The 57,671-nt window shown below is 71.9% G+C and carries 47 protein-coding genes and 1 pseudogene; 31 read left to right on the top strand and 17 right to left on the bottom strand.

Features of this window, described 5'->3' with window-relative positions; all coding sequences use genetic code 11:
• Nucleotides 1–14 precede the first annotated feature (14 nt).
• Nucleotides 15–233: an AfsA-related hotdog domain-containing protein gene (locus tag ACP4J3_RS42800; RefSeq protein WP_426542327.1), complete on the bottom strand. Its 219-nt coding sequence runs from the start codon at nucleotides 231–233 to the stop codon at nucleotides 15–17.
• Nucleotides 234–842: 609 nt separating this feature from the next.
• Nucleotides 843–2,651, bottom strand: a complete 1,809-nt coding sequence (locus ACP4J3_RS42795) for a S8 family peptidase (RefSeq protein WP_426542271.1) — start codon at nucleotides 2,649–2,651, stop codon at nucleotides 843–845.
• Between the two features lie 364 nt (nucleotides 2,652–3,015).
• On the opposite strand from ACP4J3_RS42795, the gene ACP4J3_RS42790 reads away from it, so the two are divergent.
• Complete coding sequence (locus tag ACP4J3_RS42790) at nucleotides 3,016–3,969, top strand: lytic polysaccharide monooxygenase auxiliary activity family 9 protein (protein WP_426542325.1); 954 nt, start codon at nucleotides 3,016–3,018, stop codon at nucleotides 3,967–3,969.
• An 18-nt stretch (nucleotides 3,970–3,987) separates the two neighbouring features.
• Here ACP4J3_RS42790 and ACP4J3_RS42785 read toward each other — a convergent pair whose 3' ends face one another.
• Nucleotides 3,988–4,641: a Tat pathway signal sequence domain protein gene (locus tag ACP4J3_RS42785; RefSeq protein WP_426542269.1), complete on the bottom strand. Its 654-nt coding sequence runs from the start codon at nucleotides 4,639–4,641 to the stop codon at nucleotides 3,988–3,990.
• Between the two features lie 547 nt (nucleotides 4,642–5,188).
• On the opposite strand from ACP4J3_RS42785, the gene ACP4J3_RS42780 reads away from it, so the two are divergent.
• From ACP4J3_RS42780 to ACP4J3_RS42745, 8 genes are all read left to right on the top strand, one after another.
• Nucleotides 5,189–5,863 (top strand): DUF6230 family protein, encoded by a 675-nt coding sequence (locus ACP4J3_RS42780; protein WP_426542267.1) that lies wholly within the window; start codon nucleotides 5,189–5,191, stop codon nucleotides 5,861–5,863.
• The gene (locus tag ACP4J3_RS42775; protein WP_426542265.1) at nucleotides 5,860–6,270 is read left to right on the top strand and encodes a DUF6114 domain-containing protein; all 411 of its coding nucleotides are present in this window, start codon (nucleotides 5,860–5,862) and stop codon (nucleotides 6,268–6,270) included. Before ACP4J3_RS42780 ends, ACP4J3_RS42775 begins: the two co-directional genes overlap by 4 nt.
• A 306-nt stretch (nucleotides 6,271–6,576) precedes the next feature.
• Nucleotides 6,577–7,572 carry a substrate-binding domain-containing protein gene (locus tag ACP4J3_RS42770; protein ID WP_426542263.1) on the top strand — a complete coding sequence of 332 codons (996 nt, stop codon included), beginning with the start codon at nucleotides 6,577–6,579 and terminating at the stop codon, nucleotides 7,570–7,572.
• Nucleotides 7,573–7,736: 164 nt separating this feature from the next.
• Entirely contained in the window at nucleotides 7,737–10,115 is a 2,379-nt protein-coding gene (locus ACP4J3_RS42765; protein ID WP_426542261.1) for a sensor histidine kinase, read from the top strand.
• Between the two features lie 11 nt (nucleotides 10,116–10,126).
• Nucleotides 10,127–10,546: a roadblock/LC7 domain-containing protein gene (locus ACP4J3_RS42760; RefSeq protein WP_147997842.1), complete on the top strand. Its 420-nt coding sequence runs from the start codon at nucleotides 10,127–10,129 to the stop codon at nucleotides 10,544–10,546.
• Nucleotides 10,527–10,907, top strand: coding sequence for a DUF742 domain-containing protein (locus ACP4J3_RS42755; RefSeq protein ID WP_426542259.1), 381 nt, complete (start codon nucleotides 10,527–10,529; stop codon nucleotides 10,905–10,907). The genes ACP4J3_RS42760 and ACP4J3_RS42755 overlap by 20 nt, the downstream gene beginning before the upstream one ends.
• Nucleotides 10,894–11,481 carry a GTP-binding protein gene (locus tag ACP4J3_RS42750; RefSeq protein ID WP_426542257.1) on the top strand — a complete coding sequence of 196 codons (588 nt, stop codon included), beginning with the start codon at nucleotides 10,894–10,896 and terminating at the stop codon, nucleotides 11,479–11,481. The genes ACP4J3_RS42755 and ACP4J3_RS42750 overlap by 14 nt, the downstream gene beginning before the upstream one ends.
• A 146-nt stretch (nucleotides 11,482–11,627) precedes the next feature.
• Complete coding sequence (locus tag ACP4J3_RS42745) at nucleotides 11,628–13,007, top strand: glycoside hydrolase family 43 protein (protein ID WP_426542255.1); 1,380 nt, start codon at nucleotides 11,628–11,630, stop codon at nucleotides 13,005–13,007.
• An 8-nt stretch (nucleotides 13,008–13,015) separates the two neighbouring features.
• On the opposite strand, the gene ACP4J3_RS42740 is transcribed toward ACP4J3_RS42745, so the two are convergent.
• Nucleotides 13,016–13,972: an ABC transporter substrate-binding protein gene (locus tag ACP4J3_RS42740; RefSeq protein ID WP_426542253.1), complete on the bottom strand. Its 957-nt coding sequence runs from the start codon at nucleotides 13,970–13,972 to the stop codon at nucleotides 13,016–13,018.
• 285 nt (nucleotides 13,973–14,257) lie between these two features.
• On the opposite strand from ACP4J3_RS42740, the gene ACP4J3_RS42735 reads away from it, so the two are divergent.
• Genes ACP4J3_RS42735 through ACP4J3_RS42715 form a run of 5 tightly spaced genes read left to right on the top strand, consistent with a single transcriptional unit; the run spans nucleotide 14,258 to nucleotide 19,244 of the window.
• Nucleotides 14,258–17,293, top strand: a complete 3,036-nt coding sequence (locus ACP4J3_RS42735; protein WP_426542251.1) for an ATP-binding protein — start codon at nucleotides 14,258–14,260, stop codon at nucleotides 17,291–17,293.
• Nucleotides 17,290–17,766, top strand: a complete 477-nt coding sequence (locus tag ACP4J3_RS42730) for a roadblock/LC7 domain-containing protein (RefSeq protein ID WP_426542249.1) — start codon at nucleotides 17,290–17,292, stop codon at nucleotides 17,764–17,766. Before ACP4J3_RS42735 ends, ACP4J3_RS42730 begins: the two co-directional genes overlap by 4 nt.
• Before the next feature lie 21 nt (nucleotides 17,767–17,787).
• The gene (locus tag ACP4J3_RS42725; RefSeq protein WP_426542247.1) at nucleotides 17,788–18,213 is read left to right on the top strand and encodes a DUF742 domain-containing protein; all 426 of its coding nucleotides are present in this window, start codon (nucleotides 17,788–17,790) and stop codon (nucleotides 18,211–18,213) included.
• 34 nt (nucleotides 18,214–18,247) lie between these two features.
• Nucleotides 18,248–18,775, top strand: coding sequence for a GTP-binding protein (locus ACP4J3_RS42720; RefSeq protein WP_426542323.1), 528 nt, complete (start codon nucleotides 18,248–18,250; stop codon nucleotides 18,773–18,775).
• Nucleotides 18,776–18,827: 52 nt separating this feature from the next.
• Nucleotides 18,828–19,244 (top strand): RidA family protein, encoded by a 417-nt coding sequence (locus tag ACP4J3_RS42715; protein ID WP_426542245.1) that lies wholly within the window; start codon nucleotides 18,828–18,830, stop codon nucleotides 19,242–19,244.
• On the opposite strand, the gene ACP4J3_RS42710 is transcribed toward ACP4J3_RS42715, so the two are convergent.
• From ACP4J3_RS42710 to ACP4J3_RS42690, 5 genes are all read right to left on the bottom strand, one after another.
• Nucleotides 19,241–19,909 carry an ABC transporter permease gene (locus tag ACP4J3_RS42710; RefSeq protein WP_426542243.1) on the bottom strand — a complete coding sequence of 223 codons (669 nt, stop codon included), beginning with the start codon at nucleotides 19,907–19,909 and terminating at the stop codon, nucleotides 19,241–19,243. The two genes, ACP4J3_RS42715 and ACP4J3_RS42710, sit on opposite strands and share 4 nt — an antisense overlap.
• Nucleotides 19,906–20,619, bottom strand: coding sequence for an ABC transporter permease (locus ACP4J3_RS42705; RefSeq protein WP_426542241.1), 714 nt, complete (start codon nucleotides 20,617–20,619; stop codon nucleotides 19,906–19,908). The genes ACP4J3_RS42710 and ACP4J3_RS42705 overlap by 4 nt, the downstream gene beginning before the upstream one ends.
• Complete coding sequence (locus tag ACP4J3_RS42700; RefSeq protein ID WP_426542239.1) at nucleotides 20,616–21,770, bottom strand: ABC transporter ATP-binding protein; 1,155 nt, start codon at nucleotides 21,768–21,770, stop codon at nucleotides 20,616–20,618. The genes ACP4J3_RS42705 and ACP4J3_RS42700 overlap by 4 nt, the downstream gene beginning before the upstream one ends.
• A gap of 75 nt (nucleotides 21,771–21,845) precedes the next feature.
• Nucleotides 21,846–23,294: a sensor histidine kinase gene (locus tag ACP4J3_RS42695; protein ID WP_426542237.1), complete on the bottom strand. Its 1,449-nt coding sequence runs from the start codon at nucleotides 23,292–23,294 to the stop codon at nucleotides 21,846–21,848.
• Nucleotides 23,291–23,980, bottom strand: coding sequence for a response regulator transcription factor (locus tag ACP4J3_RS42690; RefSeq protein ID WP_426542235.1), 690 nt, complete (start codon nucleotides 23,978–23,980; stop codon nucleotides 23,291–23,293). The genes ACP4J3_RS42695 and ACP4J3_RS42690 overlap by 4 nt, the downstream gene beginning before the upstream one ends.
• Nucleotides 23,981–24,186: 206 nt before the next feature.
• On the opposite strand from ACP4J3_RS42690, the gene ACP4J3_RS42685 reads away from it, so the two are divergent.
• Genes ACP4J3_RS42685 through ACP4J3_RS42675 form a run of 3 tightly spaced genes read left to right on the top strand, consistent with a single transcriptional unit; the run spans nucleotide 24,187 to nucleotide 26,633 of the window.
• Nucleotides 24,187–25,473, top strand: a complete 1,287-nt coding sequence (locus ACP4J3_RS42685) for a ferredoxin reductase family protein (protein ID WP_426542321.1) — start codon at nucleotides 24,187–24,189, stop codon at nucleotides 25,471–25,473.
• Between the two features lie 19 nt (nucleotides 25,474–25,492).
• Complete coding sequence (locus ACP4J3_RS42680) at nucleotides 25,493–25,891, top strand: FMN-binding protein (RefSeq protein WP_426542233.1); 399 nt, start codon at nucleotides 25,493–25,495, stop codon at nucleotides 25,889–25,891.
• Between the two features lies 1 nt (nucleotide 25,892).
• Entirely contained in the window at nucleotides 25,893–26,633 is a 741-nt protein-coding gene (locus ACP4J3_RS42675) for an FAD:protein FMN transferase (protein WP_426542232.1), read from the top strand.
• Nucleotides 26,634–26,636: 3 nt separating this feature from the next.
• Here the strand turns inward: ACP4J3_RS42675 and ACP4J3_RS42670 are convergent, their stop codons facing one another.
• Together ACP4J3_RS42670 and ACP4J3_RS42665 are read right to left on the bottom strand one after the other, a co-directional pair.
• The gene (locus ACP4J3_RS42670; RefSeq protein ID WP_426542230.1) at nucleotides 26,637–27,101 is read right to left on the bottom strand and encodes a hypothetical protein; all 465 of its coding nucleotides are present in this window, start codon (nucleotides 27,099–27,101) and stop codon (nucleotides 26,637–26,639) included.
• Complete coding sequence (locus ACP4J3_RS42665; protein ID WP_426542228.1) at nucleotides 27,101–28,363, bottom strand: molybdopterin-dependent oxidoreductase; 1,263 nt, start codon at nucleotides 28,361–28,363, stop codon at nucleotides 27,101–27,103. Before ACP4J3_RS42665 ends, ACP4J3_RS42670 begins: the two co-directional genes overlap by 1 nt.
• A 113-nt stretch (nucleotides 28,364–28,476) precedes the next feature.
• Here ACP4J3_RS42665 and ACP4J3_RS42660 point away from each other — a divergent pair, with 113 nt between their 5' ends.
• On the top strand, nucleotides 28,477–29,841 hold the full coding sequence (locus ACP4J3_RS42660) for a hypothetical protein (protein WP_426542226.1): 1,365 nt from the start codon (nucleotides 28,477–28,479) through the stop codon (nucleotides 29,839–29,841).
• A gap of 69 nt (nucleotides 29,842–29,910) precedes the next feature.
• Nucleotides 29,911–30,621, top strand: coding sequence for a DUF2470 domain-containing protein (locus ACP4J3_RS42655; protein ID WP_426542224.1), 711 nt, complete (start codon nucleotides 29,911–29,913; stop codon nucleotides 30,619–30,621).
• A 100-nt stretch (nucleotides 30,622–30,721) separates the two neighbouring features.
• On the opposite strand, the gene ACP4J3_RS42650 is transcribed toward ACP4J3_RS42655, so the two are convergent.
• Complete coding sequence (locus ACP4J3_RS42650; protein ID WP_426542222.1) at nucleotides 30,722–33,880, bottom strand: SpoIIE family protein phosphatase; 3,159 nt, start codon at nucleotides 33,878–33,880, stop codon at nucleotides 30,722–30,724.
• A 109-nt stretch (nucleotides 33,881–33,989) separates the two neighbouring features.
• Here ACP4J3_RS42650 and ACP4J3_RS42645 point away from each other — a divergent pair, with 109 nt between their 5' ends.
• Nucleotides 33,990–34,511: an alpha/beta hydrolase family protein gene (locus ACP4J3_RS42645; RefSeq protein WP_426542220.1), complete on the top strand. Its 522-nt coding sequence runs from the start codon at nucleotides 33,990–33,992 to the stop codon at nucleotides 34,509–34,511.
• A gap of 165 nt (nucleotides 34,512–34,676) precedes the next feature.
• Nucleotides 34,677–35,426, top strand: coding sequence for a DUF4142 domain-containing protein (locus ACP4J3_RS42640; protein ID WP_426542218.1), 750 nt, complete (start codon nucleotides 34,677–34,679; stop codon nucleotides 35,424–35,426).
• Nucleotides 35,427–35,492: 66 nt separating this feature from the next.
• Here ACP4J3_RS42640 and ACP4J3_RS42635 read toward each other — a convergent pair whose 3' ends face one another.
• Nucleotides 35,493–36,074 carry an Rv1733c family protein gene (locus tag ACP4J3_RS42635; RefSeq protein WP_426542216.1) on the bottom strand — a complete coding sequence of 194 codons (582 nt, stop codon included), beginning with the start codon at nucleotides 36,072–36,074 and terminating at the stop codon, nucleotides 35,493–35,495.
• A gap of 168 nt (nucleotides 36,075–36,242) precedes the next feature.
• Here ACP4J3_RS42635 and ACP4J3_RS42630 point away from each other — a divergent pair, with 168 nt between their 5' ends.
• A complete protein-coding gene (locus ACP4J3_RS42630; protein WP_426542214.1) occupies nucleotides 36,243–39,332 on the top strand; it encodes a beta-N-acetylglucosaminidase domain-containing protein in 3,090 nt (1,029 codons plus the stop codon).
• Here ACP4J3_RS42630 and ACP4J3_RS42625 read toward each other — a convergent pair whose 3' ends face one another.
• Nucleotides 39,333–40,097 (bottom strand): sugar isomerase domain-containing protein, encoded by a 765-nt coding sequence (locus tag ACP4J3_RS42625; RefSeq protein WP_426542212.1) that lies wholly within the window; start codon nucleotides 40,095–40,097, stop codon nucleotides 39,333–39,335.
• A gap of 173 nt (nucleotides 40,098–40,270) precedes the next feature.
• On the opposite strand from ACP4J3_RS42625, the gene ACP4J3_RS42620 reads away from it, so the two are divergent.
• From ACP4J3_RS42620 to ACP4J3_RS42595, 6 genes and pseudogenes are all read left to right on the top strand, one after another.
• Complete coding sequence (locus ACP4J3_RS42620; protein WP_426542210.1) at nucleotides 40,271–41,152, top strand: MurR/RpiR family transcriptional regulator; 882 nt, start codon at nucleotides 40,271–40,273, stop codon at nucleotides 41,150–41,152.
• A gap of 113 nt (nucleotides 41,153–41,265) precedes the next feature.
• Nucleotides 41,266–45,500: pseudogene (locus ACP4J3_RS42615) on the top strand (NEW3 domain-containing protein).
• A complete protein-coding gene (locus tag ACP4J3_RS42610; RefSeq protein ID WP_426542208.1) occupies nucleotides 45,497–46,168 on the top strand; it encodes a peptidyl-prolyl cis-trans isomerase in 672 nt (223 codons plus the stop codon). The pseudogene ACP4J3_RS42615 and the gene ACP4J3_RS42610 overlap by 4 nt, the downstream one beginning before the upstream one ends.
• A gap of 121 nt (nucleotides 46,169–46,289) precedes the next feature.
• Nucleotides 46,290–47,660 (top strand): extracellular solute-binding protein, encoded by a 1,371-nt coding sequence (locus ACP4J3_RS42605; RefSeq protein WP_426542206.1) that lies wholly within the window; start codon nucleotides 46,290–46,292, stop codon nucleotides 47,658–47,660.
• Nucleotides 47,661–47,662: 2 nt separating this feature from the next.
• Nucleotides 47,663–48,706: a carbohydrate ABC transporter permease gene (locus ACP4J3_RS42600; RefSeq protein ID WP_426542204.1), complete on the top strand. Its 1,044-nt coding sequence runs from the start codon at nucleotides 47,663–47,665 to the stop codon at nucleotides 48,704–48,706.
• Nucleotides 48,703–49,587, top strand: a complete 885-nt coding sequence (locus tag ACP4J3_RS42595; protein ID WP_426542202.1) for a carbohydrate ABC transporter permease — start codon at nucleotides 48,703–48,705, stop codon at nucleotides 49,585–49,587. Before ACP4J3_RS42600 ends, ACP4J3_RS42595 begins: the two co-directional genes overlap by 4 nt.
• Here ACP4J3_RS42595 and ACP4J3_RS42590 read toward each other — a convergent pair.
• Together ACP4J3_RS42590 and ACP4J3_RS42585 are read right to left on the bottom strand one after the other, a co-directional pair.
• Entirely contained in the window at nucleotides 49,551–51,794 is a 2,244-nt protein-coding gene (locus ACP4J3_RS42590; RefSeq protein ID WP_426542200.1) for a glycoside hydrolase family 3 N-terminal domain-containing protein, read from the bottom strand. The genes ACP4J3_RS42595 and ACP4J3_RS42590 overlap by 37 nt on opposite strands.
• Nucleotides 51,791–52,822 carry an N-acetylglucosamine kinase gene (locus ACP4J3_RS42585; RefSeq protein ID WP_426542198.1) on the bottom strand — a complete coding sequence of 344 codons (1,032 nt, stop codon included), beginning with the start codon at nucleotides 52,820–52,822 and terminating at the stop codon, nucleotides 51,791–51,793. The genes ACP4J3_RS42590 and ACP4J3_RS42585 overlap by 4 nt, the downstream gene beginning before the upstream one ends.
• Nucleotides 52,823–52,918: 96 nt before the next feature.
• Between ACP4J3_RS42585 and ACP4J3_RS42580 the strand changes: the two genes are divergently transcribed.
• Nucleotides 52,919–54,139 carry a glycoside hydrolase 5 family protein gene (locus tag ACP4J3_RS42580; protein ID WP_426542319.1) on the top strand — a complete coding sequence of 407 codons (1,221 nt, stop codon included), beginning with the start codon at nucleotides 52,919–52,921 and terminating at the stop codon, nucleotides 54,137–54,139.
• Between the two features lie 51 nt (nucleotides 54,140–54,190).
• On the opposite strand, the gene ACP4J3_RS42575 is transcribed toward ACP4J3_RS42580, so the two are convergent.
• Entirely contained in the window at nucleotides 54,191–55,678 is a 1,488-nt protein-coding gene (locus ACP4J3_RS42575; protein WP_426542196.1) for a glycoside hydrolase family 3 N-terminal domain-containing protein, read from the bottom strand.
• Nucleotides 55,679–55,835: 157 nt separating this feature from the next.
• Between ACP4J3_RS42575 and ACP4J3_RS42570 the strand changes: the two genes are divergently transcribed.
• Both ACP4J3_RS42570 and ACP4J3_RS42565 read left to right on the top strand, forming a co-directional pair.
• Nucleotides 55,836–56,216 carry a hypothetical protein gene (locus tag ACP4J3_RS42570; protein WP_426542194.1) on the top strand — a complete coding sequence of 127 codons (381 nt, stop codon included), beginning with the start codon at nucleotides 55,836–55,838 and terminating at the stop codon, nucleotides 56,214–56,216.
• A 368-nt stretch (nucleotides 56,217–56,584) separates the two neighbouring features.
• Entirely contained in the window at nucleotides 56,585–57,559 is a 975-nt protein-coding gene (locus ACP4J3_RS42565; protein WP_426542192.1) for a lysylphosphatidylglycerol synthase transmembrane domain-containing protein, read from the top strand.
• Nucleotides 57,560–57,671 lie beyond the last annotated feature (112 nt).

The following is a 57,671-nucleotide window of genomic DNA, read 5'->3' as shown; positions in this document are numbered from 1 at the left end:
CTGTACACGATAACTCACCCGCGCACAGGGCCCACCTCGCACTCGCACACCGTCGACTCCCCCTGCCGTCCCAAGACTTGTACGTCATACGGGCCGCCGGCGTTCGCATCCGCTTCCATTTTCTGGACGGGTGGCGCCTGGCGGGCGGCCTCCAGCAGGAGCATCCCGGGCACATGGTCCGGTGAATGGCCGAAGAAAACAGCATGTTCGGTATCGACTTGGAGTACGGCCACCCGAAGTCGGCGGTAGGCGGCCGCGCTTGTCCAGGTCACGGCGGGCCGGGCGGCCGCCTCGATCCAGCGGTTCGGGACGGGTGGTGAACCCCGACCGGTCTGCCGACACGTGTAACCGATGTGCCTGCGACCACTCGGCGAAAACGGTGAACCGATGGGTGTCGGCGCTGGTGACACCGGTGAGAAACGTTTCCGCCGACGAGGCCCGGTGAACGCGCGGAAAAGACATGTGTCCTCCTTGGGCCCCCGTATGTGCGCTGACAGACCTGCGAGCTGCCCGTGCCGCGAGCGTTAGCGTACGAGGCGATCGGTTTGTTTTCAATGCGGGCTGGGGTCGCCCGGCCCTGCCCGAATCGCCCCGGCGTACGCCGGGCGCGCAGGTTTCGACTTGGCTTGCCGTGCAGGCTGCAGGCCCTCGTCGACATCACCATCGACGAGGGCGACGCGGAGCGGGCGGAGTTGGACCTGTCCCGTCGCTGAGCGTGCAGGCGCAGACCGGAGTGATGGTTTCCATGGCGTCCGCCGGGCGCCACCCGGCAGCACATGACGGCGGGCCGGCCGATGCCCCATCCGCATCGGCCGGCCCGCCCGCTTGTGGTACGCGTCCGCTCAGAAGGTCAGCTTCCAGCTGTTGAGCCGACCCGTGTCCTGCGCCGCGACGTCCTGGACGCGCAGCTTCCAGGTGCCGTTGGCGGCCTCGCTGGAGGCGTTCACCGTGTAGGTGGCGTTGACGTTGTCCGCGGAGTCCGAGGAGCTGGCGGACTTCAGGCGGTACGCCGAACCGTCCGGGGCGACGAGGTCGATGACCAGGTCACCGCGCCAGGTGTGGGTGATGTCCACGCCGACCTGGAGGGCCGAGGGGGCGTTGCCGCTGCGGCCGCTGACGGTGATCGGGGACTCGATCGCGGAGCCGTTGTCCGGGATGGAGACCGCGGTGGTGCTGGTGAAGGTGGTGCCCCCCGTGGAGCCGCCGGAGCCGCCGCTCACCGCCTGCACCGTCTTGGCCGCGTCCGCCAGGCCCGCGCCGCAGCCGCCCGAGCAGGTGCCGGGGAGAGCACGCGAGTTGGTCTTGATCGCGGACTCGATCTGGGCCGGGGTGAGCGAGGAGTTCGCCGACTTCATCAGCGCGGCGAGGCCCGCGATGTGCGGGGCGGCCATGCTGGTGCCCTGGTAGTACTTGTAGTTCTCGCTGGACGGCCCCTGGGCGCCGGAGTTCAGCGTGGACAGGATGCCGTTGCCTGTGACGGAGTTCGTCTCCCCGCCCGGAGCGGCGATGTCGACGACCGAACCGAAGTTGGAGTAGTACGAGCGGTTACCCTCGCGGTCGCTGGCCGCCACGCTGATGACGTTGTTGCAGCTCGCCGGCGAGTAGTTGGCCGCGTTGGCGTTGCTGTTGCCCGCCGCGACGACGACCGTGGTGCCGCGGTTCACGGCGGCGTTGATGGCGCTCTGGGTCGCGGTGGTGCAGGAACCGCCGCCGCCCAGGCTCATGTTGATGACCTTGGCGACGTTGGCGTTCGCCGGGACACCGGAGACCGTGCCGCCGGACGCCCAGGTGATGGCGTCGATGATGTCGGAGTCGTAGCCGCCGCACTTGCCGAGCACGCGCACCGGGGAGATCTTCGCGCCGTGCGCGATGCCCGCGACGCCCTTGCCGTTGTTGGTGACGGCCGCGATGGTGCCCGCGACGTGGGTGCCGTGCCAGGAGGAGGACTGGGCGGTCCAGCCGGGCTGGCACTCGTTGGCCGTGGTCCAGTCGCCCGGGTCGGCCGGGTTGCTGTCACGGCCGTTGCCGTCATTGGCGACCGCGGTGTCCGAGATGAAGTCGTAGCCGGCGACGACGTTCGCGCCGAGGTCGGAGTGGCTGACATAGCCGGTGTCGATGACGGCGACGGTCACCCCGCTGCCGGTGGCGACGTCCCAGGCACCCGGCACGTTCATGCCGGCGGTGGACTCGAACAGGTCCCACTGCTTGCCGTACTCGGTGTCGTTGGGCGTGGCCAGCGGCTTGTTCAGCCGGTCCGGCACGACGTAGGCGACCTGCGGGTCGGCCTGGTACTCGGCGACGACGTCGGCGACGTCCGCCTTGGTGAGCTTCGCGCCCAGGTCGACGAGGGCGGCGCCGGAGCCGAGGCGGCGCTGGAAGTCGACGTTCTCGCCGGCCTTCTCGCCCTTGGCGGCGGCGTCGGCCTTGGCGGCCTTGTCCGACCTGGCCTCGACGGCGCCGGACTTGTAGCCGACGATGAGGCGCTCGGCCGGGGTGCCGGGGGCGGCCTCGGTCTGCGCCGTCGGGACGGCGGCCTCCTGTGAGGGGGCGTCCTGGGCCACGGCGACCGAGGTGGTGGCGGCCGTGAAGAGCGCGGCGGAGACCGCGGCGACGGATATCAGGTTCCGTCTGAGAGATGTGGAGGTACGCAAGGGGAGTGCCTTTCGTGTACCGGCCGTACTCCGGACAGCGCGGAGCGGCGGACGATTTCGCTTCGTCCTCGAAGCGGCGGGGGGTATATCGAAAGTGCGGGGTGCGGTGGCCGGCCTGGCACGAGCGACGACCCGTTCGGGGTTACCTGTGGGTCGGCTGTGGTCGAACGATAGGCAAAGAAAAGGTCATCGGGATACAGGGGAAACCCTCGATCCGGCTGGAACACCCCCCTCTGTGTCGGGCGGTTGACCGGTAATGACGGTCTCTGCCCGCTTTATCGGTCGGTGAACGCGCCGTTCCCGTCCCCCGTACTGGACGAGGACCGTTCCCGCGCCGGCCGAGGAGACGTTCCGGATGCCCCGGATGCCCTGGATGAGATCGCACCGCTTCGCCCTGGCGGCCGCCGCCGTCACACCGCTGCTGTTCACGGTGGGGACGGCGGGCCCGGCGCAGGCGCACGGGGCGCCGACGGATCCGACGAGCAGGGTGTACGCCTGTTCCCCCGACGGCGGCAGCGCCGCGGGGTCGGCGGCGTGCCGGGCCGCCGTGGCGTCGAACGGTGCGCCCTTCACGGCCTGGGACAATCTGCGGATCGCGCAGGTGAACGGCCGGGACCGGCAGGTCGTCCCCGACGGGATGCTGTGCAGCGGCGGGCTGCCCGCCTACCGGGGCCTCGATCTCGCCCGCGCCGACTGGCCGTCGACCCGGCTGGCCCCGGGCGCCGCCCTGACCATGCGGTACGTCTCGACGATCCCGCACACCGGCACCTTCCGGCTCTATCTCACCAAGCCCGGCTACGACCCGACGAAGCCGCTGGCCTGGTCCGACCTTCCCGAGAAGCCGTTCGCCGAAGTGACCGACCCGGCGCTGACGGACGGGGCGTACCGGATCCGGGCGAAGCTGCCGTCTGATCGCTCCGGGCGGCATGTGCTGTTCACCATCTGGCAGAACAGCAGCACGCCGGACACGTACTACTCGTGCTCGGACGTGGTGTTCCCGGCAGGCGCGAGCGCCGGGAACGGGGGCGGCGGGAGCACGGCGTCGCCCGGCGCGGGCGCCGACAGCGAACGTACGGCCGCGGCTCCTTCGCCGACGACCGAACCGCGCGCGAGCGAGCGGCGCACGGCCGACCCCTCGCCCCCTGCCGCAACGCCCGCGGGCGCCGGGACCCCGCGCACCCAGGGCGACAGCGCTCCGGTGGCTTCCACCGGGGCCGCGGACACGGGGCCGTCGACGCCGCTGCTGGCGGGCGGCGCCGCCGCGGTGCTGGTGCTCACCGGGGGCGCCGCCCTGGCGCTGCGGTTGCGTCGGAGGTGAACTCCGGTGCGGTGGGCTTCAGTTGACGTAGACCGCCTCGCCACCGCTGGTCACCGGGGCGTACTTGGCGGTGAAGTAGCCGTTGGCGAAGCACAGGCCCGAGCCGGAGACCTTGGTGAACTGAGCGCTGCTGAAGTTGATGGTGTTGTCGTCGTTGCTCGCCGTGCCGGACAGGCTGGGCGCCTGGTAGACGCAGTTGATGCTGCCCAGCAGGGTCCGCAGGACGACCGTGGTCTGGATGGTGGAGCCCTCGGCCGGGGTGACGGTGACGGTGCCGTCGGAGGCCACCGCCGCGCTGTACGGCAGGTTGTTGACCGTGATGCTGGTGACGCCGAGCACGCCGAGCACGTTGGTGGTGCAGCTCGCGGCGTCGAAGGTGTGCGCGGAGACCGACTCCGTCGCGGCCCCGGGCGCTGAGGGGTTGTCCGTCACGGTGGCCGTGAACTGCGACGACGTGCAGGAGATACCGCTCGTCCCGGTCGCGCTGGAGTAGAACGTGGCGGCGGTGCCGCTCGCCAGCGGCGCGGTGAGGACCTCGCCGGCCGCGAGGGCCGTACCACCGACGGAGCCGGTGGTGAGGACGGCGCCGTCGGCCGCCGAGGCGGGGCCGGCCATGGGGAGGGTGAGGGCGGCGACGGTGCCGGCGAGGGTGAGGAGGGTGCGCGTGCGCATGCGGGTGTACCTCGTCTTTCGTTGCAGGGGTGATGTGCCGTTGCCGGCCCGTGACGCCTTCTCCGTACGTGACGGACCGGCAACGGCGGGGGCGTCCTGCACGGGCCGAGGGGGAAGCGACCGTGCGGGCGCCTTGGAGTGAACTCAAGGAAATGTGAAGGACATCAGGTCCGGGAACGCGGGCAGTGGCCGCGTGACGGCGGATCCGGCGCCACGGATCCAGGGGGGAGCCAGGGAGAGTTGTAGACCTGAGGGTCCGTCAACGTCAAGGATTTTGCGGGGAGTTGATATTCGCCATGGGACATTGCGAGGCTCCGGGTGACGCCCGAGTCACAGGTGGCACATAATCAACACCTTTTTTACACAACTGCCTTGACCCTCGAGTGTAACCACCGGTAACTTCCCGGCTTGGCTACTGCGGAGTACGAGAAAGCCCTTGCACCCGCCGGGAGTTGCAAGGAGGCGTGCGCCGTGGGCGCTGTCCGCGCCAGGACAACGTGCCGCTGATGCCCTACCCGCACACTTTTCTGCACATGGGAGCAGTTCTATGGCCTTGTCCGAGAACCCGGAAAGCGGTTCCGTTTCCGAAGCGTCCGAAACCCCCGAAGACCCCGCGAGACGCGGTCGGGTCCGGGCGCGCCGCGCCGCCGTGATGGCGGTGCCGGCCACCCTGGTCGCCGCCACTCTCGCGGTCCTCACCGCCGAGGGCGCGCTGGGCGTTCAGTTCGCCATCTCCGGCATGCCCTTCACGGTCACCGCGAGCGAGCTCAAAGGCGAGGGCTTCGAGCAGTACGGCGGCCTCGACCACATGGCGCCGGGCAGCCCCAACGAGGGCGACACCGGCGGCCAGGTGCTGGTCGTCACCTCCGTGATCAAGAAGGCGACCCTCACGAAGCTGTGTCAGAGCGTCGATCTCGGCGGCACGAACCTGCTCATCACCGCGGGTGGTGGGGAAAAGAAGGTCAGCGCGAGGGATCTCACCACCGACTCGACCGACCTGTCGGGTGACGCGGCGTTCCGCAACATCGAGATCGGCAACGACGCGAGCACCCTGGACAAAGCCGGGGCCAACGCACCCAAGGGACCCATCGGGGTCTTCAGCCAGCAGTCGGACGAGGTACGCATCGCCAATCTGCGGCAGACCAACTACGCCACGACGGCTGCGGTGTTCAAGCTTCCCGGTCTGAAGCTCCGCTTCAGCAGTGAAGGTTGCCCGAAGTGAGCGAGCACAAGGGCTTCCGGTCGGCCTTCCGCCGCTGGCGGGCCGACCGGCCGTTCTGGGGCGGGCTGCTGCTCGCCCTGGGCGGGGCATGGATCCTGCTCACCATGAAGGCGTCGCTGAAGGTCGTCCTGCATGTCGGCATGCAGGGGGTGGCCGGATATCTGCTGCCCGGACTGATGGTGTTGCTGGGGTTGCTGGTGCTGTTCAACCCGGCACAGCGGCTGTTCTACTCGATCACCGGCGTCCTGATCGCGCTCGGCACCTGGGTCACATCGAATATGGGCGGGTTCTTCCTGGGCCTGCTGCTGGGTGTGGTCGGCAGCTGTCTGACGTTCGGCTGGCTGCCGGATCAGGAACCCCGGCGCAGCCGACGGCAGCGCAGGAAGGAAGCCGCGCTCGCGCCGTAGGAACCTTCACCGGTCTGGACCTCACGGAGCCGGGCGAGTGCGGGGCCGTCGCGCGCGAGCCCGGTTGACCGGGTTTGCGGGCGCAAGCGGTACGGCGCACCTCGTTCCGGTTCGCCGTCCGGCCAGCGGTTCATCACGATGTGGCAGCAACGACTCACGCGGTGTTGTTGCACACTTGACTACCCATGGTCACACGCGATTGGCTCCGCCACAGCGAGAGTTCATCGAGTCGGCGAACTCCCTGTTCGGGTCGGCCGTGCTCTCGTTCGTCCCCGGCTCGGCCGCACAGCGAGGTGCCGCACCCTCATGAAGACTCCACCCCCCTCCCCCGTCCCCACCCGCGTCGCCGCTCTCTCTGCCGCCGCCTGTCTGCTGCTGGCCGGCTGCTCCGCCGTCGGCGGCGGCGACGAGCCGTCCGGCGCGGACGCCGCGGGCGGCGCGCGGATGAAGGTCGCCCTGATCACCCACGGCGGCGAGGGGGACGCCTTCTGGGAGCTGGTGCGCAAGGGTGCGCGGGTGGCGGCCGCCAAGGACGGCGTCGAGCTGAGCTACGCCGATGACAACGACCCGGCGGGCCAGGCCTCTCTGGTGCGGGACGCGATCCGGCAGAAGGTCGACGGCATCGCGGTGACCCTGGCCAAGCCGGCCGCGATGGCGGGTCCCGTCGCCGAGGCCCGGGCGGCCGGCATACCCGTGGTCGGCCTCAACTCCGGTATAGACGAATGGAAGTCCGCGGGCCTGCTGGAGTACTTCGGCCAGGACGAGAGCGTCGCGGGCCGCGCCGTCGGCGACAAGCTGGACGACCTCAAGGCCAAGCACGCGCTGTGCGTCATCCACGAGCGCGGCAACGTCGCCCTGGAGGCACGCTGTGCCGGCGTGAAGAAGGCGTTCGACGGCGAGACCGAGAACCTCTACGTGGACGGCACCGACATGGACGCGGTGACCGCGACCGTCGAGGCCCGGCTGGCGCAGGACCGGGGCATCGACGAAGTGGTCACGATGGGCGCGCAGTTCGCGCTGGCCGCGGTGAAGTCGGCCGACCAGGCCCGCTCCAAGGCGCGCATCGCGACGTTCGATCTCAACCCGGACCTGGTCAAGGCGGTCCAGGGCGGCGACGTGCAGTTCGCCGTGGACCAGCAGCCGTACCTCCAGGGCTATCTCGCGGTGGACTCGCTCTGGCTGTACCACAAAAACGGCAACACCCTCGGCGGCGGCGAGGCGCCCGTGCTCACCGGGCCCGCGTTCGTCACGAAGGCGAACGTCGCCTCGGTCGCGAAGTTCGCGGCCAATGGAACCCGCTGACCGGACAGTTCCCACGACGGTGTCGCCAAAGATTGGGTCACGTATGACGCGTACGCTCACTTGTACGGATAACATCCTGCGCATCCCCCGTGACGTGCCGGACCGCTCCCTCTCCGCTTCCGTGCTGTCCCCGCCCGCCCTCCGCTGATCGCCCTAGGACGACAATGTCTCCACGGACAGGTCCCCGGCGCCGCCTCGGCTCCATCCGTCTCTCCCTGATCCTGCTGGCGCTGGTGCCCAGCGTCACGCTCGCCGCCGTCTGGAGCGTGACGACGATCCAGATGTTCTCGGAGGGCCTGGGGCTGCGCGCACAGACCGGGCTGAGCAAGTCGACCGGCGCCATGGGCACCGAGGCCACGCTCGCCCTCCAGCGGGAGCGCAGCTTCTCGGCCGTATGGCTCGCCACCCGCCAGGAGCCGGCCCGCACCGCGCTGGACGCACAGCGCGCCCAGACCGACAAGGCGGTCGCCAAGCTGCTCGAGAAGTCCGACGAGATCCAGCAGGCCCCCGCCCGGGTCAGGGACCGGATGTACTCGGTCGTCGCGTCCGTGAGCAGCCTGGAGTACTACCGGGCCCAGGTGGACAACCCCACCGACATCCCCGCCGCACAGGCACTGGGGCAGTACACGTCGATCATCGACGACCAGATCCACGCCTTCCAGGAGCTCTCCCAGGTCGACGACGGCGACCTCACCTCGCAGGCGGGCCCGCTCGTCGCGCTGGAGCACGCGGCGGAACTGGTGTCCCAGGAGGACGCGCTGCTGACGCTGGCCTCGCCGGCGCGGAAGATGGACGAGAAGGCGTGGACCGAGTTCGCGGAGCTGGTGAACAGCCGGCGCTGGCTCGTCGAGGACCAGATCATCCCCTCGCTGACCGGGAACGCGAAGACGGAGACCGAGAAGATCCTGCGCAGCCCCGCGTGGCGGACGCTGGAGGACGTCGAGGACCGGGTGCTCGCGGCGCGGGCGTCGGCGCGTGACGGCGGCGACATCGCCGTACCGGACGCGCAGAAGGAGTGGCGCAAGGCGCTGGTCCAGGTCTCGGACGAGTACGGGGTGCTGATCCGGCAGCAGACGGCCGCGCTCCTGCAGCGCAGTGGTGACGAGGCGCGGGCACTGCTGATCAAGGCCGCGTCGCTGAGCGCGGGCGGTCTGCTCGCGCTGCTGCTGTGCGTCGGGATGTCCTGGCGGATCACCCGCTCGCTGTCCCGGCGGCTGCGCGGACTGCGGGAGGCCACCCTGAGTCTGGCCCAGGAGCGGCTGCCCGACGTGGTGGCCAGGCTGGACCGGGGCGAGACCGTCGACGTGGAGCTGGCCACCCCGCCGCTGGACTACGGGCACGACGAACTCGGCCAGGTGGCCGAGGCGTTCAACGCCGCGCAGCGCACCGCCGTGCACACCGCCGTCGAACTCGCCGACACCCGGCGCGGCTTCCAGAAGATCATCCTGGGCATTGCCCGGCAGAGCCAGAACCTGGTCAACCTCCAGCTCACCAAGCTGGACGCGCTGGAGCGCACGCACCAGGACCCCGAGGTGCTCAAGGGCCTGTACGAACTGGACTCCACCGCCAGCCAGTTGCGCCGCTACGAGGAGAACCTCGTCATCATCAGCGGCGAGCGCCCGGGCCGCAACTGGAGCGAGCCGGTCGCGCTGATCGACATCCTGCGCAGTGCCGTGGGCGAGGTCGCAGAGTACCAGCGGGTGGAGGTGCACACCGAGGAGGAGGTGCACCTGGCGCCGCCCGCGGTGGCCGACGTCATCCATCTGCTGGCCGAGCTCATCGAGAACGCCACGCTGTACTCGCCCGCTCCGGCGCCGGTCGGGGTGCGGGCCGCGCTGGTGGCCAAGGGGCTGGCCGTGGAGGTCGAGGACCGCGGCCTGGGCATGTCGGAGGAGGACTACGCCTCGTTCAACGCCCAGTTGGCCGAGCCCCCGCAGTTCGACGTGGTGGCGCTCGCCGACGACCTCAGGCTCGGCATGTTCGTGATCGCCCAGCTCGCCAGGCGACACGGCATCGCGGTCACGCTGCGCTCCTCGCCGTACGGCGGCACGACGGCGATCGTACTGATCCCGCACGACGTCGTGGTGCGGGACGTACCGGCGCCGGAACCCGACGAGGTGGAGCACGCCGGGGCCGCCGAACCCCAGGAGCCGGTACGGGAGTCCCGCCCGGTCGTGCCGGCCCGCACCGCGCCCGCCCCCGAACCGCGCCTGGACGGCCTGTCCCCGCTCCCCCGGCGGGTGCCGCAGACCAGCCTGGCCGCCGAGCTGCGCGAGGAGGCCCCGCCCGCCGAGGAGGACGGCGACACCGACGACTTCACCGCGGAGCGCGCCGCCTCCTCCCTCGCCTGCTTCCAGCGGGGGACGCTCCAGGCCCGCGACGCCGACGACGCGGACCACGACGCGCCCGAGGCCCCGGACCAGAAGGTCCCGGCCGCTCGGCGGGCGCATGACGACGACGCCCACGAGGAGCCGCCCACGGCCGACCCCGCCCCGTCCGCCGCCTCCGCCACGTCCTCCACTCCGCCCGACGACCGCTCATGAAGGACATCGCCATGACACGCCCCACGCCCGCCACGGACACCCAGCTCGACCAGTTGCTCACCGGACTCGTGGAGCGGGTCGCCGACGTCAACCACGCCGTGGTGCTCTCCGAGGACGGACTGGTGGTGAGCAAGTCCACCGGGTTCCTGCGCGACGACGCCGAGCGGCTGGCGGCGACCGCGTCCGGGCTGATGAGCCTCAGCAAGGGCGTCAGCATGGACTTCCGGGGCGGACCGGTGCGCCAGGCGCTGATCGAGATGGCCAACAGCTATCTGATCCTGACCTCCGCCGGACCCGGCGCCCACCTCGTCGTCCTCACCAACCAGGGCGCGGACGTCGGCGTGGTGGCGTACCAGATGAACATGCTGGTGAAGAAGATCGGCGAGCACCTGTCGGCGGCACCGCGGGCGCATGTCGGCCCTGGCGCGTGAGGTGGGCGGAGACGATTCGGCGGGCCGGCTGGTTCGTCCCTTCACGCTGACCGGGGGACGGACCCGGCCGAGCCGCACCGACTTCACCCTGATCACGACCGTGACGGCGGTAAATCCGCCGCCGGAGCGGGCACCGCGGCCGCAGCCCGAGCAACTGCGGATCCTGCGGCGCTGCGCCCGGCCGATCGCCGTGGCGGAGCTGGCGGCCCATCTCGACCTGCCGGTGAGCGTGGTCGCCATCATGCTCTGCGATCTGCTGGAGGCGGGCCTGATCACCGTCCACCCGCCGCACCCCGTCACCCCCCGCACCCCGGATTTGGACCTGTTGCAGAAAGTGAGGGACGGCCTTGGCCGGCTCTGACACCACCGTGGCAGCGGCAGCGCCGCCCGACACGGTCAAGATCCTGATAGCCGGCGGCTTCGGCGTCGGCAAGACCACCATGGTCGGGTCGGTCAGCGAGATCGCCCCGCTGCGCACCGAGGAGCCCCTGACCGCCGCGGGCCTCGGCATCGACGACCTCGACGGCATCGAGCACAAGCGCGCCACCACCGTGGCGTTGGACTTCGGCCGGATCACCATCAGCCGGGAGCTGGTGCTGTATCTGTTCGGTACGCCCGGACAGCAGCGGTTCTGGTTCATGTGGAACGACCTGGCGATCGGCGCGCTCGGCGCCGTCGTCCTGGTCGACGTGCGCCGGCCGGAGTCCAGCTTCGCGGCCATCGACTTCTTCGAGCGCCGGGAGATCCCCTTCGTCATCGGCGTCAACGGCTTCCACGGCGAACACCCCTACCCCGCCGAGGACATCAGGGACGCCCTCGCGCTGCCGGAGCAGGTGCGGGTGCTGCTGTGCGACGCGCGGGAGCGCGAGTCGTGCCGGGATGTGCTGATCGCCCTGATCGACCAGCTCATCGCGGACGCCCGCAAGGCGAGTTGAGGCGGAGCCCGCGCCGACTGGCGGGAATCCGCCAAGGACGACCATGCGATTGACGCGCCATCCGCACTCTCCTACTTTCTGGTCGATTCACCGAACTGCGTTCGAGATATCGGCCGTGAGATACCGACCACCCCCTGGAGAGCCGCATGTCGAACCCGTCCCGCAGACACTTCCTCGGCATGGCCGCGACCGTCCCACTCGCCGCGACCGGTGCCCTCACCCTCGGCACGGGGACCGCGCACGCCGCCGACTCGGCGTACGCGATGGTCTACTTCACCGAGTCCAACACCATGCTGGAGGCCGACTACAACCTCCATCTGGCCGTCAGCACCGACGGCCTGCGCTGGACGCCGCTCAACCAGAACAACCCCGTCGCCACCCCCACCCTCGGCGCCAAGGGGCTGCGCGACCCGTTCCTGCTGCGCAAGCAGGACGGCACGTTCGTCGTCATCGCGACCGACCTGAGCGGCACGGACTGGACCCGCAACAGCGTCCACATCCACGTCTGGGACTCCGCCGACCTGCGCACCTTCACCGGCTACCGGCTGCTGAAGCTGCACGACATGACCACCACGCACAGTTGGGCGCCGGAGGCGTTCTGGGACGCCTCACGCGGCCGGTACGGCATCCTCTACTCATCGGTGAACAGCAGCGGCCACAACGTCATCATGGTCAGCTACACGACCGACTTCCGTACGACGACCAGCCCTCAGGTCTTCTTCGACCCCGGCTACGACGTCATCGACGGCAACCTCACCATCGGCGTGAACGGCGTCAACTACCTGTACTTCAAGCGGAACGGCACCCTGGTCGGCGCCCGCTCGACCAGCCTCACCCCCGGCAGCTTCACCCCGTTCAGCACGGCGGTGAACCACGGCGGCACCGAGGCCCCGACCGTGGTCAAGTCCCTGACCAGCGACACCTGGTACCTCTGGGGAGACACGTACTCGCCGAACGGCGTCTTCTACGTCTGGCGGACGAGCAACCTGGCCTCCGGCACCTGGACGGCCCTGGACCAGAGGCTCTACACCCAGCCGCTCAACTCCAAGCACTGCGGCATCCACCCGATCACGTCGACCGAGTACGGCAACCTGATCGCCCAGTGGGGCGTCCCCGCCTGGAACCGGCTCAAGTCGTACAACCACCCGGCCCGTTACATCCGGCACAGCGGCTTCGCCGGCCGGATCGACGCGTACCCCTTCGACCCGTTCCCCGACTCCCAGTGGAAGCTGGTGCCGGGCCTGGCCGACTCCTCCGGCGTCTCGTTCCAGTCGGTCAACTACCCGGCCCGGTACCTGCGGCACTACCGCTACGCCCTGCGCCTCGACGAGAACGACGGCACGTCGACGTTCGCCGGGGACGCCACCTTCTACCGCACGGCCGGGCTCGCGGACGCCTCCTGGGCCTCGTTCCGCTCGTACAACAACCCGACGCGCTACATCAGGCACTACGACTACGCCCTGCGCATCGATCCGGTCTCCACGACCACCGAGCGCCAGGACGCCACCTTCCAGGTCGGCTACTGAGCGGCAGGTCAGCCCAGCCCGGCCGACTTCAGCCAGGCCTTGGCCACGTCGAGCGGGTCCTTGTTCTCGATCTGGACCTGGGAGTCCAGATCGAGGAGCGTCTTGGTGTCCAGCTTGGCCGAGACCGCGTTGAGCGCGTCGACGCCCTCCTGGTTCAGGCCGCTCTTGTAGACCAGCGGGGTCACGTTGGCGAAGCCGAAGAGGTTCTTCGGGTCCTTCAGGACGACGAAGCCCTCCTTGGTGATGGTCGGGTCGGTGGTGAAGATGTCCGCCGCCTGCACGGTGTTCTTCGTCAGCGCCGCCTGGGTCAGCGGGCCGCCCGCGTCCAGCGCCTTGAACGACTTGAACTTCAGGCCGTACTCGGACTCCAGGCCCTTCAGGCCCTGGTGCCGGGTCTGGAACTCGGGCGAGCCGCCGATCACCAGGTCCGGGGCGATGTCCTTGAGGTCCTCGAGGCTGGAGTCGGCGGTCAGCTTGTGCTTCTTCGCCGTCTCGGCGTTGATGCTGACGGAGTCCTTGTTCTCGGCCGGCGAGGACTCCAGCAGCGTCAGCTTCGCGTCCAGCTTGCCCTTCACCGCCTCGTTCACGGCGTCGGACGACTCCTGCCGCGCCTTCGGGTCGAGGTAGGCGAGCAGCGAGCCGTTGTACTCCGGCAGGACGGTGATGGAGCCGTTCCTGAGCAGTCCGTACGTCGTCTCGCGGCTGCCGATGTTCGGCTTGTAGGTGACCTTGATGCCCTTGGCCTTGAGGGCCTCGCCGTAGATGTCGGCGAGCAGGATGGACTCGGCGAAGTTGTTCGAGCCGACGACCACGGTGTCGCCGCTCGCCCCGTCCCCGGCGAGCGGGTCGGACTTGTCGTCGGAGGAGGAACATCCCGCCAGCAGCGCCGCCGTGGCGGCGAGCGCGACGGCGGCCGCGCCGGGATGGTTCCTGAGGGACCTGCTGCGTGAAGCGGTGGAAGTCACGGTTCCCGTTCCGGATTCAGGGGGCTGGGAGAGCTCTTCCACTGATCCAATCCAGCCGGTTCTCGGTCAGTCAAGAGTGGTCAGGTCACGATTGGCATCAGAAACCGGAAGGTAACAGGCAGTTGTGCCGCGACGTGAAGGCGGGACGGTTGGGGTGCAGGGAGACGTAACGGATTCTTGACGTACAGTTCCGGTCACGGCGATCGAAGGGCAGTACTGTCCTTCAGCACAGCCGATCCCTATTCAGACAGCATCGGACAACAGCGGTCACGCGGAGGCGACTCGGTGTCCACGAACGAGGAGGGCGCACCTCGCCCCCGTCGGATACGCGGCTTCGCCGAACGCTGGCCCTTCCGGCGCAAGCTGAACCTCCTCGTCGGGGTGCCGCTCGCCCTGGTCGCCGTCCTGCTCGCCTACCTCATCGCCGACCAGACCGCGCAGTCGCGCGACGCGGCCGACGCCGCGCGACTGGTGCGGGAGAGCGCCGAGGTCGCCACGCTCGTCGACCGGCTGGCCGCCGAGCACCAGCAGGCCATCCTGCTCTCCGTACGGCACGAGGCCGCCGGCCGTGACGAGCCCTCGACCGCCGCCTACCGCACCGCACAGTCCATGGTGAACTCCCAGGTCGAGCGGGTGCGCGACGCCTTCGGGGACCAGCTGCCGCGGACCGAGGCGCAGGCGCTCAAGGGCGTCGAAGGGCTGAGCAGCCTGCGGGAGACCGTCGAGCAGGGCTATCTGCCCGCCAGCAACATCGACCCGGCCTACACCCACGCCGCCCAGGGGCTGATCGACGGCCTGGGCCTGGACCGCAACCCCGATCTCGCGACCACCTTCACCGGCAATCTGCTCGACTCGCTGCTGCGCGCCGGCGCCGCGCACAGCGCCTTCGAGACCGGGGTCTTCTCCGCCTCGACCGGTGACTCCAACGCGCTCGTCGAGTTCATCGGCGCGATCGGCTCCTACGACGAGTACACCCACCAGGCCGAACGCTTCGCCCGGTTCGCCACCGAGGCCCAGTCCGCGCAGCTCGACGGGATCAAGTACACCGCCGCACAGGCCGTCATCAGCCGGCAGTACGCCGACCTGCAGATCGACCCCGGCGCCGTGCAGGCCGGCTCGGCCGCCGAGATCCGCAGCTCGCTCGCGGCGGCGCTCGACTCCTACGACGCCTACCGCGACCAGGCCAGGACCCGGCTGGCGATCACCACCTCGCTCATCGACCAGATCGCCGACCGGGCGGACAGCGCGTCCGACACGGCGGCGTGGCGCGCGGTCCTGCTGCTGGGGCTCGCGCTGCTGGGCCTCGCCGTGTGGCTGGCCCTCGCGATGCTGGTGCGCCGCTCGGTGGTCCGCCCGGTGCAGGCCCTCACGGGGGCGGCGCGACAGGTCGCCGACGTCGCCGAGCGGGAGCTGGCGCGGGTGGCCGACGACGACGCCGAGGACGACGGTCCGCCGCGGCTGCGCGAGATGCCGGTGACGGCGCGCGACGAGATCGGTGACCTGGCCGAGGCGTTCAACCAGGTGCAGACCACGGCGGCGGCGCTGCTGGAGCGGCAGGTGCTGAGCCGGCGCAACGTCGCCGAGATGTTCGGCAACGTGGGCCGCCGGGTCAGTAACCTGACGACACGTCAATTGGCCTTGATCGACGCGGTGGAGCGTGGCGAGACGGACCCCGCGCTCCTGGAGCGCCTCTACTCCATCGACCACATCGCGGTCCGGCTGCGCCGCAACGCCGACAGCCTGATGCTGCTGGCCGGCATCCACGAGGCGGACCTCGACGCGGGTCCCACCTCGCTCACCAACGTCGTACGCGCCGCGCTCGGGCAGATCGAGGGCTACCGACGCGTGGAGCTGCGGGCGCGGACCGAGGCCGTGGTGGAGCCGGAGGTCATCGGCGACCTGACGCTGATGGTGGCCGAACTCCTGGAGAACGCGGTGTCGTTCTCGCCGGAGGGCAGCCCGGTCGAGGTGGCGGTGTCGGCGGCCGGCGACGACGCGGTGATCGTCGTCTCCGACCACGGCCTGGGCATGAGCCCCGAGCGCCTCGACGAGGAGAACGCCCGCCTGATCCGCCGCGAACGCCTCGACCTCGTGCCGACGAAGGTGCTGGGCCTGTTCGTGGTCGGCACACTGGCGCGCCGCTGGCAGATCGCGGTCACACTGTCCCGCACCCCGGGCGGCGGCGTGACGGCCGAGGTGACGGTACCGGCGACGCTACTGGTGACGGGCAGCACGACGGGCTCACTGGCAACGGCGGCGTTGGCGGCGGTGGCGGGGGGTTCGGCGGCGGCTGGCGGGGCGGCGGATGCGGAGGGCTCGGCGGATGCGGAGGGCTCGGCGGCGGCTGGCGGGGCGGCGGTTGCGGAGGGCTCGGTGGCGACTGACGGGTCGGCGGTGACTGACGGGTCGACAGCGACTGATGGCTCGGCGACGGCTGACGGGTCGGCGGCGACCGGCGGCTCGACGGTTGCGGAGGGCTCGGCGACGACCGGCGGCTCGACAGCGACATGCGCGGCAGCGGCGACCGGCGGCTCTGCAGCATCGGGAGAGTCCGAGGGCCCGGGCGCGAACATGGTCGGCGGGGCGCTGGTGCGGCAGGGCGGGCGTGTCGACGCGGTCACCGGCCCCGTGCCGTCGCCCGCCGCACAGGAGGACGCCGTACAGGAGGCGTCCGACGGGCCGCGGCCTCTCCCTCGCCGGGTCTCGCAGCGCGGAGCCGCGCAGAGCAAGGCGCCGTCGGTCCCCGAGACCCACGCCGGCGAGGCCCCGGCGGCAAACCGGCCCCGGCCCGAGAACGACGACCCGGCACCCACCGACCACACCCACGCGGCACAGCCGGCCCCGTCGACCCCCGAAACCCCGACCGACGACGCCCCGACCGCGAACCGGCCTCGCCCCGAGAACGACAACCCGGCACCCACCGACCACACCCCGGCAGCAACCCCGCCCCGCCCCGAGACCAACGCCCCGGCACCCACCGACCACACCCGTCCGGCACAGCCGGCCCCGTCGGTCTCCGTGGCCCGGCCCGACGCGGAACCCCCGGCTCGCCCGGCCCCCGCCACCCGCCCCCTGCGTCGTCGCGTCCGCGGTGCGACCCTGCGTTCGGGCGCCGGTTCCGTCGAGCGGTCGGCGGTTTCGCGGCAGGCCCCGCCGGATCTGGACGCGGAAGCGGTGCGTGCCGCGTTGGACGAGTTCGAGGCGGCCGTGGAGCGTGCGCACCGCGACAGTCGGCGCGACGGCGGCCATGGACAAAACGTCTCTCCCTCAACCCCCCACTCGCACCACCAGAACGACCTCCCGGAAGGAGCGCAGCAGTGAGCACGTCGACAGGTGGCACCCCGGCTCAAGCCGTCACGCCGGCCGAACTCAAGGCCGCCGCAGCCGACTTCACCTGGCTGCTGAACCGCTTCGCGACCGAGACGGCCGGCGTCGTGGACGCCATCGCCGTCTCGTCCGACGGTCTGCTCATCGCCGTGTCCGAGCTGCGGGAGCCGGCCGACTCCGAGCGGCTCGCCGCGATCGTCTCCGGCATCACCAGCCTGGCCGCCGGCGCCTCCGGCAACTACGGCCTCGGCGGTCTGAACAAGGTCATCATCGACCTGGAGGGCGGCCACGTCCTGGTCTCCGCGATCGGCAGCGGCGCCGTGCTCGGCGTGGTCACCGACAAGGAGGCCAAGCTGGGCAACATCGCCTACGAGATGACGGTGTTCGCCAACCGCGCCGGTGCCGCGCTCAGCCCGCAGCTCGTGCTGGAGCTGAAGAACAGCGTCGGCGCCGCGTCGGGCCGCTGACCCCCGGGAACGGACGACGCCATGGCGGACGGCACCCCACCACCGGAACCCAGCGGTCCGGACCCGGTCGGCTTCGCCTCCGCCGTGCGGCCGTTCCTGCTGACCGCCGGCCGGGTGGCGGACGGCGGCGACGGCGGGTCGATGCCCGTGGAGACCCAGGTGGTGGCCACTCCCGAGGGGCTTGACGCGCTCGAACGGCTCGCCTTCGAGCGGCACGACATCGTCGCCGTGTGCCGGCTGCCGCAGTCCATCGCGGAGATCGCGGCCCGGCTCCGGCTGCACCTGAACGTGGTGCGCGTCCTCGCCGAGGACCTGCGCGCCGAGGGGCGGTTGACGGTGCACGTACCCGACTCCGGCGTCGTCCACGACGCATCCGTACTGCGCAGGGTCATCGACGGCCTGCGCGCCATCCCCGACGCACGAGGGGTCCGCAGTGACAGCGACTGAACCGGCCACCGTACGACCGCCGTTGCCGGTCAAGATGGTGATCTCGGGTGGGTTCGGCGTGGGCAAGACCACCGCCGTGGGCTCGATATCCGAGATCGAGCCGCTGACCACGGAGGCCGCCATCACGGAGGTCGCGGCCGGCGTGGACGATCTGACGCACACTCCGCGCAAGACCACGACCACCGTGGCCATGGACTTCGGCTGTCTGACCATCGACCCGACGCTGAAGCTGTATCTGTTCGGCACGCCCGGCCAGGAGCGGTTCGGGTTCATGTGGGACGACATTGTGGAGGGCGCGGTCGGCGGGCTCGTCATCGTCGACACCCGGCGCCTGGACGACTGCTACGCCGCCGTCGACTACTTCGAGCACAAGGGCATCCCGTTCGCGGTGGCCGCCAACGCCTTCGACGGCCACGTCGAGCACACCCTGGAGGAGATCCGCTGGGCCCTCGACGTCACCGACGGCGTCCCGGTCGTCGTCTTCGACGCCCGGGAGCGCGGCTCGGTACGGGACGCCCTGCTGGTCGTACTGGAACTCGCCCTGGCGCGGACAGGGGCCTGAGAGAGGGGTTAGTCGCGGAATGCCCGCGCCCGTGCGGGAGTTGGCACATGTCATGAGTCTCGACGAGCGCACGATCACCAACCCGCCCGCTCTGCACGACCCGACCCCGTTGAGCTACAGCCACGCCGTCTCGGCACCCGGCGAACTCGTCTTCATCGCCGGCCAGTACGCCTCCGACGCGAACGGCGCGCCGGTGCCCGGTGACTTCGCGAGCCAGGTCGAGCTGGCCCTGGACCGGCTGGGCGCGGCCCTGGAGGGCGTCGGCCTGGGATTCGAGCACGTGGTCCGCCTCGGCACGTTCATCGTGGACCACGATGTCAGCAAGCTGGAGCCGCTCGGCAAGGCCTTGCAAGCCCGCTTCGGCGACCGTCTGCCCGCCCAGACCCTCAGCGGCGTGGCGTCCCTCGCGCTGCCGGGGATGCTGTTCGAGATCGAGGCGATCGCCGTACGGCCGTCCCCGCGCGGTTAGCCGCGCCTGCGCACCCCCGGCGACACCGCGAACCGCCCCAGTGCCCAGAACACCGCGAGGGTCGCCAGGGCCATCGCGGCCACCAGGGTCGCGCCGCCCACCACCTTCTCGTAGTCGCGCTGGTAGAGGCCGTCGATGATGTAGCGGCCGAGGCCGCCGAGGCTGACGTAGGCCGCGATGGTGGCCGTGGAGACGATCTGGATGGCGCCCGAGCGCAGGCCGCTGAGGATCAGCGGGAGCGCGGCCGGGAGTTCGACCTGGAAGAGGACCCCGGCCTCGCTCATGCCCATGCCCCGCGCCGCGTCCACCGGTGAGGGGTCGACGGAGCGCATCGCCTCGTAGGTGGTGACGAGGATCGGTGGGACGGCGAGGATGACCAGCGGGGTCATCACGTTGACCATGCCGAAGCCCACCATCAGGGTCATCAGCACCAGCAGGCCGAAGGTGGGCAGGGCCCGCCCGGCGACGGCGATGAACGCGAGGGCGTTGCCGCCGCGCCCGTAGTGGCCCGTGACCAGGCCGACGGGCAGCGCGATCAGGGCGGCGATGCCGAGCGCCTGGAGGGTGTACTGGATGTGCTCGCCCACGCGCGTGGGGATGCCGTCGTAGCCCTGCCAGTGCGCGCTGTCGCGGAAGAAGTCGCTGATGAAGTGGAACAGGTTCACCGGGCTGCGTCCTCCAGGGCGGCGGCGGCCGCGTCGGGCCGGTCGGCCTTCGCTCTCGTGCGTGTCCGGCGTGGCATCCACGGCGTCAGCAGCATGCGTACGACGACCAGCAGACCGTCGGCGAGGATCGCCAGGACGGCCATGGTGAGCACGGCGTTCAGCGCGAGCTCGGGCCGGTTGTAGATGTTGGCGTCGTTGATCAGGTTGCCGAGCGCGCCCTGGTTGCCGATCAGCGCGCCGACGCTGACAAGGCTGATGCTGGACACGGTCGCCACCCGCAGCCCGGCGATGATCGCGGGCACGGCGATCGGCAACTGCACCTGGACGTAGCGGCGTACGGGTCCGAAGCCCATGGCCGTGGCGGCGGCGAGGGTCTCCTGCGGGACCGAGCGCACGCCGTCGACGATCGCCGGGACCAGGACGACGAGGCTGTAGACGGTGAGCGGGATCATCACCGTGAGCTCGGTCTGGCCGGTGTAGTCGATGAGCAGGACGAAGAAGGCCAGGGAGGGGATGGCGTACAGGACGGTGGTCACCCAGAGGACCGGCGGGTACAGCCAGCGCAGGCGCACGCACAGTTGGGCCAGCGGCAGCGAGATCACCAGTCCGGCCAGGACTGGCAGGAGGGCTTCGCGCAGGTGCAGCCCGATCAGTCCGAGCCAGCTGTGCTGGAGGTCGCTGGGGATGTCGAAGAAGCGGTCCCAGTTCATCCGGCGACCTTCGCGGCCGTGTCGTCCTCGGCGGTGCCGGCCGCGCGCCCCTCGGCGTGGGCGCCGCGGATCGCCTCGGCGATGGTCTGCTGCGAGACGACTCCGGTGGCCCTGCCGTCGGTGTCCACGGCGACGGCCCAGCCGGTGGGCGAGAGCACGGCGCAGTCCAGCGCGGCGCGCAGCGAGTCGGTGCCGGGGACGAACGGCCGCCCGTGCGGCAGGAGTTCCTGCGGTGCGATGCTCCCGGCGGTCAGGTCCTGCGGCTCGCTCCAGCCCAGGGGCTTGCCGTCCGCGTCGGTGACGAGGAGGTAGGGGGCGTCGGCCGGGTCGTGCGCGGCGATCTGCTCGGCGGTGGCGTCGATCGGCACGACGGGCGCGGTGCGCAACTCCAGCCCGGCGGCGGGGAAGAAGGACAGCCGCCGGATGCCGCGGTCGGCGCCGAGGAAGTCCTCCACGAACGCGTCGGCGGGGTGCGAGAGCAGCTCGGCGGGCGGGGCGAACTGCGCGAGCTTGCCGCCGGTGCGCATCACGGCGACCATCGTGCCGAGCTTGACGGCCTCGTCGATGTCGTGGGTGACGAAGACGATGGTCTTGCCCAGCTCCTCCTGGATGCGCAGGAGTTCGTCCTGCAGGCCCTTGCGCACCACGGGGTCGACGGCCGAGAACGGCTCGTCCATCAGCAGCACCGGCGGGTCCGCGGCGAGCGCCCGCGCCACGCCGACGCGCTGCTGCTGGCCGCCGGAGAGCTGGTACGGGTACCGCTTGGCGAGCGTGCCGTCGAGGCCGACCCGCTCCATCAGCTCCCGCGCCCTGGCCCGGGACTTCTCCTTGCCCCAGCCCAGCATCCGGGGCACGGTGGCGATGTTGTCGAGGATCGTGCGGTGCTGGAAGAGTCCGGCGTTCTGGATGACGTATCCCATGGACCGGCGCAGGGTGTTGACGGGCTGCTGCCGGCTGTCGACGCCGTCGATGAGGATGGTGCCCTCGCTGGGCTCGACCATCCGGTTGATCATGCGCAGCGTGGTCGTCTTCCCGCAGCCCGACGGCCCCACGAGAACGGTGATCGAGCGGTCGGGTATCTCAAGCGAGAGCCCGTCGACCGCCACCGTGCCGTCCGGGTACCGCTTGGTGACTGAATCTATCCGTATCAAAGCGCCGAATACCCCTCGGGTTTGGCAGAAGTCGCCCGCTTTTGACCACGAGCTCCGGGCCGTTGGGGCTCGAGTCTAGACGTCCCTCCCGACCGCCAGCGGAATCGTCACCATGAACACCGTGGCCCCCGGCTCGCTGCTCAGATCGATCCGGCCGCCGTGGGCGCGCACCAGGGACTGGGCGACCGCCAGGCCCAGGCCGCTGCCGCCCCGGTCCCGGCTGCGGGCCTTGTCGACGCGGTAGAAGCGGTCGAAGACCCGCTCCCGGTCGGCGGGCGGGATGCCGGGGCCGGCGTCGGCGATGCGGACCACCGCCATACCGGCCGCGAGTGCCACCGCCACGGACACCTGGGTCCCGGGCGGGGTGTGCATCGCCGCGTTGGTGAGCAGGTTGTCCAGGACCTGGCGGATGCGCTGGGGGTCCAGGCGCAGTTTCAGGGAATCGGGTCCCGGGGTCACCGTCAGCGGGTGGCCGGCGTGGGTGGCGCGGAACGCGTCCGCCGCCTGCTCGACCAGTTCCACCAGGTCCGCCTCCTGCGGGCGCAGCGGTGTCTCGACCTCGGCGGCGTCCAGGCGGGCGAGCAGCAGCAGGTCGTCCAGCAGGAAGCCCATGCGGGCGGCCTCGGCGCGCAGGCGGGCCAGGTGCTTGTCCCGTTCCTCGGGGGCGTTGGCGGCGGCGTACTGGAACAGGTCGGCGTATCCGCGCACCGACATCAGCGGGGTCCGCAGCTCGTGCGAGGCGTCCGCCACGAAGCGGCGCAGACGCTGTTCCGCCTCCGCGCGGACCGCGAGGGAGTCGTCGATGTGCTCCAGCATGGTGTTGAACGCGGTGCGCAGCTCCTCCACCTCGGGCCCACCGCCGCGCGCGTCGTGCCGCACCGGCAGCCGGCCCGAGTCGGTCAGGTCGTGCGAGGTGATGTCGCGGGCGGTGTGCGCCATGTCGCTCAGCGGCTTCAGGCCCCGCCGCAGCATGCCCCGCCCGAGCACCACGAGGGCCAGCAGCGCGAGCCCGAAGGTGACGGCCTGGATGGTGATCAACTGGCTGACGGTGTCCTCGATGTCCGCCATGGGCGCGGCGCTGACCAGCACCACGCCGGGCTCGACCTCGCAGGCGCGCAGCCGGTACTCGCCCTTGCCCCTGATGTGCTCGGTGCGCAGGATCTCCGTGTGCGCGGTGGACTGGTCCCGGGCCAGGGAGGTGAAGTCGTCGACGTCCTCGGGCAGATCGCCGGGGTCCTCCGGCCGGCGCAGCACGGGTGTGCCGTCGTCCACGTCATACACGGCGTAGTACCAGCTGTAGTACTTCTTGCCGGAGAGCGTGCCGTAGTCCGCGATGGACTTGGCCTGGGCGATCTGGCCCTGCGCGAGCGTCGTGTCGAGCTGGGCCGACAGGTAGTCGCGCATGTACGTCGTCAGGGCCGTGCCGACGACCGCGAACACCACCAGCGACAGCGCCCCGAGCCCGAGCGCCAGCCGGGTCCCGAGCCGCATCCCGCGATACGCCCGTCGCAGCCGCCCGCTCACTCGGGCGCCTGCCGGATCACGTACCCGAAGCCGCGCACGGTGTGGATCAGCGGTGCGCCGGTGTCGTCGAGCTTGCGGCGCAGCCTGCTGACGACCAGCTCGACGACGTTGGAGCGGCCGCCGAAGCCGTACTCCCACACATGGTCGAGGATCTGCGCCTTGGTGAGCACGGTCGGCGACTTGCGCATCAGATAGCGCAGCACCTCGTACTCGGTGGGCGTGAGCGTGAGCAGCTTGTCGCCGCGGCGTACCTCGCGGGTGTCCTCGTCCATCGTCAGGTCCGCCACCCGGAGGACGGAACGCTGGAAGCCGGGGCCGGAGCTGCGGCGCAGCACGGTCCGCAGCCGGGCCATCAGCTCCTCCACCGCGAACGGCTTGACCAGGTAGTCGTCGCCGCCCCGGGTGAGCCCGGCCACCCGGTCGGCGACCCCGTCGCGGGCGGTCAGGAACACCACGGGCACCATGGCCCCGGCGGCGCGCAGCCGGTCCAGGACGCCGAATCCGTCCAGGTCGGGCAGCATCAGGTCGAGCACCACGATGTCCGGGTGGAAGTCGGTGGCCAGTCGCAGCGCCTCCTCGCCGGAGTTCGCGGTGACCGCCTCCCAGCCCTCGTAGCGGGCGACCGTCGCGACGAGGTCGGCGATGGGCGGGTCGTCGTCCACGACCAGCAGGCGTACTTTCTCCACCCGTTCATAGTGCGGTACCCGGCGACGGCCGTCGGCGGCGGGTGGGGTCCGCGGCCACATCGATAGATACTTGAAAGATCTACGACAGCTTTTCGACAGCCCCCGCGGGACAAGCTCGGTATCCCCAGCACGACATCAAGGAGCTGTCACCCGTGACGACGACCGTCCAATCGCCTCCCGCGCCCCCCACGGCGATACGCCCCAGGGTGGTCGCCCGCACGGGCCTCTACGCCCTGCTGGCCGCGAACGTGGCCGCGGTGCTCTACTTCTTCTTCGCCGCCGGCTTCGCCTCGAACGCGCTCATCGTGGCCGGCCGCCTCACCGGTCTGTTCGGCGCGCTGCTCATGGCCTTCCAGCTGCTGCTGGTGGCCCGGCTGCCGTGGCTGGACCGCCGGATCGGCATGGACCGGCTGACCTCCTGGCACCGCTGGACCGGCTTCAGCGTCCTGTGGGCCCTGCTCGCGCACGCCGTGTTCATCACCTTCGGCTACGCCCAGTCGTCCTCACTGGACCCGGTGAACCAATTGATCGACCTCGCCGAGACGATCGAGGGCGTGCTGCGCGCGGTCGTCGCGCTCGGGATCATCATCGTGGTCGGCGTGGTCTCGGCCCGGTTCGCGCGGCGCAGGCTGGCGTACGAGACGTGGCACTTCATCCACCTGTACACCTATGTCGCGGTGGTTCTGGCGTTCACGCACCAGGTCGCGGTCGGTACGTCCTTCACCTCGTCCTCCGCGGCCACGGCGTACTGGTACGCGGTGTGGGGCGTCGCACTGGGCGCGGTGTTCGTCGGCCGCCTGGTCCTCCCGCTCTGGCGGAACTGGCGCCACCAGTTCCGTGTCTCGGCCGTGGTCCCCGAGTCCGACAACGTCGTCTCGGTCTACGTCACCGGCCGCGACCTGGACAAGCTGCCCGCGCGGGCCGGCCAGTTCTTCCTGTGGCGGTTCCTGACGAAGGACCGCTGGTGGCAGGCGAACCCCTTCTCCCTGTCGGCGGCGCCCGACGGCAGCCAGCTCCGGCTGACCGCGAAGGCGGCCGGCGACGGCTCGGCGGCCCTGCGGCACATCGAGGTCGGCACGCGCGTCTTCGCCGAGGGCCCGTACGGCGCGTTCACCGCGATGCACCGCACCCGGCCGGAGGCCGTGCTCATCGCCGGCGGCGTCGGTGTCACGCCGATCCGGGCACTGCTGGAGGAGCTGCACGGCCACGCGGTCGTGATCTACCGGGTCGCCTCCGACCGGGACGCGGTCCTGTACGGCGAACTGGTCGAGCTGGCCCACGCCAAGGGCGCCGAGCTGCACCTGGTGACCGGCCCGGCCACGCCGGACAAGCTGGCCCCGGCCGAACTGGCGCGGCTGGTTCCGGACATCACCGACCGGGACGTCTTCCTGTGCGGCCCGCCGCCCATGATGAACGCGGTGATCGGCAGCCTGCGCGAGGTGGGCGTGCCCAAGGAGCAGGTCCACTTCGAGCGTTTCAGCCTGGCCGGCTGAGAAGGACAAGGAAGACATCGTGAAGCGAGCAGTACCCGTCCTGGCCCTGAGCATCGCGGGCCTGGTCCCGGTCTGGCTCTACGAGCCGTCCCTCGGCACGACCACCACCCAGACCGCGTCACCGGCCTCGACGCCCTCGACGTCGTCCGGCTCCGGGAACACGGTCGTCAAGGGCTCGACCGTGCAGACCGAGAAGGGCCCCGTGCAGGTCGAGGTGACCTTCCAGGGCACCAGGATCACGGCCGTGAAGATGCTCCAGCAGCCCAACCACCCCCAGACCACAGCCGCCGTCCCGAAACTCATCGCCGAAACCCTCGAAGCCCAGAGCACCGACATCGACACCGTCTCCGGCGCCACCATCACCAGCAACGGCTACAAGGAATCCCTCCAGGCCGCCATCGACGCGAAGGCCGCCTGACGTGCATCGCGTCGAGCATGTGATGGGGTTCCCGGTCTCGCTTCGGGTCGATGACGAGCACGTGGGCGAGGATGTGGCGGACGCCGTGTTCGCGTGGCTGCGTGAAGTCGACGCCCGGTTCAGCCCGTTCAAGGCGGACAGTGAGGTCTGCCGCCTGGACCGGGGGGAGATCGCGCGCGGGGACGTCAGCGCGGACCTCGACGAGGTGCTGGGGCTGTGCGAGGAGTACCGGGTCGCCACGGGCGGCGCCTTCGACGTACGGCTACCCGGGCGCGGGCTGGATCCGTGCGCGGTGGTCAAGGGCTGGTCCGTGCAGCGGGCGGCCGAGCTGCTGAAGGCGGCGGGCGCGAGGCGCTTCGTCCTCAACGCCGGGGGTGACGTGGTCGCCTCCGGCGGGCCCTGGCGGGTGGGGGTACGGCATCCCGAGCACGCCGAGAAAGTGTGCACGGTGGCCGAGCTCACCGACGGGGCGATCGCGACGTCCGCGCGCTACGAGCGCGGCGACCACATCATCGACGGGCGGACCGGGCGCCCGGCGGCCGGACTGCTGTCGTTGAGTGTGGTGGCGTCCTCCCTGACCGTCGCGGACACGGTGGCGACCGCCGCGTTCGCGATGGGCGCGGAGGGCGTCGAGTGGGCCGCCGCGCGCAAGGGCTGCGAGGTGTTCGCGGTGGACGCCGAGCGCAGGGTCCTGCGGACGGAGGGCTTTCCCCGGCCGTCCGGCGCCGGTTCGGCCGAGTAGGCGTCAGTGGGCGCGGGCGGCCGCCTGCTTCGCCTCCCTGCGCCGGCGCAGCACGAACACCACCGCCGACCCTCCGAAGAGCACGGCCGTGATCAGCAGCCAGCGGGCCGGGAAGCCGTCCGGGTTCAGGCCGGTGCCGGAGGCGTAGCGGTCCGCCACGCGGCCGGTGATCAGCGGGAACCAGATCAACAGGAGCAGCAGCGACAACGCGGCGGGGACGCGGACGTACGGCATCCAGCGGCGGCGGTCGACCCCCTCGAAGCCTCGTAGCAGCGCCCGGTCCGCCGCCCCGTACAGCGGCACCAGCACGAGGTCGTGCACGACGGCCGCTCCCACGAACCACAGTGTGACCTCGAACCACTCGCCCTCCAGCAGCCGCACTCCCGCGTATCCGGCGAGCGCGAACGAGCAGGCGAGCAGGAGGATCTGGAGGGGGCTGCCGACGGGGAGGAGCTTGGGTCGTCGCATCACAGGTCTCCGAAGGTCATCCGCGCCACCCACTTGGTGTTCAGCACACCGGGCGCGGCCGGCACGATGATCCGCGCCGGGTAGCCGTGGTCGGGGGTCAGGTCCTCGCCGTTGGCGAACAGGGCGAGCAGGGAGCGGGAGTCGGCGACCTGGTTGGCGCGCAGGGCCGCCCGGCGGAAGGCGCCACGCCGCTGCAGCGACTCGACCAGTACGTCCGGCGGATCGCCGTCGTGGCCGACCAGCGCCGCGAGGTCGCGGAGCCGTACGCCGCGCCACCACTGGTCAGACGTCGACCAGCCCTCCACACAGGCGATGGGCAGCGCCGCGCTGTGCAGCGGCATGTCGAGCAGGTCGGCGCGGCTGAGGCGGACCGTGCGCCCGCCCCGGCCCACGACCACCAGCCGCCACGCCTCCTCGTCCGTCTCGGCGTCGCGGATCCCGGCGTACTCGGCCGTCTTGTTGATCTGGAAGGCGCCGGGACCGCTGCCCGGTTCGGCGCCGCCGTGCGGGGCGAGGAGGGCGGTCCGGCGCAGGGCGCCGTCGAAGTTCTGCCCGACGGTCGTCAGGAACAGCAGCAGTGACCCGCCGCCGACGAACCACAGGGCGCCGCGGCGGGAGACGGTCGGCTCGGCGGGGTCCGGTGGGACCAGGTCGTCCTTCTCCTCCCTCTCCTCCTTCCCTTCCCTCTCCTCCTTCTCCTCGCGCAGCCGGCGCAGATTGCGCCAGGCCACGGGCGTCTTCAGCGCCACGTGCGCGACGAACGCGGCGAAGAACACCCAAGCGCCGTAGAAGTGCAGGGTGTAGAAGGAGCCGGGGAAGATGTAGTCGAGCTGGATGTTGAGCACGCCCGTGACGAACTCGAACAGCGCGCCGCCGACCAGGAGCAGCAGCGAGATCCGCTCCAGGGCGTGCGCGAGGGACCGGGCCGGCGGGAGGGTGAACAGCCTCGGCACGACCGACCACAGCTTGGCCAGCAGGACGGGGATCAAGGTGATGCCGAGCGTGACGTGGATGCCTTGGTTGAGCCGGTACAGCCAGTGCGGGTCGGTCGGCCAGGAGAAGAGATAGAAGCCGAGGACGCCCTTGTCCGGGGTCTTGTCGTTGACCGGCGCCAGGTTCGGGTTGTAGGCGGCGTAGGACACCAGCCCCGTCACGAACAGCACGGTGATCCCGCCGAGCAGCACGACACCGAGGACCGAGGTCAGCCGGGGGCCGCGCAGCGGGCTGCGCCAGAAGGAGGGAGAGAAGGGGGACCTTGCCATGGCCCGACCGTAGGCCGGGGCAGGGCCCGGAACACCGCGCGAACCATGACGAATCGCTGACGTCCCCGCCCGTCACGCTTCCGGCCGACGCCGGGCGCCTTAGCGTCGGGAACGTGATCCGCGATCTTCTGCCCGAGGCCCGCCCCGACACCGGCGCCGGCGCGCGCCGGGACCTCCGCCGCGATCTGTACGCCGCCGCGGCCGCCGCGCTGCTCTTCGCCGTCGCCGCGGTCGTCGGCGCCGTCATCCAGAACCGGTACGGAACGCTCCATGTGAACTTCGCGCCGTTGCTGGCCGAGTGGGAGCCGCATCTGGGGCCCGGCACACCGGCCGCGCTCGCCGTGGCGGTGGCCGTGGTGGTGCACGGCCCCTCGCTCGCCGGCCGGCTGCCGTGGCGCTCCCTCCTCGCCGTCACCTGGGTCACCGGCATGGCCTGGACCTGGTCGCTGGCCCTGGTGGACGGCTGGCACCGGGGCATCGCGGTCCAGTTGACGACGCCGCACGAGTACCTGCGGGTCATCGACCGCTTCCACGACATCCCCGCCGCCCTGCGGGACTTCTCCGGCCACATCCTCCTCGAGTCACCGGACAACTGGCCCGCGCATGTGGCCGGGCATCCCCCGGGCGCCACGCTCACCTTCGTCCTCCTCGACCGGATCGGCCTGGGCGGTGGCGGCTGGGCGGGAGCCTGGTGCATCACCGTCGGTACGACGGCGGCGGTCGCGGTGCTGGTGGCCGTGCGCGCCCTGTCCGACGAGGGGCTCGCCCGCCGGGCCGCGCCCTTCCTGGTCCTCGCCCCGGGGGCGGTATGGGTGGGCACCTCGGCCGACGGCTACTTCGCGGCCGTCGCCGCGTGGGCGGTCGCGCTGCTCGCGCTGGCGGTCATGGGGCGCCGTCCGGGGTGGACGGGCCTGGCCTCGGGTCTGCTGTTCGGCTGGGCGGTCTACCTCTCGTACGGCCTGACCCTCCTCGCCGTGATCGCGGCCGCCGTCCTGCTGCTGGGCTCGCGGCGCGCCCGCCCGCTGCTCTTCGCGTCGGCCGGTTTCCTGGTCGTCCCCGTCGTGTTCACCGTCCTGGGCTTCGACTGGTGGGAGGCGTACCGCCTGCTGGTCACCCGCTACCACCAGGGCGTCGGTGGTGAGCGGCCCTACGGCTACTGGGTGTGGGCCAACTTCGCCTGCACGGTCGTGATCGCGGGCCTGGCGACGGTGGCGGGGCTTCGGCGGGCGGGTGTGACGCTGGTCCGGCGCACGGAGAGAGCCCCGGTCCGCCTGGCGATTCTTGTGCTCGGCGCGCTCGGCGCGCTCCTCGTCGCCGACCTGTCCGGGATGAGCAAGGCGGAGACCGAGCGGATCTGGCTGCCGTTCGCGCTGTGGCTGCTGCCGGCCTGTGCGTTGCTGAGAGGGCCGCGCGGCTGGCTCGCGGGGCAGGCCGTGCTCGCGCTGCTCGTCAATCACCTTCTGCTGACGGGCTGGTGAACACCGACGAAGAATGTAAGGTTAGGCTTGCCTAAGTCGAACCGGACCGGATGTGCTCGAAAGGTTCCCATGTGTGCTGCCTCCTGCCCCGAGCCGACGCCCGCCGAGCGTGCCCGCTCGGTGCTGGCGGCGGCCGGTTCGCTCACCGTCACCACGCAGGGCCATCGCGTCGAGCTGATCGGCCTGCACACCGTCGACGCCGCCGCCCGGCTGCTGCTGCACAACCCGCCGGACGGCCATCCGGCCGCCGAGCTCGCGGTGGCGCCGCACGGTGATCCGGCCGCCCTGGTGGAGTTCACCGACATCGCCCCCGTCGCCGTGCGCGAACGGGTGCGCGCCCGGCTGACCTTGGGCGGCCGGCTCAGCGCCCTCGGCCCGAAGACCCTGGTGTTCAACCCGGCCCGGGCCGTCCTCGCGGAGGGCGACGGCACGGCGGTCGTCGTCGGCCTCGACGAACTGACCCTCGCCTCCCCCGATCCGCTGGCCACCCACGAGGCGGAGATGCTGGCCCGGCTGGCCGCGGCCCACGCCGACACCGTGGCCCCGCTCGCCCGGCTGCTCCCGGCCCGGGAACAGCTCGGTGCGACCGTCGTACGGCCGCTGCGGCTCGACCGGCACGGTCTGGTGCTGCGGTCCGAGACTCCGGACTCCCACCACGACACCCGCCTGCCCTTCGGCGCCTCGGCCACGCACCCGGGCGAGGCGGTCCGCCAGATCCACCTCCTGCTCGCCCGGGCGACCGCCCGCCCCCGCCGCCGACGCCTGCCGACCAGCCCGTAGCCCCACAGCCGCCGACCTCCGGGCCACTCGCCGAGCCTTCCCGTCTCCTCAGCGAAGCCGCCCGGAGGTCGGCTCACCGTCCGACGCCCCGCAGCTCCCGCTACGGCAACGGCTGTTCCGTCCAAATGATCTTGCCGTTGGGTGTGTAGCGCGTGCCCCAGCGCTCGGTGAGCTGGGCGACGAGGAACAGGCCGCGGCCGCCCTCGTCCGTGCTGCGGGCGCGGCGCAGTCGGGGCGAGGTGCCGGCGCCGTCGGAGACCTCGCAGATCAGGGCGCGGTCGCGGAGCAGGCGGAGCTGGACGGGGCCGGTGGCGTGGCGGATGGCGTTGGTGACCAGTTCGCTGACGATCAGCTCGGTGGCGAAGGCCAGGTCGTCGAGGTGCCAGGCGGCGAGCTGGTCGGTGACCGCCACCCGCGCACGGGAGACGACCGCCGGGTCGCTGGGCAGGTCCCACTGGGCCACGCGGTCGTCGCCCAGGGCGTGGGTGCGGGCGATGAGCAGCGCCACGTCGTCGCCGGGGCGGGGCGGGAGCAGGGCGTCGAGGACGGCCTCGCAGGTCTCCTCGGGCGGCAGGTCGACACGGGAGAGCACGGCGCGGAGCTGGTCCAGGCCGGCGTCGATGTCGCGCTGCCGGTCCTCGACCAGACCGTCGGTGTAGAGCACCAGTTGGCTGCCCTCGGCCAGCTCCAGCTCGACCGTCTCGAAGGGCATGCCGCCCAGGCCCAGGGGCGGGCCGGAGGGCAGGTCGACGAACTCGACGGCGCCGTCGGGGGAGACGACCGCGGGGAGGGGGTGCCCGGCGCGGGTGAGGGTGCAGCGCCGGGACACCGGATCGTAGACGGCGTACAGACAGGTGGCTCCGACGATGCCGGAGTCGGGGCTGTTCTCCGCCGCCCAGCCCTCGCCCCGGTCGAGCCGGCCGACCAGGTCGTCGAGGTGGGTGAGGAGGTCCTCCGGCGACAGGTCGAGGGAGCAGAAGTTGTGGACGGCGGTGCGCAGCCGGCCCATCGTGGCGGCGGCGTGCAGACCGTGCCCGACCACGTCACCCACCACCAGCGCGACCCGCGCGCCGGACAGCGGGATGACGTCGAACCAGTCGCCGCCCACCCCGCCCGACGCCGGCAGATAGCGATACGCGACCTCGACGGCGCTCTGCTCGGGGCGGCCCCGCGGCAGCAGGCTGCGCTGCAGGGCGAGTGCCGTGTTGTGCTCGCGGGTGTAGCGGCGGGCGTTGTCGATGCAGATCGCCGCGCGGCCGACCAGTTCCTGGGCCAGGGACAGATCGTCGTCCTCGAAGGAGGCGGGCTGCAGCGAGCGGTAGAAGCTGACCACGCCGAGGGTCGTGCCGCGGGCCCGCAGCGGCACGGCGATCAGCGAGTGGATGCCGGCGGCGAGCACCCGCCGCAGCTTCTGCGGATCCTGCGCGATCCACCCGGCCGCCTCGGTCAGCACGGGCTCCATGACGGACCGCCTGGTCTCCAGGGCGCGGGCCTGCGGCGTGGACGGGACGTACTCGACGAGGTCGCCGACGTCGTACAGATTGTGCGGCTGCCTGCGTACGGCGCGGATGGCCACCCGGCGCAGCCCGGTCCGGCCGCCGAGCGCCTCCGGCTCCTCGCCGCGCAGCACCGAGTCGGGCAGGTCGACGGCGACGAAGTCGGCGAACCGGGGGACGGTCACCTCGGCGAGCTCCTCCGCGGTGCGGGTGACGTCGAGGGTGGTGCCGATCCGCACGCTCGCGTCGTGCAACAGCTCCAGCCGCCGCCGCGCGAGGACGGCAAGCCGGCCGACACCGGGCTCGCCGACGAGCAGCAGCCAGCCGTCGGTGGCGGGGGATTCGCCGTCCGGGTAGGGGGCGGGTACGTCGGATACTGCGGTCCCGGGGGTGTTGTCGCCGTCCGGGAAGGTCTCGGGGGATGGGGGCGCGGCGGGGTGGTGCGCGGTGCCGCTGCCGGCTGCGGTCGGGGACGTGGCGTTCGGGGTGGATGCCGGTGCGGCTCGGGGCTCGGGCGCCGGGGGTGCGGGAGGTGGTGGTGCGGGGGGTGAGGTCACCGCGACGGCGGTCGGGGCTTGCGTGGCGGTCGCGGCGTGGGTGACCACGGGATTCGGCGAGACCGTGCGCGGCATCGCCGATCCGACGGACACCTGTACGGCGGATCCGACCGACGGCTGACCGGCCGAGCCGGCCGACCCTTGGCGGGCCGAGGCAGCCGAGCCTTGAACGGCCGAGCCCACCGGACCCCCCGCACCCGGCACTCCCCGGCCCTGCGATACCGCCACCGCCATCGCCACCGCGCCCGCCTCCGCCTCCGCGGACGGCGCCAGCCCGACATGCCGCAGACGCGGTCCTGCGACCACCCGCGCCTCGACGGCGACCCCGGTCTCCCCCGCCGCGCCCTTCAGCGGATGGCGCAGCAAGGTGGCCGTCCGGCCGCTGGGCAGGGTGACCTCGTCGAGGGTGTGGTGCGGTGCGGCGATCAGTTCCTCGGCCTTCTCGCGCAGCACGGCCATGTCGATCCGGCTGAGGGCGGCTTCGGCACGGTCCGACTGCAGTTCCCCGGGCTGCTTCGGCCAGCCCCGGGCACGGCTGCCGGCCCGCCGGTACGCCGCGAGGAGCGCGCGCTCGCGCAGGCTGGCCTGCTCCAGCAGCCGGGCCTCGATGTCCCGGGCGGCTTCGCGGACCATCCGCACCATGGCCGGGTCGCCCTGGTCGCGCAGGCAGGTGAGGTCGAGGATGGCCTCGATGCGCCCGCTGAGCGGGTTCCGGACGGGCGCGCCCGCGCAGGCGAAGGGCTGGAGGCAGTCGGCGAAGTGCTCGCGGCCCACGATGTAGACGGGGCCGCGTTCGGCGAGGGCGGTGCCGACGCCGTTGGTGCCCACGACCGGCTCCGAGGCGTCGAACCCGGGGGCGAACCGCACCTCGTCGAGGCGTTCGCAGAGCTGCCGGCCACCGCCGATGCGCTCCACCATGCGGCCCTGTCCGTCACAGACCGCGATCGTCATGCTCACCTCGGTGAGGGACGCGGACAGGCCGTGCAGAACCGGGTGGGCGGCGCGCAGGAACTGGTCGCCCAGCGTCAGGTCCTCGGTGTAGGAGACCACCAGGTGGTGCGGCTCCAGCCCGACGGAGCGGCAGCGCTTCCAGGAGTCGAGCACCGAGTCCCGGACGTCCGACTCGACCAGTGAGCCGGCGAGGAATCGTTCGTGGGCATCGACGAGACCGCCGATGTCGTCCCAGGTGACGGACAACGGGATCACTTCCCTCAGCCGCAGCCGACCCGGCCACGCACCGCCGTTCGACCCGCGGCCGGGGGAGCTTCGGCAGGCGCTACCACCGTAGTCCTTTCGTGACGCGCATCACAATGACTTGCTTTCGGCTGGAGCACCGCGGTTCCGACCGGAGCAGGACCTCCTCGCCCGCAACGGCTATGTCGTCCTGCACACCGACTACCGCAACCACGCGGGCTCCGACGACGCCCCCGACAACGACGTCAACCTCCGGCTCGGCTACACCGAGGACGTCATCAACGCCGTACACGCCCTGCGCTCCGCCGCCCGGCCGAACGTAGACGACGGGCGGATCGGGCTGCTGGGGCGGTCGATGGGCGGTGGAGTGGTGTACAACGCCCTGGTCGTGGCGCCGGGGCTAGGGGGTGGTGGGAAAGCCCCGCACAAGGCACCCACGGCGCCCGGCCCGCACCCTCGCCGCACCGGCACCGCCGACGACACCTGCCCCCTGGCCTGGACGCGGGCGACCGTCGCCGCGTTCGAGGCGGCGGGCAAGGACGTGGAGCTGCGGACGTACCGAGGCGAGGGACACACCTTCGGGCCGCGGTGGCCGGACTCGATGGACACCACCATGGCGTTCTTCGAACGCCGGCTGCGCTGACCGGCCGGGCTGCACGGCCGAACGGCAGGTTCCATACGCGCAGTTCACGGGGATCTGTGATGAACGACGCACAGCCGGCCGTAAGTTTTTTCCCGCGGCGATGATTGTTTCGCGCGTTCCATCCGTACCTCAGGGGGCACCGAGCCGTTCATGTCAGGAGTCACGATGCCCATCTCGCGCCGCATGGTAGGCACCGTCTTCGTGGGAGGCGCCCTTGTCCTCACCGTGTCCGCCCTCGCCTACCCCGCCATGCTGGGTGTGGACAACGCCGCCAACAACCAGGACCGCGTCATCGCCAACACCCCTTACGGCCCGCTGACCGAGGCCGACCGCGACTTCGTCGTCAAGGTCCGCGCGGCGGGTCTGTGGGAGCACCCGCTCGGCATGGCCTCGATGCAGAAGGGCACCACAGCGGCCATGAAGGAGGCCGGCGAGCACCTGGTCGTCGGGCATGGCCGGCTCGACGAGTCCTGCCGCAAGATCGCCCCGGAGCTGAACATCACCCTGCCCAACCAGGCGAGCCCGCAGCAGCAGCAGTTCGTGGCCACCGTGAACTCCAAGACCGGCAAGGAGTTCGACGCCACGGCCGTCGCGATCATGCGGGTGACGCACGGGCAGATCTTCCCGGTCATCGCGAAGATCCGGGCCAACACGCAGAACACCCTGGTCCGTCAGCTCGCGGACCAGGCGAACGACACGGTGCTCGACCACATCACGGTCCTGGAGAAGACCGGCCTGGTGAACTTCGACGCGAACAACTTCCAGCAGACCACGCCGCCGAAGCTCCCCAGGGAGCAGCTCACCCCGCCCCCGCCGCAGCCGGGCAGCCCGGTCCTCACCCTGCCCATCCCGAAGGAGCTGGAGGACCTCAACACCGTGTCCCCGGCACCGGCCCCGAGCCCGTCGGCCGGCTGACCCACGGGAGTCGGTGATACGGCACCCTCGCGGACCCCGCCCGGGTGCCGTATCACTGCGCCTTCATCACCCCATCTTCCACCCCCACGGCGTGTCCAGCCGCTCCCACTCCGCGGCCCACTGTTCCAGTCGGCGCCGCTCCAGCGCCAGCCGTACCACCCAGGCGGACCCCAGCGCGAGGCTCGCGGTGGCCGCGCCGGCCAGGATGCCGCCGGCGACCGAGTGCATCAGGATCTCGGCCTCGGACAGCGGCGCCTTGGGGAGTATGCCGTTGCGGTCCGCCCACACCTCGACCTTGCCGCCCGCCTTCGTCTTCGGCGGCACCCGCGCCTCGTCCGTGCGGACCGCGCCGTCCTGGTCGGTCCAGCGGACGGTGGCCCACACCAGATGGTCGGTGGCCACCCGCGTGGGCCCCGGATCCTCGGCGTCCTTGACCAGTACGGCCGTGACCTGGTGGCTCTCGGCCCGCTGCTGCTCCGCCGAGCGCACGACCGCGTCCGCCGCCGTCAGGCCGCCGAACACGGCGCCGACCAGCGCGAGCAGCCAGCCGCACAGCACGACCCAGGCCTCGATGACGTCGCTTCGCCGCCTGAGCGGATTGCGCCGCCACCGCCACAGCCGCACTTTCGCGCACTGCGACGCAGCCATGCCGACACCCCCTTGAGCACCGACAGCTCTCTTCCAGTGTGCGCCCGATGCCGCCGTCGCGTGGGTGCGCGCCCCATTGAATGAAGCATTCAGCATCTCTAGCATCGCTCGGTGGATACATTCACCCCCTCCGCCCTTCCCCCAGGAGGACTCGTGCCAGGAGGAGCAGTGGTTCCATCCGCGCGTGACAGACGTCCACGGCGCCCGGTCCTGTCCGCCACCGCCGCCCTGTTACTGACGCTCGGCCTGACCGCACCGTCCGCGGCCGCCTCCGCACCCGAGCCCCGCACCGCGGCCGAGCAGGTGTGGCCGACGCCGAAGAGCGTGCACCCGGGTCCGGGCCGGCTCACCGTCCCGGACCGGGTCGTCGAGGTCGTCGGCCCCGGCACCGACCCCTCCGCCCGGCGCCTGGTCGGCGAGGTGCTGCGCGAGGCCGGCGCCGAGCGCATCGTCACCGTGCGGGCGGGTGAGCGGCCGCCCGCCGCCGGCCTGACCGTGTACGTCGGCGGACCCGGCGAGAACACCGCCACCGGTCCGGCGCTGAAGCGACTCGGCGCCAGGTCCCCGGCCGGCCTGCCCTCCGGCGGCTACACCCTCGCCACCGGCCGCCCCCACGGCCGCGCCCTGGTCGCCCTCTCCGGCGTCGACACCACCGGCACCTTCTACGCGGCCCAGACCCTGCGCCAGCTCGTCACCGGCCGCCGCCTGCCCGTCGTGACCGTCCGCGACTGGCCCACGGCCGCCCTGCGCGGGGTCATCGAGGGCTTCTACGGCGCCCCCTGGTCGCACGCCGAGCGCCTCGCGCAGCTCGACTTCTACGGCCGTACGAAACAGAACGTCTACGTCTACTCCCCCAAGGACGACGCCTACCTCCGCGCCCGCTGGCGCGACCCGTACCCGCCCGCCGACCTGGCCGGGCTGCGGGAACTGGTCGACCGGGCCCGCGCCAACCACGTCCGCTTCACCTACGCCCTCTCCCCCGGGCTCTCCGTCTGCTACTCCTCGGACGCCGACGTCAAGGCGCTCACCGCCAAGTTCGACTCGCTGTACGACATCGGGGTGCGGTCCTTCGCCATCCCGCTCGACGACATCAGCTACACCAAGTGGAACTGCCCCGCCGACGAGCGGGAGTTCGGGACCGGCGGGGGCGCGGCGGGCGCCGCGCAGGCCCGTCTGCTCAACACGGTGTGGCGGGAGTTCAGCGCCGGGCACACCGGCCTGAAGCCCCTGGAGATGGTCCCCACCGAGTACTCCGACCTCGCGGACTCCCCGTACAAGAAGGCGCTGCGGGAGCGGCTCGATCCGTCCGTGGTCGTCGAGTGGACCGGCGTCGGCGTGATCGCGCCGACGATCACCGCCGAGCAGGTGAGGCAGGCCCGCGAGGTGTACGGCCATCCGATCCTGGTCTGGGACAACTACCCGGTCAACGACTACGTCACCAGCCGCCTCCTGCTCGGCCCGTACACAGGCCGGGAGCCCGGCGTGGCCAAGGAGGTCACCGGCGTGACCGCCAACCCGATGGTCCAGGGCGAGGCGAGCCGGATCGCCCTGTTCACCTCGGCCGCGTACCTCTGGAACCCGGATGCCTACGACCCCCGGTCCGCCTTCCTCGCCTCGGTACGGGATCTCGCGGGGCCCGGGGCGGCGAAGTGGCTGCGGATCTTCGCCGAGAACAACTACTCCTCCCAGCTCGACCCGACCGAGTCCCCGACCCTCACCGCCCTCATCGCCGCCTTCCGCAAGGCGTACGAGGAGGACAGCGGGCTCGACCGGGCGGCACCCCGGCTCACGTCCTACTTCGCCGACATGGCCGCCACCCCGGACCGGCTGCGAGCCCGCCTCGACAACCCCGGGTTCCTGGCGGAGACCTCCGCCTGGCTCGACAAGCTCGGCCGTTACGGCACCGCGGGCGGGACGGCCGTGGAGCTGCTTCTGGCCGACAAGCGCGGCGACACGGACGCGGTCGCGACCCTCTGGGCCCGGCTGCGCGCAGAGCGCAAGGGGCTGGACGCCATTCCCCAGCAGGTCTCTCCGGGTGTGATGGACCAGTTCCTCTACACGACGATGCTTCGGACCGCCCCCGACCCAGGCGTCGACGCCGCCTTCTCGCCCGGCTCGCTCTCGCTGAAGCCCGGGGCTTCCGCCACGGTCACCCTCGACCTGTCCGACGCGCAGGCCAAGACCGTCACCTGGCGGCTCGACGTACCCAGCGGCGTCACCGCCACGCCCGCCGGGGGCACGGTGACCACCCCGGCCTCGGTCACCGTCACCCTCACCGGCGTCACCGAAGGCGTCCACTCCGTCGTCGTATCGGGTGAGGGTCTCCTCGACCGCGCGCTCCCCGTCCAGGTCACCGACGGCACCGGCACGCCCCGCGCACTGACCGCCAACTTCAGCGGCGCGTCGGTGAGTTCCATCGACCTCGCCTCCGGTACGACCACGGACATCGCGGTCGGCGACAACCCCGGCGAGGTCGTCGTCGGCGCGGACGGGCGCACCGCCTACGCCGCCAACCAGGGCTCGAACACGGTCAGCGTGATCGACGTGGCGAAGGGCACCGTCACCGCCACGGTCCCCGTGGGCAAGGTCCCCGCCGGGCTCGCCCTCACCCCGGACGGCCGTACGCTCTGGGTCGCCAACTACACGGACGGCACGGTGCAGCCGATCGACACCGGCACGCTGAAGGCGGGGGCGCCCGTCGCGGTCGGCTCGGGCCCCGAGAACATGGCGATCACGCCCGACGGCGAAACCCTGTACGTGGCCAACATCCACGACAACACGGTCAGCCCCGTCGACCTCACCACCACTGACGCGGGCAAACCCATCCCCGTCGGCCCGCGCCCGTTCAACGTGGTCGCCGCGCCGGACGGGAGGACGGTGTACGTGTCCAACTCCGGCGGCTCGACGGTGACCCCGATCGACACGGCGACGAACGAGACCGAACCCACGCTCCTGGTCACCGGCCAGGCCTACGGCCTCGGTCTGTCGCCGGACGGGCGGACCCTGTGGGTCAGCCCCAGCACCGGGGACCACGTCACGCCCGTCGACACGGTGACCGGCGCCCCCGGCACCAGGGTCAGGGTCGGGCGGTCCGCCTTCGACGTCGGTCTGGACTGGAACGGACGTACGGCCTACGTGACCACCGCTGACGGGAACTCCCTGGTGCCCGTCGACACGGCGTCGGGTGCCGCGAAGGAGCCGCTCGGCACCGGTGCCTATCCGCTGGCCGTCGCGCTGACGCCGGTACCCGTCAAGTGATCAGCTCGCGGTGCGCCGGATCCGTCCGGCGTACCGCTTCTCCAGCTCCAGGTTGCCCTCGAAGCCGCCCGGGACATTGGCCGAGACGTACACCGGCGGGCGCTCCCCGGCGGCGAGCAGCAGGGCGGAGGCCTCCGCCACGGCCATCTGGACGAGCAGCACGCCGGTCAGCGTGGACAGCGCGCACACCGCGCCGCCGCCGGGCAGCTCCAGCAGCGCGTCGCCGCGCGGGGCGGCGTTGTCGAGGACGACGTCCGCGAGGTCGGCGAGCTTGCGGCCGCTCGGGTGCCCGGCGGGGACGGCGCGGGTGTGGGCGAGGGAGGTGACGGCGAGGACGCGGTGGCCGTGCTCCTTGGCGTGCAGGGCCATCTCCACGATGACATTGTTGACGCCGGAGTTGGAGATCACGACGAAGAGGTCCTGGGGGCGCGGTGCGGCCAGGTCGTAGAGCCGGGCGGCGACCCCGGCGCGGCGCTCCAGGAGCGGGTCGTCGAGGGCGCTCGGGGGCTCGCCGCCGTACAGGACGAGGTCGGCGATGCTCAGCCGGTTGGTCGGCACCAGCCCGCCGGCCCGGCCGGCCAGTTCGAGGACGATGGCCTGGGAGTGGCCGGTGCCGAAGGCCTGGATCACGCCGTCCGCGCGGACGCAGTCGGCGATGAGTTCGGCGGCCCGGGCCACGCCGTCGCGCGCGGACTCGGTCAGCCGGTCGAGGACGGCCATGCTCTCGTGCGCGAAGCGCCGGGCGCTCACGGACTCGTCGGACACACGCCACTCCCCATCGATGGATTGAACCACCCTGCACGACTTCACCGGTGAATCAATAAATCACACACCGGATGGCAGGGGCAACGAGCCCGTCCGGGCGCCCGCCCATCGCCCACTCCGACCGGTCCTGGTATTCAAATCAGGGGATGTACGGTGGCTGATACCTTCTCTCCATGCCCCCGACGGACGTCACCACACTGATCCGCACCGAGCTGCCCCGGCTGGCCGGCTCCCTGCGGAAGGTCGGCGAGCTGATCCTGGAGGATCCGGCCGCCGTCACCCACTGTTCGGCCGCCGAGCTGGGCCGCCGTACCGGCACCTCCCAGGCGACGGTGACCCGCTTCTGCCGCGCCATCGGCCTCGACTCCTACCAGCATCTGCTGATCGAGCTGGCCCAGGAGCGCGGTCGCGGCCAGGTCTCCGACTGGGGCACCGCAGAGATCGGCCCGGACATCTCCCCGGACGACTCGCTGGAGCGGGTCGTGCAGGTCGTGGGCAACACGGATCTGCGCGCGGTGCAGCAGACCATCGACCGGATCGACCTCGACGCGATCGAGCGGGCCGCGCAGGCGGCGGCGCGGGCCCGTCGTATCGACGTCTACGGCGTCGGCGGCAGCGGGGCCGTGGCGCAGGAGACCGAGACCCGGCTGTTCCGTATCGGCTGTGCGGTGCGCGGCTGGACCGAGGTGCACGCGGCCGCCACCTCCGCCGCCCTGCTCACCCCGGCCGACGTGGCCATCGGCATCTCGCACTCCGGGGCGACCCGGGAGACCGTGGAGCCGCTGGAGCTGGCCAAGGAGCGCGGGGCCACGACGGTGGCGATCACCTCCGACCCGCGCTCGCCGCTGGCCAGGGCCGCCGACATCCGGCTCATCTCGACCGCCTCGGAGACCAACTTCCTCACCGGCATCGGCGGCCGGCACTCGGTCCTGGTGCTGATCGACTGCCTCTACGTCCGGGTCGCCCAGCTCTCCTACCAGCGCGCGAGCGCCTCGCTGGCCCTGACCGACCACATCATGCCGCAGCACTCCGTGAAGTCCCGGCGCGCCCGCTGAACGATTCCGGTTCTGCATGGATGAACCACCGGGAAATGGCAGGCATGGTTGTTTGAACCATCCTCCGGTGCCAGGATGGGGCTCCCGAGCACTCGCAGTCTCGTAGGAGCCCCATGCGCGTCATCTCTGTCGAGTCGACCGAGCTCTTCGCCGGTACCGAGGACGATCCGCGCCAGGTGGTGGCCGTCGAGATCGGGCACCTCCCCGGCCGCACCGTCCGCCTCACCGTCGAGGGCCCGGGCATCGAGGGCGCGGCCGAGACGGGCACCGCGGACGACGGCACCGCACGCGCCGAGATACCCGTGAGCGCGGCCGGCCTCGCCCCCGGGGACCGCCGCCGGATCACGGTCACGGCGGCCGACGGAGACCAACTCGCCCGACACGAAACCGAGTTCACCGCCGCCGAACCCGGCTGGACCATGTTCATGGTCAGCCACTTCCACTACGACCCGGTCTGGTGGAACACTCAGGGCGCCTACACCGAGACCTGGGACGTCGCCGACGACCCCGCCACCACCGGCCTTGCGGCCCGCACCTTCGACTCGCGCGGCCAGTCCGGCATGAGCCTCGTGCGCGCCCACTGCGATCTGGCCCGGCGCGACCCGGCGTACACCTTCGTGCTCGCGGAGGTCGACTACCTCAAGCCCTACTGGGACGCCTTCCCGGAGGAGCGCGCCTTCCTGCGCCAGCTCATCCGCACCGGCCGCGTCGAGATCATGGGCGGCACCTACAACGAGCCGAACACCAACCTCACCGGCGCCGAGGCGACCGTACGCAACGCCCTGTACGGCGACGGCTTCCAGCGCGGCATCATCGGGGCGTCGCCCCAGACGGCCTGGCAGCTCGACGCGTTCGGGCACGATCCGCAGTTCCCGGGGCTGATGGCGGATGCCGGAGTCAGCTCCAGCTCGTGGGCGCGCGGCCCCTTCCACCAGTGGGGCCCCACCCTCTCCGTGTTCGGCGAGGAGCCCCGGGACCCCAAGCGGATGCAGTTCCCGGCGGAGTTCGACTGGATCGCCCCCTCGGGGCGCGGGATCCTCACCGCGTACATGGTCAACCACTACGGCGCCGGCTGGGCGATCGACAACGCGCCCACGCTCCCCGAGGCGGAGGCAGCCGCGCTCAAGCTGTTCCGGGGCCTGAAGCAGGTCGCGCTCACCCGCAACGTGCTGCTCCCGGTCGGCGGTGACTACGCGCCCCCGTGCCGCTGGGTGATGGACATCCACCGGGACTGGAACGCCCGTTACGTCTGGCCGCGCTTCATCAGCGGCACCCCGAAGGACTTCTTCGCCGCCGTGCGCACGCAGTTGGAGGCTGAGGGCCGAAAGGCGTCCCCGCAGACCCGCGACATGAACCCGATCTACACGGGCAAGGACGTCTCCTACATCGACACCAAGCAGGCCCAGCGGCACGGCGAGACGCTGCTCGCCGACGCGGAGGCCTGGGCGACGCTCGCCTCGCTGGTGGCCGGGCAGCCGTATCCGGACGCGGCGCTCGACAAGGCCTGGCGGCAGCTCGTCTACGGCGCCCATCACGACGCCATCACCGGCTCGGAGTCCGACCAGGTCTACATCGACCTGCTCACCGGCTGGCGAGAGCTGCACGACCTGGCCGAGACGGTCCACGCCGACGCGACCGACGCCATCGCGTGCAAGGTCGCCCAACTGCCGGGCGGCACCCCGGACCTGGTGGTCTTCAACGCGGCGACCTGGGAGCGGCGCGACGTGCTGACACTCGACGACCCGGCCTCGTCCCGCTCGACGACACCGGCCTGCCCCTGCCCGCCGTCCGGGAGGACGGCCGACTCCGCGTCGTCGTACCGGAGGTGCCCGGCATGGGCCTCAAGGCACTCCCGCTCGCCGAGGGGACCGTCCCCGCCTGGGCGCCCGGCGAGGGCGTCACCATCCGCAACGAGTTCTACGAGGTGACGGTCGACCCCGGGCGCGGCGGCGCCGTCAGCAGCCTGCGTGCACTCGCGGAGGGCGGCCGGGAGCTGCTGCGCCCCGGCGACATCGGCAACGAACTCGTCGTCCAGGAGGAGTATCCGAGGCACCCGCGCTTCGGCGAGGGCCCCTGGCACCTCACCCCGACCGGCACTACAGCCGCCCGCAGCCGCGACGTCATGGCCGACATCGATGTCGAGCACTCCCCCGCCGGATCGCGCATCACCGTCCGCGCCGACCTCGGCCTCTTCCGCTGCACCCAGCGCCTCACCCTCTGGAAGGGGGTCGACCGCCTCGACCTCACCACCACCCTCGACGGCTACGACGGCGCCGACCGCCTCATCCGGGTCCGCTGGCCCTCCGACGTGCGCGGCGGGCTGCCGGTGCACGAGGTGGCCGACGCGGTGATCGGGCGCGGGTTCGGGTTCGTGGAGGTGGACAGCGAGCGGTTCCCCTGGACGCTGGACAACCCGGCCAACACCTGGTTCGGGCTCGGCTCCACCGCCCGGGTCGAGGTGGCCGACGACTCCGGCCGCCCGCTCGGCGAACGGTCCATCGGGGTGGCCGAGTTGGTGTACGCCTCCTGGGACGACGCCGGTGAGCTGGGCACCGCGCTCGCGGCGGCCCTGGTGCGCGTCGGCGTGACGGCGACCTCGACGATCGCCGGGGGCCCGCGCTACGGCGACCTGGAGGTCGACTCCAACCTGCCCGACATCCGCATCGCGGTCGGCGCGCCCGAGCGCAACACGCTGGTCGCCGAGGCCCTCGGCTGGGACCCGGCGGCCGGACGGGAGCTGCGCCGGCAACTCGCCGAGCGATCAGTGGCCGCCGTCTGGGTCGCACCGCGCGCCTCACTGCGGGAGGAGTGGGTACCCGGCGCCGACCTGCGCGACCTGGAGCGGCTGCCGCTGCTCGTGGTGGCGGGCGCCCGGCCCGAGGACGACGCCAAGGCCGTGGACGCGCTGATCGCCGACCTGGACGACGCGGTCGTACGGGCCACGGCGGCGGGCGGCGGGGAGGCGCTGCCGCCCGGGGACGCGTGGGACGGGCGCAGCTTCGCGGTGCTGAACCGGGGCACACCCGGCTGTGTGGTGACATCCTCCGGAGACCTGTACATGTCCCTGATGCGCTCCTGCACCGGCTGGCCCTCCGGCATCTGGGTCGACCCGCCCCGGCGCACGACGCCCGACGGCTCCGCCTTCCAACTCCAGCGCTGGTCCCACACGTTCGAGTACGCCGTGATCGCGGGCGCGGGCGACTGGCGGGAACTGCGGCTGCCCCAGGCCGGGCACGCCTTCAACCATCCGCTGACGGCACGGCTGAGGCGGACGGCCGCCGAGGACGCCGTACTGCCCAGGAAGGCCGTGCTGTTGGGGCTCGAGCCGGCCGGAGAGGTGCTGCTCGACGCGCTCAAGCCGGCCGGGTCGCCGCTGGCGCGGGGGAGCGTGGCGCCGGCCGATCCCGGGCATGGGGTCGTCGTACGGATGCACGAGGTGAACGGGCGGCCGGTGCGGGCGCGGGTGAGCGGGCCGCGGGAGTGGACGCGGGGTGCGCGGGCGGACGTGCTGGAGCGGCGGGGGGAGCCGCTGACGCCCGGCGATCGGGGGGCGCTTGAGCTCGGCCTGACCGGCTTCGAGGTGGCCACGCTGCTCGCCACCACCGACGCGGAGACCGCACCCGGCCCCGGAATCGCCGCCCACGAGCCCGCCCAGCCCATCCCCACCCGCTACTGGCTCCACAACTCCGGCCCCGCCCCACGCGGCAACATGCCGGTCACGGTGTACGTCTCGCCGACCACGCTCACCGTCTCCGACGGCCCCGTCTCGGCGACGGTCCGGGTCGCCTCGGAGCTGACCGACGCCCCGGTGTCGGGCACGGTGGCGCTGCACGCCCCGCCCGGCTGGTCCGTCGAGCCCGCCGAACTGCCGTACGCGCTGGGGCCGGGCGGGTTCACGGTCGCCGAGGCCACGGTGGCTCCACCGCCGAACGCCGAGCCGGGACGGCACTGGCTCGCGGCTCGGCTGTCGTACGGCGGGCAGACGTACGAGGACGTCGTGGCGCTGGATGTGGGGGACGGGCATCGCGGGCCAACTCTCGTGGCGGGGCTGGAAGTTGAGCGGGTCAGCGTACGGCGAGGTGAACGAGCCCGGGTGCCGGTGTCCCTGCGCAACACGACCCGGAGTCCGATCAGCGGCACGCTGTGGGCGGTGTCCTCGTGGGGGACATGGGCGGGCGTGACGCCGGGCTGCCAGGGCTTCACCGTGCCCGGTGGGGAACAGGCCGAGTGCGTGATCGAGGTGGATGGCGGGGCGGTGGCGCCGGGGGCGTACTGGCTGATGGTGAAGACCGGTTGGCACGGCTGTGTGGCGTATACGGCGGCGGTGGAGCTGGTGGTGACGCCGTGACGGGGGACTACGCGGCTCGCGTACACGGGGAAGAGGTCCAGAAGGAACGCGTGGATGCCTTCTTGAGAGGCGGTTCAGCAACGTCCCAAAGGGGCGCGGGCCGTGTCGATATGCGGCTCCGCCGCGTGGGCGCGACCAGCCACGACCGACCCGCAGCCGAACGACAACGACGCCGATGGGCAACCCAAGTAGTCCTGATAGACGAACTGGCCCGCCGAACCTGCGCGAAGCGCGACCTCCCACCCCCACCGGAGATGCAACCACCCTCCACCCTCACCGTGCCGGAGGCAGACGTCGCCGACCTCGGCAGCATCATCGCCGCAGCCCTCGCCCACTCCCCCGCCGCCCGCGCACTCCTCTCCGCACTGGAGACCGAGCAGCACATCCCCGAAGAAGCCGTACGCGACTACTACGACCGCAACCGCGACCGCTACCTCACTCCGGAGGCGCTCCGACGCGGTGTCGATCCCTACGGCGCCACGGCCGGACCGGCGGACTTCCTCACGTACAACCAAGTCCGCGACGGCATCGCACGCGAACTGCGCCAGGCGGCTGGCCGCACCGCGTTCTTCGGCTGGCTGGACCATGCGCGGACCGGCGTGGAGTACGCCCCGGGACACGAGCACCCGGGCGACCCGTCCCACCAGGACCACGAGCACCGGCACTGAACGGAACGCAAAAGCAACACGGCAACCCATTGACCTCCGATGAATTCTGGTCCACCTTTTCATCAATCGGAGCCAAACTTGGTTAATTGAACCAGCCCTGGCTGGTTCCAGGAGGGCACCCATGCGCGCAAGAAGACTTCCCGGATCCCTGGCATGTTTCCTCGCCCTGGCGCTCACGGCCGCAGGCTGCGGCCTCTCCGGCGGCTCCGACGACGGGGACGCCACGGCCGGCGGCTGCAAGGTCGACAAGGCGAACGTCGGGTCCGGCGCGCTCTCCGGCGACGTCAAGGGCGACATCACCTTCCAGACGACGAACCTCAAGAAGGATTTCGGCGACTACTTCAACGGCGTCATCGCCGCCTTCGAGAAGGAACACCCGGACACGAAGGTGAAGTGGATCGACGACCCGGGCGACGCCACCTTCACCCAGCGCCTGGTCGCCGACGCACAGGGCTGCACGCTGCCGGACGTGGTGAACATCAACGTCAACACGGCGATAGCGCTGACCAAGACCGGCTATCTGCTCAACCTCGACAAGAAGGCGCCGGACGCGGGCAAGCCGTTCACCGAGTCCATGTGGAAGTCGAGCACCTACGCCGAGGCCGACGGCACCCAGGTGCACAGCGTGCTGCCCTGGTACTCCGGCGGCATCGTGCAGACCTTCAACACCGACCTGATGACAAAGGCGGGCCTGGATCCGGCCAAACCTCCGACGACCGTCCTGGGGCTCTTCGAGGACGCCGAGAAGGTGGCCAAGGCCTCCGACGGCAAGTACTTCGCCTTCCTCGCCAATCCCCAACACCGTATCCCCGCCGACTGGCAGCAGATGGACATCAAGGTGCTGTCCGAGGACGGAAGGAAGTTCACCTTCGCCGACGACCCGAAGACCGTGCAGTGGGTCGAGGCCATGACGAGGCTCTACAAGGCGGGGGCGATGCCCAAGGACTCGCTCTCCTCCACCCAGGATCCTGCCAACGTCTACGGCCAGGGCAAGCTGGTCTACGGCCCGACCAACCCCAACTTCCTGCGCTTCATCCAGCAGAACAACCCGACCGTCTACAAGAAGACGGGCGTGGCCCCCTTCACTCTGGACGCCCTCGGCCACACCGTCGGCGCCCCGCAGTACATAGGCGTGGCGTCCACCAGCAAGAACGCGGTGACCGCACTGGCCTTCGCGCGGTTCCTTACCAACGCCGAGAACCAGCTCGCGTGGGCGAAGGACCCGAACGTCGTCATCTTCCCCTCCACCACCGCCTCGCTGGACGACCCGTTCTTCCAGTCGGTCAAGGGCACGGATCCCTTCGCCGAGGCCCGCAAGATCGTCGCCAGTGACCGCAAGACCGCGACGGCCGACGAGATCGCCCTCACTCCGGGCGAGCTGAACGCGATCGTCGCCCAGATCCAGCTGGCCATGCAGGGCAAGAAGAGCGCCCAGGACGCGCTGGACGAAGCCCAGTCCAAGGCGAACGAGCTGATCGAGCAGGCCGACTGACGATGGCCCAGCAGACCGCATCGTCGGACAGGGCGCCCGTCCCGCCTCCCCCGGGGACGGGCGCCCCGCGCCCCGGCGCTTCCCCCGCGCCACCGTCCCCGGGGCGGCTGCGCCGTGTCCTTCGCACCGTCACGCCCGGCCCGACGGCGGACGCGGGGGGCGCGGCGCTGTATCGCCGCTGGTGGCTGCCCTGGCTGTGGATGCTCCCGGCGATCGTCGGCACGACCGTCTTCGGGGTGTTCCCGTTCCTCAACACGATCCTGGTGTCGTTCACGGACGCCAAGCCGCTCGGCGGCGCGTACGACGTGGTGGGACTGGACAACTACACCCGGATGCTGGGGGATTCGGACTTCTGGCTGGCCACCCGCAACAGCCTGCTGTACGCGTTGATCGTCGTCCCGCTGATGGTGCTGCTGCCGCTGCTGCTCGCGGTCCTGGTGGAGAAGAACCTCCCGGGCATCGGCTTCTTCCGCTCCGCGTTCTACACCCCGGTCCTCGCCTCGTCCGTGGTCGTGGGCCTGAGCTGGCAGTGGCTGCTGAGCGACCAGGGCCTGGTCAACACCTGGCTGCAGAAGGCACATCTCATCCGGGACGCCATCCCCTTCCTGTCGGACTCGTGGCTGATCCTGCTGTCGGCGATGGGCCTGACGCTGTGGAAGGGCCTCGGCTGGTACATGATCTTCTACCTGGCCGCGCTCGGGAACGTGCCCAGGGAACTGCACGAGGCGGCTGCGGTGGACGGCGCGGGCGCGGTGCGCCGCTTCTGGCACGTCACGGTCCCCGGCGTGCGCACTTCGATGATGCTGGTCGGCACCCTCACCGGCATCGGCTCGCTGCGCGTGTTCACCGAGATCTACATGCTCGGCGGCACCACCGGCGGCCCCGGCGGCGCCGACCGCACGCTCCCGTTCTACATCCGGGACGTCGGCCTCGACCCGCTCACCGGCAACGCCGGCTACGGCGCGGCGGTCAGCGTCGCCCTGTTCGCCCTGACCCTGGGCCTCACGCTGCTCGCGCAGCGCCTGACGAAGGAGGACAAGGCATGACGACCGCGCCGGTTCCGGTGCAGCGCCGACGTCTGCTGCCGCGCTGGCGGGACTACGGCCGCCCCCGCGAACTCGTCGTCCGCTACCTGCTGTTGGTCTTCGTCCTGTTCATCACGGTCGGCCCGCTGCTGTGGCAGGTGTTGTCGTCCCTGAAGGGCGCCGGCGAGGACGTCTTCGGCGCGGGCGCCTCGCTCATCCCCCACCACCCCACCCTGCGGGCCTACCGCGAGGTCTTCGCCCAGGTCCCGGTGTGGACGTACATCAGGAACAGCCTGTTCATCGCGGTCATCTCCATCACCAGCCAGCTCGTCTTCTCCACGATGGCCGGCTACATGCTCTCCAAGCCCGGCTGGAAGGGCCGCAAGCTGGTGTGGGTGCTGCTGATGGCGTCCATGATGTTCCCGTTCGAGTCGATCATGGTGTCGCTGTTCCTGAGCATCCGGGACATGGGGCTGGTCGACAACCTGGTCGGCGTCTGGCTGCCGGGCTTCGTCGCCGCCATCAACGTCCTCATCATGCGGGCCGCGTTCCTCTCCGTTCCGCGCGAGATGGAGGACGCGGCGATGCTGGACGGCGCGGGCGAGTTCAAGAGATTCCGCTATCTGTACCTGCCCTCCGCCTACGGGGCGATCCTGGTCGTCACCATCAACACCTTCATCAGCGCCTGGGACGACTTCCTGTGGCCGCTGATCGTGCTGCGCTCCGAGGAGCACTTCACGCTGACGCTGGGTCTGGCCCGGTTGCAGACGTCGTCGTTCGGGTACGACCAGCGGCTGGTGATGGCGGGGTCGGTGATCTCGGTGGTTCCGGTGCTGGTGCTGTTCGTGATCACGCAGCGGTGGTTCTACAAGGGCGTCTCGTCGGGGGCTGTGAAGCTCTGAGTCGGTACGGCGGTCAGCGCCGCCCGCGCCGACTCGGCGACGCGGAACTCGACCACCGTGCCGGGCGGGACGGCGCCGGCCGGGAAGGTGACCGTGCGGGTCTCGCCCGGCGCCAGGTCGACGGCCCGGAACCCGCACAGCTCCAGGGTGCGGGGCCAGACCGGGCTCCGCAGTCGGCGCAGATAGAGCTGGGCGACGGAACGGCCGTGCCGCTGACCGGTGTTGGTGATGCCGACCTCGATGCCGCGGCCGGACAGCCGCGGGGGGCCGTACGCGAAGGTCGTGTAGGACAACCCCTGCCCGAAGGAGTACAGCGGCTCGGCGCTCTCGTCCACGTAGCCGCCGTACTCGGTGTCCTTGTGGTTGTAGTGGACGGGGAGTTGGGCGGCGGAGCGCGGGACGGAGAGCGGCAGGCGGCCGACCGGCTCCCGCAGCCCGAGCAGCACCTCGGCGATCGCCTCGCCGCCCCACGGGCCGGGGTACCAGGCGGTGAGCAGGGCGCCCGCCGTGTCGGGCACGACATGCGGGCGGCCCTGGACCAGCACGACCGCCGTCGGCGTGCCCGTCGCGACCACGGCGTCCAGCAGCGCGTACTGGGCGCGGCCCAGCCCCAGCCCGGCCAGGTCGGCGCCCTCGCCGCAGGTCAGGTGTGACACGGCGGTTCGCGCGGCCCCGTTGGCGTCGAACTCCGTCTCGGGCGTACGGGCGCTGCTGCCGCCGAGCACGAGCACGGCAAGGTCGGACGCGGCGGACGCGGCGACGGCCTCGGGGATGCCGGAGAGGTCGTCGCCGGTCAGGGCGCAGCCGCGGGCGTACCGGATGTCGACGCCGGGCGGGGCGAGGGTGCGCAGGGCGTCGAGGACGGCGGTGCCCGTACCGGGGCACTGCGAGGCCGTGTAGTCGCCCAACTGGTGGGCGGTGGTGGCCGCCTGGGGGCCCAGGACGGCGATACGGGAGACGGCGGCCGCGGCCGGGAGTACGCCGTCGTTGCGGAGCAGCGTGACGGCCGCGCGGGCGAGGGCGCGGCTGACCTCGCTGCCGCCGGTCGGCGGGGAGGTCGGGGCGTGCCGCCGGTCGAACAGCCCCAGCCGGAACTTGAGCCGCAGTACGCGCGCGACGGCGGCATCGAGGGTCTGCTCGCTCACCAGCCCCCGCTCGAGGGCCTCTTCCAGGTGGGTGAAGCCCTCGTCCCAGAGGCTCAGATCGACACCGGCGTCGAGCGCGAGCGCGCCCGCGGACACCTTGTCGCCGGTGATGCGGGCCAGCCGGTCCACGGCGAGTCCGTCCGCCATGACCAGCCCTTCAAAGCCCCACCGCTCCCGGAGGAGTCCGGTGAGCAGGGCTCTGTTCCCGGCGCAGGGCATGCCGTCGACCTCGTTGTACGCGGCCATGACGGCGGCGGCGCCGGCCCGGACCCCGGCGCGGGCGGCGGGGAGGTGGATCTCGTGCAGTTCGCGGAGCCCCAGTTCGGACTCGGCGGAGTTGCGGCCGCCGACGGTGGCGCCCTGTCCGGCGAAGTGCTTGAGGACGACGGGGGCCTTGTCGGCGGCGAAGTACTCGCCGGGCTCGCCCTGCATACCGCGTACGACGGCCTCAGTGAAGCGGGCCGCCAGATACGGGTCCTCGCCGAAGCACTCCTCGGTGCGGCCCCAGCGCGGGTCGCGGGCGATGTCGAGGGCCGAGACCAGGGCGACATGGCCGCCCCTGGCGCGCAGTTCGGCGGCGGCGTGGGCGGCGGCGCGCTCGTACAGCTCCGGGTCCCAGGTGGCGCCGACGGCCAGATTGACCGGGAGGACGGTGCCGTCGAGGGCCATGAGCCCGTGCGGCACCTCCTCGACGAACAGCGCGGGGATGCCGAGCCGGCTGCGTTCGACGACATGGCTCTGGACGAGGTCGGCGAGGGCGGCCCCGTCCTCGGCGCCGGGGCCGCTCGTGTGGTCGACGCCGGACCAGGCGTCGGCGCGCTGGAGCCCGTAGAGGGCGCCGAGCCCTTCGAAGCGTTCGGTCTCGGCGTACAGGGCGCCGGTGAGTTCGAAGCCGCCGTCGGGGGTGCGGCGGTAGGCGTTCCAGCCGTACATGCGCTGGTTGAGCTGGCCCACCTTCTCGCGGGGGGTCATGCGGGCGAGGAGGTCGCCGACGCGGGCGTCGACGGGGGCGGTGGGGTCGCGGTAGCGCGGGGTGTGCCGCCGTGCCGCGGCGCCGCTCATCCGTCGTACCCCAGACGGGCGAAGGCCACGGCGCCCTGGCAGCCGTCCGCCACCCAGTCGAGGGCGAGTCCGAGCGGCCGGAGCCGGGCGGTGAGGCGGTCGGTGAGCGGGCCGTCGGGGCCGAGCAGGCCGCCGGTCGCGACGATCCGCTCGCCGGGGCGGGGGCCGAGTGCGCGGACGGTGTCCGTGAGGTGGCCGGCGGCCGCCTCCAGGATGCCCTCGGCTACGGGGTCCTGGTGCCGGGCGGCCTCGGCGACCAGCGGTGCGAGCAGGGCCAGTTGAACCGGCGGGCGGTCCATGACGGCGGGGAGCAGGCGCATGCGGTAGGCCTCGCGCCGGGCCCGGGTCCAGGCGGCGGTGTCGTACGGGCCCGGAGCGCCGGGCGGCCGGACATCCTCCGGTACCCCCAGCGCCCGCCCGACCGACTCCCCCAGCGCCGTCGGTCCGCCCCGCCCGTCCGCCATGCGCAGCGCCACCCGTGCCGCCTCCCGCCCGATCCAGAAGCCGCTGCCGTCGTCGCCGAGCAGCCAGCCGTCCCCGCCGACGGTCTCGGCGCACTCGCGTCCGGCGATGCGCACGGCCACCGCGCCGGTGCCGGCCACCAGGGCGAGCCCGTCGGCGGGGTGGCCGGGCGCGGAGGCGAACGCGGCCTCGATGTCGCTGTGGACCTCGACCGAGCCGGCGCTGATACCCAGCTTGCTCAGCGCGACGGTGAGGGCGGCGTGCGCCTTGATGCGGCCCGGCTCGTCCGGCGCCGTGCGCGAGGCGCCCGCGAACCCGCCCGCCACGGCCACCACATGGCGGCGCAGTTCGTCGGGCACGGCGCGCGCGATGGCCTCGGCGAGGTGCTCGACGAGCTGCGGCCCGGGGACGGTCAGCGCGTTGCCGGGCCCCGAGACGCCCTCGCCCTCGGGGGCGCCCTCGTGCAGGGGCGCCAGGACGGCGCGCGTACGGGTGCCGCCGGCGTCGAGGCCGACGACGTACGCCGGGGCCCGACCGGACGAGGTTTGGTTCAAATCACTATTCATTGGCGACCATGGTGGTTGATACATTCGTGAAGAACAAGAAGAAGCAAGAGGAACCAGAGGAACAAGAGCCAGGAAGCCCGGCCCGAGGAGGATCCCATCCGTACGCTGCGCTTCGGCGTCAACTACACGCCCCGTCAGGGCTGGTTCCACTCCTGGCACGACTTCGACCCGGCACGCGCGCGTGCGGACCTCGACGCGATCGCCGCCCTCGGCTTCGACCACGTCCGTGTCTTCCACCTCTGGCCGCTGCTCCAGCCCAACCGCACCCTGGTCCGCCCCGCCGCCGTCGACCAGCTCGCACACCTCGTCGACCTGGCCGGCGAGGCGGGTCTCGACGTCATGGTGGACGGCGTGCAGGGCCACCTGTCCAGTTTCGACTTCTACCCGGAGTGGACCCGCAGCTGGCACCACCGCAACGTGTTCACCGACCCGGAGGCCATCGACGCCCAGGCCGCCCTCCTGCGCACCCTCGGCCGCGCCCTCGCCGGCCGCCCTCACCTCCTCGGCCTCCAGCTCGGCAACGAGCTCAACAACCTGGTCGAGCACAACCCGGTGACGGCCGACGAGGTCGACCACTACCTCGACACCCTGCTGGCCGCGGCCCGCGACGGCCTCGGCACCGGCGGCGGCCTGGTCACGCACTCCGCCTACGACGCCGCCTGGTACGGCGACGACCACCCCTTCACGCCCGAGGCGTCGGCCCGCAAGGGCGATCTGACGGCCGTTCACCCCTGGGTGTTCTCCGCCGACTGCGCCCGCCGCTATGGCCCCCGTTCACCGCAGGTCCGGCATCTGGCCGAGTACGGCGTCGAGCTGGCCAAGGCGTACGCCACCGACCCGGCACGCCCGGTCTGGGTCCAGGAGACCGGCGCCCCCGAACCGCACATCCCGGCCGCCGACGCCCCCGACTTCGCGCGCGCGACCGTACGCAACGCGGCCGGGTGCACGGGGCTGTGGGGCGTGACCTGGTGGTGCTCGCACGACGTGGACCGGTCGCTGGCCGACTTCCCGGAGCTGGAGTACACGCTGGGCCTGTTCGACTCGACGGGCCGCGCGAAGCCGATCGCCGAGGCGCTGGCCGAGACCGTCGCCGACCTGCGCGAACAGCCCCACCCACCCGAGCCCCGCGCCACCGCCCTGCTCCTGGACTGCACACCGGGCACGCGGTCGGTGTCGGGCCCCGGCGGCGCGTACTTCGAGGCGTGGATGCGGCTGCGGACGCAAGGAATCCGACCGGCGGTGGTCCTGGCCGCCCAGGCGCAGGACGCGGAGCATTTGGCGGCGCGGGGGATCAAGGAGGTCGTACGGCCGGCCTGACCGCGCGGCACGACCCGCACGCTCAGCGGCTACCGCACCGTGCCGCCCGGCTCAGACGCCAGCCAGCACCTCGGCCACCGCCCGCAGATTGACCCGCCCCCGCCCGTACGAGCACAGCGCGCCGCCCTCCGGCAGCCCCGTGTCCACCCGTACCGCGTCCGGCCGCCGTCCCAGCAGGGCGTCCCGCAGCAGCGCCTGCCAGGGGTGCAGCGCCGCGTCGCAGGTGGCCACGACCAGCGGGGCGGCGCCGCAGCGGCGCACGATCCCCTCGACGAGGGCGTCCGGGTCTGCGCACTCCCCCGTCACCGCCGTACCCGTCGCCGTGGGGTCGACCGCGCGCACCTCGGTGAGCAGGTCCTCGCCGCCCCAATTGAGCGCGGGATGCGGCGGCGGGAACAGGTCGACGACATGCGCCCCGCGCACGGCGGACGGCACGCCCCGGCCGCGTACGGCGCGGCGAGCGGCTTCGAGCCCGGCGCCGGTGTTCCGGTCGGCGACGTCCGCGGCGGGCGGCGTCGCGTAGCGCTCGGCCAGCCGCCGCACCCGCCCCGCCGCCTCCTCGACCCGCTCCACCGGCAGCACACCGCTGCGCAGCGCGTCGAGCACGGCGTCCCGGCAGTCGAGGGTGACGTTCAGGTCCCCCACGGCGACGATCACCTGATCCGCACCGGCGGCGAGCGCGATACGCGCCCCCGCCGCCTCCCCGTACCGCTCGGCGATGGCCCTCATCTCCAGCGCGTCGCTGACGAGGACACCGTCGAAGCCGAGGTCGTGACGGAGCAGATCGCCCAGGATGCGGCGGCTGAGGGTGGCCGGGCGGTTGGGGTCCAGCGCCGGGAAGACGACATGGGCGCTCATCAGCATCGGAACACCCGCGGCGATGGCCGCGCGGAAGGGTTCGAGATCGACGAGGAGTTCGTCGTACGGCCGCGGGTCGACCGCGACGCCGTGGTGACTGTCGGCGACGGTTCCGCCGTGGCCGGGGTAGTGCTTGGCGCAGGACGCGACGCCGCGGGCTTCGGTCGCGGTGATCCAGGCGCGCAGATGGCGGGCGGCGAGCGCGGGGTCGGCGCCGAAGGAGCGGGTGCGCACGATCGGGTTGTCCGGCCGGTGCTGGAGGTCGGCGACGGGCGCGTAGGAGGCGGTGATGCCGAGGCCGGCGAGGTGGGCGGCGAGCGCGTCGGCGCAGCGGGCGGTGAGGTTCGGGTCGTCGACGACGCCGAGGGCGTAGGCGCCGGGCACCTCCGGGGCGCCGGCGGCGACCAGGTGGCCGATGCCGCCGCCCTCGTTGTCGATGGCGACGAGGAGGTCGGGGCGTATCGCGCGCAGCTCGTCCGTGAGACGGCGCACCTGGTCCGCGTCCCGTATGTTGCGCGTGAAGAGGATGACCCCGCCGAGGCCGCGGTCGACGAGCTCCTTGAGCGTGTCCGGCACGCTCGTGGCACCGTCGAATCCGGCGACGAGGCAGCGGTGGGCGGCTTCGTCGAGGTAGAGCGGGAGTGCGGCCGACCGGGGGGACGTGTGCTCGAAGTGGCTCACCCCGGCAATGCTCTGGCTCGATCAGCCGTAAGTCAACCTCTCTGTGGATGACTGATTCAGCGGGGCTCGTCGTCCGTCGCCTCCGGAAACCCTGTTGTACGGCCTGCACAGTGACGTCTGGCGTCGGCCTCCGTCGGCGTGCCTGCCACGTCGGCACATGAGCGACAACGCTGAGCAGCAGCCCCGCACCGCGAGCCCGTCCCACGCGGCGGCCCAGCTCGCCAAGGCCTTCACGACCGCGCTGATCCCCGAGGACGCCGGCCTGGGCGAGCCGGCGGTGCAGGCCTTCCCGGGCACGATCCTGCCCGGCACGGATCGCGGGCGAGCTGCGGGACGGCACGCTGTACGAGCGCTACTACGGCATTGGCTACGGGGCGATCCGCGACATGGCGATCGCCGAGACCGGCGCCGCGCCGACCCGCTCGCACAGCCCCCGGACCTCGCCGCTGGTCCACCGGGCGGGCATCGCGCCGCGGCCCGGCTGGGCCGACCTGGGCCGACCTGGCGCACCGCTGCTTCGCCGCCGTGTGCCGGCTGACGGCTCGGGCGGAGACGTCCCGTCACCCCGCCCATGTAGCGAGGCACGCCGCTTCCTGGGGTGGAGCACCGGAGGGCACTGGATGCGGTGAGCAGGGGGCGCGGACGGACGCGCCCCTCCAAGCTCACCGCGGGCAGGTGTCCCCGGTTGCGCGTGAGGGTGGGGACGGACGCGTGCCTCGCCCGCCCCTCCATGCGCTCAGCGGACAGCAGTCCCCGCTCGCGTCGCTCATCCGCCGACACCCCGTCGGCTCCCGGACACCGCCACGTCATGCCGACCGGGCACGTTTCCGTCGTCCCCCTCCCGCTCTCGCCCTCTAGCAGTGCGCCCCGCGTCCGCGCGGTGCGACGCGGAAGGACGACCGCGCCGTGTCCTCGCTCCCGCTCAGCGATCTCCCCGGACCGCTGCCCACCCACCCCGCCCCCGCCGCTCACACCCCATCCCCATCCCCCTCCCCCATCGGGGCGTGGGCGGTGGCCGACTGGCACACCGTGCGCGACGGTGCCGCGCGGCTCGGCTCCGCCGATCCCTGGTGGCTGCTGTCCGGCCTGTTCTTCACGTGCATGGGCTGGGTCGCCGCCGCGCTCGTGCGCCAGGGGGCGATCCCGGACCGGCTTCCGCCGGGCCTGCTGCTCGCGTCGCAGTTCGCCGCCGGCGCCGCCAACCATGTGCTGCCGGCGAGCATCGGCGCCCACGCCGTCACCCTGCGCTTCCTGCAGGGCCAGGGCGTACCCCTGGCCCGGGGCACCGCCTCGCTCGCCCTGTACTCGCTGGTCAAGCCGGTCGCGAAGACGGCGGTACTGCTCGGCTTCCTCATCGCCTTCCCGGAGCTGCTGCACCTGGGCGAGCTGGTCCCGGACCGGCGGACGCTGCTGCTGGTGGCCGCGGGCCTGGTGACGGCCCTCGGGGCGACGGTCGTACTCGTGACGACCGTACGGCCGCTGCGCCGCCCCCTTCTCGACTTCGTGCGCACCGCCCTGACCGACGCCCGGATCCTGCACACCCGGCCCGGCCGGGCCCTCGCCCTGTGGGGCGGGGCCGCCGCCACCCCGCTGCTCCAGGCGAGCGTGATCGCCTCGGTCGGCTTCGCGCTCGGCCTGCCGCTGACCTGGACGCAGGTGACCCTGGCACTCCTCCTCGCCAGCACGGCCGTGGGCGCCGTCCCCGCCCCGGGCGGCATCGGCCCCGTCGACGCGGCCCTGGTGTTCACGATGGTCACCTTCGGCGCCCCGACGGGCCTGGCCGCGGCCACCGTCATCGGCTACCGCGTCCTGACGGTCTGGGTCCCCCTGCTGCCCGGCGCGCTGGTGCTCTCGATCATGGTCCAGCGCAAGATTCTGTGACGGGTGGTGGGGGGGGGGGGGGGGGGCGCCCCCGCCCCCCCCCCCCACCCCCCCCCCCCCCCCCCCCGGGGGGGGGGGGCCCCCCCCCCGCGGCCGGGCCCCCCCCCGACGA

The sequence above is a fragment of the Streptomyces sp. UG1 genome (assembly GCF_049974585.1).
In the GTDB taxonomy this organism is placed as follows: domain Bacteria; phylum Actinomycetota; class Actinomycetes; order Streptomycetales; family Streptomycetaceae; genus Streptomyces.
The sequence above is the reverse complement of the archived record's forward strand: the minus strand, read 5'-3'. Positions and strand labels throughout refer to the sequence as shown.

What these genes read in the sequence shown, in the direction of transcription:
- ACP4J3_RS42790 (WP_426542325.1), top strand. Translation starts at nt 3,016, where the DNA reads ATGCCCTGGATGAGATCGCACCGCTTCGCCCTGGCGGCCGCCGCCGTC.
- ACP4J3_RS42785 (WP_426542269.1), bottom strand. Translation starts at nt 4,641, where the DNA reads ATGCGCACGCGCACCCTCCTCACCCTCGCCGGCACCGTCGCCGCCCTC.
- ACP4J3_RS42780 (WP_426542267.1), top strand. Translation starts at nt 5,189, where the DNA reads ATGGCCTTGTCCGAGAACCCGGAAAGCGGTTCCGTTTCCGAAGCGTCC.
- ACP4J3_RS42770 (WP_426542263.1), top strand. Translation starts at nt 6,577, where the DNA reads ATGAAGACTCCACCCCCCTCCCCCGTCCCCACCCGCGTCGCCGCTCTC.
- ACP4J3_RS42765 (WP_426542261.1), top strand. Translation starts at nt 7,737, where the DNA reads ATGTCTCCACGGACAGGTCCCCGGCGCCGCCTCGGCTCCATCCGTCTC.
- ACP4J3_RS42760 (WP_147997842.1), top strand. Translation starts at nt 10,127, where the DNA reads ATGACACGCCCCACGCCCGCCACGGACACCCAGCTCGACCAGTTGCTC.
- ACP4J3_RS42755 (WP_426542259.1), top strand. Translation starts at nt 10,527, where the DNA reads ATGTCGGCCCTGGCGCGTGAGGTGGGCGGAGACGATTCGGCGGGCCGG.
- ACP4J3_RS42745 (WP_426542255.1), top strand. Translation starts at nt 11,628, where the DNA reads ATGTCGAACCCGTCCCGCAGACACTTCCTCGGCATGGCCGCGACCGTC.
- ACP4J3_RS42725 (WP_426542247.1), top strand. Translation starts at nt 17,788, where the DNA reads ATGGCGGACGGCACCCCACCACCGGAACCCAGCGGTCCGGACCCGGTC.
- ACP4J3_RS42720 (WP_426542323.1), top strand. Translation starts at nt 18,248, where the DNA reads ATGGTGATCTCGGGTGGGTTCGGCGTGGGCAAGACCACCGCCGTGGGC.
- ACP4J3_RS42715 (WP_426542245.1), top strand. Translation starts at nt 18,828, where the DNA reads ATGAGTCTCGACGAGCGCACGATCACCAACCCGCCCGCTCTGCACGAC.
- ACP4J3_RS42705 (WP_426542241.1), bottom strand. Translation starts at nt 20,619, where the DNA reads ATGAACTGGGACCGCTTCTTCGACATCCCCAGCGACCTCCAGCACAGC.
- ACP4J3_RS42670 (WP_426542230.1), bottom strand. Translation starts at nt 27,101, where the DNA reads ATGCGACGACCCAAGCTCCTCCCCGTCGGCAGCCCCCTCCAGATCCTC.
- ACP4J3_RS42665 (WP_426542228.1), bottom strand. Translation starts at nt 28,363, where the DNA reads ATGGCAAGGTCCCCCTTCTCTCCCTCCTTCTGGCGCAGCCCGCTGCGC.
- ACP4J3_RS42655 (WP_426542224.1), top strand. Translation starts at nt 29,911, where the DNA reads ATGTGTGCTGCCTCCTGCCCCGAGCCGACGCCCGCCGAGCGTGCCCGC.
- ACP4J3_RS42640 (WP_426542218.1), top strand. Translation starts at nt 34,677, where the DNA reads ATGCCCATCTCGCGCCGCATGGTAGGCACCGTCTTCGTGGGAGGCGCC.
- ACP4J3_RS42635 (WP_426542216.1), bottom strand. Translation starts at nt 36,074, where the DNA reads ATGGCTGCGTCGCAGTGCGCGAAAGTGCGGCTGTGGCGGTGGCGGCGC.
- ACP4J3_RS42620 (WP_426542210.1), top strand. Translation starts at nt 40,271, where the DNA reads ATGCCCCCGACGGACGTCACCACACTGATCCGCACCGAGCTGCCCCGG.
- ACP4J3_RS42605 (WP_426542206.1), top strand. Translation starts at nt 46,290, where the DNA reads ATGCGCGCAAGAAGACTTCCCGGATCCCTGGCATGTTTCCTCGCCCTG.
- ACP4J3_RS42600 (WP_426542204.1), top strand. Translation starts at nt 47,663, where the DNA reads ATGGCCCAGCAGACCGCATCGTCGGACAGGGCGCCCGTCCCGCCTCCC.
- ACP4J3_RS42595 (WP_426542202.1), top strand. Translation starts at nt 48,703, where the DNA reads ATGACGACCGCGCCGGTTCCGGTGCAGCGCCGACGTCTGCTGCCGCGC.
- ACP4J3_RS42590 (WP_426542200.1), bottom strand. Translation starts at nt 51,794, where the DNA reads ATGAGCGGCGCCGCGGCACGGCGGCACACCCCGCGCTACCGCGACCCC.
- ACP4J3_RS42585 (WP_426542198.1), bottom strand. Translation starts at nt 52,822, where the DNA reads ATGAATAGTGATTTGAACCAAACCTCGTCCGGTCGGGCCCCGGCGTAC.
- ACP4J3_RS42570 (WP_426542194.1), top strand. Translation starts at nt 55,836, where the DNA reads ATGAGCGACAACGCTGAGCAGCAGCCCCGCACCGCGAGCCCGTCCCAC.